This is a genomic window from uncultured Campylobacter sp. (assembly GCF_937981295.1).
Classification (GTDB): Bacteria; Campylobacterota; Campylobacteria; order Campylobacterales; family Campylobacteraceae; genus Campylobacter_B.
In genome coordinates, this window is sequence record NZ_CALJPC010000031.1 from 1 (window position 1) to 52,021 (window position 52,021).

Annotated in this window: 48 protein-coding genes and 3 tRNA genes; 35 read left to right on the top strand and 16 right to left on the bottom strand. The window is 47.3% G+C overall.

The window, feature by feature from the left end; all coding sequences use genetic code 11:
• The 14 genes from Q0135_RS02600 to glmU form a co-directional block, all read right to left on the bottom strand.
• Positions 1-465, bottom strand: a 465-nt coding sequence (locus Q0135_RS02600; RefSeq protein ID WP_297988009.1) for an LrgB family protein, incomplete at its 3' end; no start/stop codon positions are given.
• Positions 462-920 carry a CidA/LrgA family protein gene (locus Q0135_RS02605; RefSeq protein WP_291937916.1) on the bottom strand — a complete coding sequence of 153 codons (459 nt, stop codon included), beginning with the start codon at positions 918-920 and terminating at the stop codon, positions 462-464. The genes Q0135_RS02600 and Q0135_RS02605, both read right to left, overlap by 4 nt.
• A gap of 199 nt (positions 921-1,119) precedes the next feature.
• Positions 1,120-1,371 carry a hypothetical protein gene (locus tag Q0135_RS02610; RefSeq protein ID WP_297988011.1) on the bottom strand — a complete coding sequence of 84 codons (252 nt, stop codon included), beginning with the start codon at positions 1,369-1,371 and terminating at the stop codon, positions 1,120-1,122.
• A gap of 153 nt (positions 1,372-1,524) precedes the next feature.
• On the bottom strand, positions 1,525-2,421 hold the full coding sequence (locus Q0135_RS02615; RefSeq protein ID WP_297988013.1) for an alpha/beta hydrolase-fold protein: 897 nt from the start codon (positions 2,419-2,421) through the stop codon (positions 1,525-1,527).
• Entirely contained in the window at positions 2,415-4,538 is a 2,124-nt protein-coding gene (locus Q0135_RS02620) for a TonB-dependent receptor (RefSeq protein WP_297988015.1), read from the bottom strand. Before Q0135_RS02620 ends, Q0135_RS02615 begins: the two co-directional genes overlap by 7 nt.
• 671 nt (positions 4,539-5,209) lie before the next feature.
• Positions 5,210-7,291, bottom strand: a complete 2,082-nt coding sequence (locus tag Q0135_RS02625; protein WP_297988017.1) for a TRAP transporter permease — start codon at positions 7,289-7,291, stop codon at positions 5,210-5,212.
• Positions 7,292-7,299: 8 nt separating this feature from the next.
• Positions 7,300-8,241, bottom strand: coding sequence for a TAXI family TRAP transporter solute-binding subunit (locus tag Q0135_RS02630; protein WP_005873238.1), 942 nt, complete (start codon positions 8,239-8,241; stop codon positions 7,300-7,302).
• 233 nt (positions 8,242-8,474) lie between these two features.
• On the bottom strand, positions 8,475-9,224 hold the full coding sequence (gene truA / locus Q0135_RS02635) for a tRNA pseudouridine(38-40) synthase TruA (protein WP_297988070.1): 750 nt from the start codon (positions 9,222-9,224) through the stop codon (positions 8,475-8,477).
• Between the two features lie 499 nt (positions 9,225-9,723).
• On the bottom strand, positions 9,724-10,755 hold the full coding sequence (locus Q0135_RS02640; RefSeq protein WP_297988019.1) for an LptF/LptG family permease: 1,032 nt from the start codon (positions 10,753-10,755) through the stop codon (positions 9,724-9,726).
• A complete protein-coding gene (locus tag Q0135_RS02645) occupies positions 10,748-11,503 on the bottom strand; it encodes an A24 family peptidase (protein WP_297988020.1) in 756 nt (251 codons plus the stop codon). The genes Q0135_RS02640 and Q0135_RS02645 overlap by 8 nt, the downstream gene beginning before the upstream one ends.
• A gap of 65 nt (positions 11,504-11,568) precedes the next feature.
• Positions 11,569-11,994 (bottom strand): hypothetical protein, encoded by a 426-nt coding sequence (locus tag Q0135_RS02650; RefSeq protein ID WP_297988022.1) that lies wholly within the window; start codon positions 11,992-11,994, stop codon positions 11,569-11,571.
• Positions 11,995-12,310: 316 nt separating this feature from the next.
• Positions 12,311-12,988: a polyprenyl diphosphate synthase gene (gene uppS, locus Q0135_RS02655; protein ID WP_177387938.1), complete on the bottom strand. Its 678-nt coding sequence runs from the start codon at positions 12,986-12,988 to the stop codon at positions 12,311-12,313.
• Between the two features lie 3 nt (positions 12,989-12,991).
• Entirely contained in the window at positions 12,992-14,173 is a 1,182-nt protein-coding gene (gene coaBC / locus Q0135_RS02660) for a bifunctional phosphopantothenoylcysteine decarboxylase/phosphopantothenate--cysteine ligase CoaBC (protein ID WP_291937896.1), read from the bottom strand.
• On the bottom strand, positions 14,166-15,467 hold the full coding sequence (gene glmU, locus Q0135_RS02665; RefSeq protein WP_297988025.1) for a bifunctional UDP-N-acetylglucosamine diphosphorylase/glucosamine-1-phosphate N-acetyltransferase GlmU: 1,302 nt from the start codon (positions 15,465-15,467) through the stop codon (positions 14,166-14,168). The genes coaBC and glmU overlap by 8 nt, the downstream gene beginning before the upstream one ends.
• 150 nt (positions 15,468-15,617) lie before the next feature.
• Here glmU and Q0135_RS02670 point away from each other — a divergent pair, with 150 nt between their 5' ends.
• From Q0135_RS02670 to Q0135_RS02840, 35 genes are all read left to right on the top strand, one after another.
• Positions 15,618-16,487: an EamA family transporter gene (locus tag Q0135_RS02670; RefSeq protein WP_297926639.1), complete on the top strand. Its 870-nt coding sequence runs from the start codon at positions 15,618-15,620 to the stop codon at positions 16,485-16,487.
• Between the two features lie 64 nt (positions 16,488-16,551).
• Complete coding sequence (locus tag Q0135_RS02675) at positions 16,552-17,736, top strand: efflux RND transporter periplasmic adaptor subunit (protein WP_297926643.1); 1,185 nt, start codon at positions 16,552-16,554, stop codon at positions 17,734-17,736.
• 21 nt (positions 17,737-17,757) lie between these two features.
• A complete protein-coding gene (locus tag Q0135_RS02680) occupies positions 17,758-19,686 on the top strand; it encodes a MacB family efflux pump subunit (RefSeq protein WP_297988027.1) in 1,929 nt (642 codons plus the stop codon).
• Between the two features lie 13 nt (positions 19,687-19,699).
• A complete protein-coding gene (locus Q0135_RS02685; RefSeq protein ID WP_297941932.1) occupies positions 19,700-21,058 on the top strand; it encodes an efflux transporter outer membrane subunit in 1,359 nt (452 codons plus the stop codon).
• Complete coding sequence (locus tag Q0135_RS02690) at positions 21,055-21,408, top strand: hypothetical protein (RefSeq protein WP_297988029.1); 354 nt, start codon at positions 21,055-21,057, stop codon at positions 21,406-21,408. Before Q0135_RS02685 ends, Q0135_RS02690 begins: the two co-directional genes overlap by 4 nt.
• 75 nt (positions 21,409-21,483) lie before the next feature.
• On the top strand, positions 21,484-21,618 hold the full coding sequence (rpmH, locus tag Q0135_RS02695; RefSeq protein WP_005873223.1) for a 50S ribosomal protein L34: 135 nt from the start codon (positions 21,484-21,486) through the stop codon (positions 21,616-21,618).
• A 14-nt stretch (positions 21,619-21,632) separates the two neighbouring features.
• A complete protein-coding gene (gene rnpA / locus Q0135_RS02700; protein ID WP_297988071.1) occupies positions 21,633-21,941 on the top strand; it encodes a ribonuclease P protein component in 309 nt (102 codons plus the stop codon).
• Entirely contained in the window at positions 21,938-22,285 is a 348-nt protein-coding gene (gene yidD, locus Q0135_RS02705; protein ID WP_297988031.1) for a membrane protein insertion efficiency factor YidD, read from the top strand. The genes rnpA and yidD overlap by 4 nt, the downstream gene beginning before the upstream one ends.
• Positions 22,275-23,918: a membrane protein insertase YidC gene (gene yidC, locus Q0135_RS02710; protein WP_297988033.1), complete on the top strand. Its 1,644-nt coding sequence runs from the start codon at positions 22,275-22,277 to the stop codon at positions 23,916-23,918. The genes yidD and yidC overlap by 11 nt, the downstream gene beginning before the upstream one ends.
• Positions 23,915-24,670: a Jag N-terminal domain-containing protein gene (locus Q0135_RS02715; protein WP_297988035.1), complete on the top strand. Its 756-nt coding sequence runs from the start codon at positions 23,915-23,917 to the stop codon at positions 24,668-24,670. The genes yidC and Q0135_RS02715 overlap by 4 nt, the downstream gene beginning before the upstream one ends.
• Positions 24,671-24,672: 2 nt before the next feature.
• Positions 24,673-26,421 (top strand): tRNA uridine-5-carboxymethylaminomethyl(34) synthesis GTPase MnmE, encoded by a 1,749-nt coding sequence (mnmE, locus tag Q0135_RS02720; protein ID WP_297988037.1) that lies wholly within the window; start codon positions 24,673-24,675, stop codon positions 26,419-26,421.
• Positions 26,422-26,480: 59 nt separating this feature from the next.
• Positions 26,481-27,362, top strand: coding sequence for a lysophospholipid acyltransferase family protein (locus tag Q0135_RS02725; protein ID WP_297988039.1), 882 nt, complete (start codon positions 26,481-26,483; stop codon positions 27,360-27,362).
• Positions 27,332-28,786: an ELM1/GtrOC1 family putative glycosyltransferase gene (locus Q0135_RS02730; RefSeq protein ID WP_297988041.1), complete on the top strand. Its 1,455-nt coding sequence runs from the start codon at positions 27,332-27,334 to the stop codon at positions 28,784-28,786. Before Q0135_RS02725 ends, Q0135_RS02730 begins: the two co-directional genes overlap by 31 nt.
• Positions 28,783-29,859: a glycosyltransferase family 4 protein gene (locus Q0135_RS02735; protein ID WP_297988043.1), complete on the top strand. Its 1,077-nt coding sequence runs from the start codon at positions 28,783-28,785 to the stop codon at positions 29,857-29,859. Before Q0135_RS02730 ends, Q0135_RS02735 begins: the two co-directional genes overlap by 4 nt.
• On the top strand, positions 29,856-31,043 hold the full coding sequence (locus Q0135_RS02740; protein ID WP_297988044.1) for an O-antigen ligase family protein: 1,188 nt from the start codon (positions 29,856-29,858) through the stop codon (positions 31,041-31,043). Before Q0135_RS02735 ends, Q0135_RS02740 begins: the two co-directional genes overlap by 4 nt.
• Positions 31,040-31,858 (top strand): polysaccharide deacetylase family protein, encoded by an 819-nt coding sequence (locus Q0135_RS02745; protein WP_297988046.1) that lies wholly within the window; start codon positions 31,040-31,042, stop codon positions 31,856-31,858. The genes Q0135_RS02740 and Q0135_RS02745 overlap by 4 nt, the downstream gene beginning before the upstream one ends.
• The gene (locus tag Q0135_RS02750; RefSeq protein WP_297988047.1) at positions 31,855-33,048 is read left to right on the top strand and encodes a glycosyltransferase; all 1,194 of its coding nucleotides are present in this window, start codon (positions 31,855-31,857) and stop codon (positions 33,046-33,048) included. Before Q0135_RS02745 ends, Q0135_RS02750 begins: the two co-directional genes overlap by 4 nt.
• Positions 33,036-34,202 (top strand): glycosyltransferase, encoded by a 1,167-nt coding sequence (locus Q0135_RS02755; protein WP_297988048.1) that lies wholly within the window; start codon positions 33,036-33,038, stop codon positions 34,200-34,202. Before Q0135_RS02750 ends, Q0135_RS02755 begins: the two co-directional genes overlap by 13 nt.
• A complete protein-coding gene (locus Q0135_RS02760) occupies positions 34,199-34,990 on the top strand; it encodes a polysaccharide deacetylase family protein (RefSeq protein WP_297988050.1) in 792 nt (263 codons plus the stop codon). Before Q0135_RS02755 ends, Q0135_RS02760 begins: the two co-directional genes overlap by 4 nt.
• Positions 34,987-35,742, top strand: a complete 756-nt coding sequence (locus Q0135_RS02765; protein ID WP_297988052.1) for a glycosyltransferase family 2 protein — start codon at positions 34,987-34,989, stop codon at positions 35,740-35,742. The genes Q0135_RS02760 and Q0135_RS02765 overlap by 4 nt, the downstream gene beginning before the upstream one ends.
• Positions 35,743-35,806: 64 nt before the next feature.
• Positions 35,807-38,002: a phosphoribosylformylglycinamidine synthase subunit PurL gene (gene purL / locus Q0135_RS02770; RefSeq protein ID WP_297988054.1), complete on the top strand. Its 2,196-nt coding sequence runs from the start codon at positions 35,807-35,809 to the stop codon at positions 38,000-38,002.
• 3 nt (positions 38,003-38,005) lie between these two features.
• The gene (locus Q0135_RS02775) at positions 38,006-38,986 is read left to right on the top strand and encodes a DnaJ domain-containing protein (protein ID WP_297988056.1); all 981 of its coding nucleotides are present in this window, start codon (positions 38,006-38,008) and stop codon (positions 38,984-38,986) included.
• 115 nt (positions 38,987-39,101) lie between these two features.
• Positions 39,102-39,743, top strand: coding sequence for a hypothetical protein (locus Q0135_RS02780; protein ID WP_297988059.1), 642 nt, complete (start codon positions 39,102-39,104; stop codon positions 39,741-39,743).
• Between the two features lie 16 nt (positions 39,744-39,759).
• Complete coding sequence (locus Q0135_RS02785; protein WP_297988061.1) at positions 39,760-40,371, top strand: hypothetical protein; 612 nt, start codon at positions 39,760-39,762, stop codon at positions 40,369-40,371.
• A gap of 14 nt (positions 40,372-40,385) precedes the next feature.
• Positions 40,386-41,009: a hypothetical protein gene (locus Q0135_RS02790; protein WP_297988062.1), complete on the top strand. Its 624-nt coding sequence runs from the start codon at positions 40,386-40,388 to the stop codon at positions 41,007-41,009.
• 27 nt (positions 41,010-41,036) lie between these two features.
• Positions 41,037-42,068 (top strand): hypothetical protein, encoded by a 1,032-nt coding sequence (locus Q0135_RS02795; RefSeq protein ID WP_177387284.1) that lies wholly within the window; start codon positions 41,037-41,039, stop codon positions 42,066-42,068.
• A gap of 476 nt (positions 42,069-42,544) precedes the next feature.
• Positions 42,545-43,135 carry a hypothetical protein gene (locus tag Q0135_RS02800; RefSeq protein ID WP_297988063.1) on the top strand — a complete coding sequence of 197 codons (591 nt, stop codon included), beginning with the start codon at positions 42,545-42,547 and terminating at the stop codon, positions 43,133-43,135.
• 16 nt (positions 43,136-43,151) lie between these two features.
• On the top strand, positions 43,152-44,690 hold the full coding sequence (gene purH, locus Q0135_RS02805; RefSeq protein ID WP_297988065.1) for a bifunctional phosphoribosylaminoimidazolecarboxamide formyltransferase/IMP cyclohydrolase: 1,539 nt from the start codon (positions 43,152-43,154) through the stop codon (positions 44,688-44,690).
• Between the two features lie 866 nt (positions 44,691-45,556).
• Entirely contained in the window at positions 45,557-46,504 is a 948-nt protein-coding gene (gene msrB, locus Q0135_RS02810; RefSeq protein WP_297988072.1) for a peptide-methionine (R)-S-oxide reductase MsrB, read from the top strand.
• Positions 46,505-47,528: 1,024 nt separating this feature from the next.
• Positions 47,529-47,605, top strand: a tRNA-Arg gene (locus Q0135_RS02815).
• Between the two features lie 64 nt (positions 47,606-47,669).
• Positions 47,670-48,662, top strand: a complete 993-nt coding sequence (locus tag Q0135_RS02820) for an agmatine deiminase family protein (RefSeq protein ID WP_297988066.1) — start codon at positions 47,670-47,672, stop codon at positions 48,660-48,662.
• Between the two features lie 20 nt (positions 48,663-48,682).
• On the top strand, positions 48,683-49,873 hold the full coding sequence (locus tag Q0135_RS02825; RefSeq protein ID WP_297988067.1) for a carbon-nitrogen hydrolase: 1,191 nt from the start codon (positions 48,683-48,685) through the stop codon (positions 49,871-49,873).
• A gap of 275 nt (positions 49,874-50,148) precedes the next feature.
• Positions 50,149-50,562 carry a type II secretion system protein gene (locus Q0135_RS02830; protein WP_297988068.1) on the top strand — a complete coding sequence of 138 codons (414 nt, stop codon included), beginning with the start codon at positions 50,149-50,151 and terminating at the stop codon, positions 50,560-50,562.
• A 172-nt stretch (positions 50,563-50,734) separates the two neighbouring features.
• Positions 50,735-50,809 (top strand) — tRNA-Gln (locus Q0135_RS02835).
• 37 nt (positions 50,810-50,846) lie between these two features.
• A tRNA-Met gene (locus Q0135_RS02840) sits at positions 50,847-50,921 on the top strand.
• Positions 50,922-51,328: 407 nt separating this feature from the next.
• Here the strand turns inward: Q0135_RS02840 and Q0135_RS02845 are convergent.
• Together Q0135_RS02845 and Q0135_RS02850 are read right to left on the bottom strand one after the other, a co-directional pair.
• Positions 51,329-51,664: a DUF3969 family protein gene (locus Q0135_RS02845; RefSeq protein WP_297988069.1), complete on the bottom strand. Its 336-nt coding sequence runs from the start codon at positions 51,662-51,664 to the stop codon at positions 51,329-51,331.
• The coding region (locus Q0135_RS02850; RefSeq protein WP_367272139.1) for a hypothetical protein at positions 51,642-52,021 on the bottom strand (380 nt) is incomplete at its 5' end. The genes Q0135_RS02845 and Q0135_RS02850, both read right to left, overlap by 23 nt.

The window sequence follows — 52,021 nt, forward strand, 5'->3', positions numbered from 1 at the left end:
GATGCAGGCTACCGTCAGCGTCACGATGCCGCCTAAGCTTTCGCTGATACCCATACCGATCGGCGCTGTGACGGATTTCGGTAGTAGCGTGACATACATTGTGTGATTTAGCCCAAATATCACCGACATCGCGTAGATGCTGCCTAGCCCTGCGATCATACCCGAAATCAGTCCTGCAAAAATAGCTAAAAAATTACTTCGCAAAAGCGCCAGCTGCTCGTATAGCGGCACGGCCAGACAGACGGTGATCGGCGTTAAGAAAAAGCTAATGTGCGAGGCGCTCGCGTTAAATTTTTCGTATGGAATTTTAAAGAGTAAAAGCACGCAGACGGTAAGCACGATACCGATTAGAAGCGGGTTGAAAATAGTTAGCTTAAAGCGCTTTTTTAGATAAAGTCCCAGCTCAAACGAGCCTAGACACAAAAATACGCCGAAAAAAGCGGAGTTCATTAAAATTTCTCTCATTTTTTGTCGTCTCCGGATAAAATTTCGCGCTCCAGCTTCGCATCCACACCCTTTGTATTCACGCCGTCTTGTTCGTGCGCGGCTTCGTAAAGCCTGCGCTTAACGCGGGCGAGGGCAATTTTATAAAAAATTTGCGTTACCGCGCCACTTGCACCGATGACTACTACCGTAGAGACTGCCGTAATCGCGATGATTGCGAAAAGATGTTGGCGTAGCGCGTCGCCTGCGATGATGATCGCAGCGCCCGCCGGGATGAAGATCACCGGCATAATCTGCATAAAAAACGACACGGTTTCTCTGATCTGCGATACTTTGATGAGTTTGAAGATCAGGGCTAAAAGCATAATGACTAGCCCATAGATGCTAGCGGGGATTGGCACAGGCACGAGCGCCGCCAAAATCTCCGCAACAAAAGATATCCCTAAAATCACACTAAATTGGATTAAGTAGTTCAAAGCTTACCTCGGATTAAAATTTAGCGCTAAATTTAGCACTTTGCAGTTAAAATAGATATTAATCTTGCTAGGTTTGGGCGAAATTTTGCGGCAAAATTTACTTAAGCAAGCTCTGTAGCTAGGCTTTAGGTAGAATTTTGAGATTTATCGTAGCGCTAAATTTAGCTTTGCGGCACGGATAAAATCCGGCGATGACTATTCAATCAAGCGTCTCGCCTAGCTCGATTTTGACGTCTAGAACCTTGCAGACTAGATCAAAAATTTCAATATCGACGTTGGGCGCGTATTCGTCCAAAACCGTGTAAACTTCGGCGCGCATATCCTCGTCGTGGCCCGGGTGCGAGCGCGAATACAGCTCGTCCGTGCGGCGCACGAGCGCGAGATTATCGATATCTCGCTCGCGCATCGCCTGCTTGAGCCGCTTTGAAATTTGCCATTTGAAACTTTGCATTTTCCATCCTTTAAATTTGTGCGATACTAGCCAAAAGAGCTTTAAAATTTAATTTCTTAAATCCGGCGACGCGTTTCGGCGCAATCAACGAGCCTGCGCCGCTCGGTCCTACGCTTGCAGTTTAGATCAAGGCTTTACCGGCTAAATAGAAGATTATCTTTGCGTAAATAGCGCTAAATCTTGCAAAGCCAATGGGATTACTTCGCCGTGCGAAGCGCCTTCGTAGAGCCTAAACTCGCAAGAAAGCCCCTTTGTTTTTAAAATTTCAGCTAGATCGGCCGCTTTTAAAATTCCCGCTTTATCGGTTTTCCCTTTACGTATTTCACGCGAGCCAGCAACGAGCATTATGAATTTCGCTTTTAAATTTGATCTAAGCTTTCCTTCGTCTAGGGCATCTCTGATCAGTTGTGATTCATCCCACCATAACGAAGGCGAGGCGATAAAAAACTCGTCGAAAATCCCATTGTCGCGCAGCAAAGCATAAATCCCGAATAGCCCGCCAAAAGAATGTCCGAAGTAAATTTTATCGCTTTTTGCCGTAGAGTATTTTTTCTCCACGAGCGGAAATAGTTCATCTTTTACGAAATCGTAAAATTCTGCTGCGCCGCCGCCGTTTGCATATTCTTCGCCGCTCGCCGCGGGCGTTAAATCTCTCGTGCGACGCTTAATATCATACGCTAGCGGGCTGTCGTATCCGATGCCTACTATAAGGACGGTTTTACTTAATTTCGGCACCGCTTTTGCGTTTTGCTTTGCGCCATTCGCATAAATTTTCGCATAGGAGTTTAAAAGTATCGGAAACTGCGCGTTCGCATCAACCATAAAAACTACCCTATCGTAGCGAGCGACATTTTTTTGGCGAGCTATAAAAATTTTATATTTTTCGCCGTTCTTGCTTTTTAGAATAAAATCGCTCACATTAAACATTTCGTGCGCAGCTCCACTTGCCTGCTCAATCTTTTGCGGCGGTTTTGCCCCCAGATCGCAAGCGAATAAGCACGCTAAAAAGAGCGCGTCAAATACCACAAGAAAGCTCTTTAGGCTTACCATTTAGCGTTTACCTTAAACCAAAACCTCCTGCCTTCCTCAGGGTACCAATAGTAATTGCCGTCGTCTGCGAGACCCTCGTCGTATCGGACGTTATCAAAGATATTGTAGGCGGTTAAATTTAGGCTCAGATTATCGTTTAAATCGTATTGTGCGCCCAAATCCGTAGTAAAAAGCTTTTTGTCGTTTTTGCTGACTCTATTGCCCGGACCGAATTGCACGCTTGTAAGCTCGCTTTCGTAATTAAGGCCGATAAAGGTAGAAAGCGGAGCCATCGGCCTATAGCTAAGCGTCGCATGTGCGGCATGCTTCGGAGTAGCGGTCAGGGATTTGCCATCCAGCCTACTAAGATTGGTTTGGCTAAATTTAACGGCGCCGTTTGGCGTATAGATCGTAGGATCCCCGGTTTCGATCTCGGAGTGGCTATAGGTATAGTTTGCCTTGAAATTTAGCCTCTTAGTAATATCGTAATCGCCACTCAGCTCAACGCCGTAAACCTCGGCTCCTTCTATATTAAAATACGTTCCCCAACCCGGGCAATTAACGCTCGGTGCGCCGGCGCAGCCTCCGTAAGCGGGAATCCTATTGATATTGCTGCCATCGGTATCTAAAATTTTATCTTTGAAGTCGTTTTTAAATAGCGTAATATTGCCGCGTAGATCGTCTGCATTGTCGTAATAAAGCCCGATCTCGTAGGTCGTGCTTTTCTCGGGCTTTAAATCCTTGTTACCGAAATCTATAATCCTCCAGCCGCCCTGAATCGTGCCTACTTCAGGCGAAATTTGATTGACGTTGGGAGTTTTATAGCCGGTTGCGACGCCGCCTTTGATCGTCCAAGTATCGCCTATATTAAACGTCGCGTAGGCTCTAGGAGAAAAGTGGTTGCCGAAGTATTCGTTGTGCGTGAGCCTGCCGCCGAGCGTTAAAAATAGCGTATTTTCCAAAATTTCAATCTCGTCCTCTAAAAATCCCGCATGCTCGTTCATAGAAAATCGCTGCGGAGAGCGTAAATTTTGCCTATTCGCGTTTGAAACGATGAAAGTCGTTTGCACATCCTGTTTGCTAAAATCGTAACCGAAGGTAAGCGTATTTATACCGAGATAAGTCGTAAATTTGGAATTAAAATTTCTATTTTTTACGATTGCGGGAGAAAGGCTATCAAAAATGCTCGTACGGCGAGTCTTATCCCAAAAATAACTTATATCGGCACTTAAGCTTTCAAACTCGCCCAAATATCCGACGCCGTGATTTTCTCTTTTATATTTATAGTGATTTAATCCGCGCGCGTTGGGATAAACGGCGGTTTTACCAAGAGTCCTTGAATAATCGTGATTTTGCTTTCCGGTTTGAACGTAAAATTTATTATTTTCATCCGGCGTTAGCCAAAGCTTGGCGTTAGAATCCGATTTATCGCTCTTTTGATAGCCTCCCTTATAGCCGTCCTCGTCGCGCAGCTTTTTATATCCCCACAGCTGAAGCGCCGCATACTGCCCGAAGGGAATATTGACGTAGGCTTCGCCCATCTTACCGTTTCCGATACCCTCGTGATCTTGGATAGTCGTAGATATGGCGGCGCTTCCGCTAAATTTAGAAAAATTCTTTTTCGTAATGATATTTATCACGCCGCCTACCGCATCGCTTCCGTAAAGCGAGCTCATCGGCCCCCTAATTACCTCGATACGCTCTATCGCTCCTGCGGGCGGGATAAAATTTGAGTTCATATCGCCCGCTCCGCCTTTTGGGTTCGCCGCCGCGGAACTTACGCGTTTGCCGTCGATAAGCACAAGGGTTTGAGAGCTTTCCATTCCTCTGATGGATATCCCGCTTGCCGGGCCGTCGTCGCCTGCGATAACGCTGACGCCAGGCATTTTATTCGCGATATCGTGCAGCGAAGTGAAGCTGCCGCTTGATATCTCTTTATTATCCAAGGTGGAAATGGTGGCGGGCGCCTGCCTAATATCTTGGCGAAAGCCGCTCGCGCTTACTACGATCTCGCCAAGATTCGTGCTATTTGCGTCACTGCTTAGGCGTGAGCCTTCGACGCCGCATAAAATCGAAACGCTCGCGCATATAGATAATGCGATAAATTTCGCCTTTTTAAAATACATATCTTTTTGCATTTTTGTTCCTCTATTTTGAAATTTAATCGCGGATTATAACTCAAAGCGGATAAATTTAATATTAATTATTAAAGTATTTTTATAGAATTAAATTTGACTAATAATTCCCCATTCCATCGATATTTTTATAAAAATTATTTTAAATAAAGTACAGCATATAATCAAGAAATTGCTGTAAATAAGTAAAATTTTATAACGCCCGGCCTTCATTATCAAATCGTTTTGAAGAAATTTTGCACAGTTTTTGATTTTATCTGCTTTAAGAATCATTTTCGCTTTTGTGGATGTGTATATTTTAAACTATAGAAGGCATTGCAAGCGGCAACGCGAAAACGGCTTTGCTCTATTGATTTCGTGCATCCTGCGCTTGGAATAATTATAGACTTGGGATTAATATGCGATGTTTTTTAACACAATAGCTTCGTATGAATAAATTTATCTTACTAAGGGGCATAATCGCTTCGGCGCAATTTAAAATTTTGAGTAGTTTATATAGGCGGATTTAAATTTAAACTAGATTTATCAGCATGGCACAATCTGTCGAGGTTTTAAATTTAGAAGTAAAGAGTCAATCCAAATTTAAAATCCTGGCGCAAGAATGCAAAGTAAGAAGATAAATTTAATGAGACCCCGCAAATTTATCTTAAAATTTAGCGAGATCAAATTTGGATTTACGCCGCAGGCACGCTATTTTCGGCGTGAGTATCGTCCGAGCCCTTAGGCCTTAAAAGCCACTGCTTTGCAAAGATCAGCGCGTAGATCGCAGCGCCGATAGCGTAGCTTGCATATTCACTTGGGATAAACTCTATAAATTTCGCGCAGATATTAGGCACCAGCATTAACGGCGTTACGAGTAATAAGAGCAGGCGCTCTACCGGGTTGCATTTGGTTACGAACCAGCCCTGAAGCGAGGAGCTGAAGGCAAACATACCCACGATCGCCGTGGCAAAAATCAGCACGATTTGCAGTGGATCGCTGATCCAAACGATACCCTTTGAATCCATCGGATCGCCGATGCTTTGGATCAAAAGCAGCTTATTGTTGAAGAAAAACGCAAACGGAAGCACCGCCGTGCGCAGATCATACACAAAGCCCTGAAGTCCCACGGTAACCGGATTTGCCTTTGCGATGCCCGCGGCGGCATATGCGGCGATGCCCACGGGAGGCGTATCGTCGGCTAAAATTCCAAAATAAAAGACAAAAAGATGCACCGCGATCGCAGGGATTAAAAAGCCGTTTTTATCCGCTAGTATCAAAATCACCGGCGCGATTAGGCTCGAAACGACGATATAATTTGCCGTCGTAGGAAGTCCCATGCCCAAAATAAGGCTCATTATCGCAGTCATCAGAAGTATCAGCACTATGCTATTTCCCGCGACCGCCTCCACGAGCTCTGAAAGAACCTGCCCCAGCCCGGTAAGCGAGATCGAGCCGATGATGATGCCCGCTAGCGCGGTAGCTACGGCGACCGTGACCATGTTTTTAGCAGCACCCACCATAGCCCAAAAGATATCGACAAAGCCGACGATAAAATCGGACTTGCCAACTTTTTCGCCAAATATCGTTTTTTTAGCGGGCTCTTGTACGATCATTATTAAAAATAGTACGCAAATCGAGTTAAATGCTGCAGAGATCGCGCTTTCTTTTAGAATCAATAGAGTAAAAAGAAGCACCAAAATCGGTATTATGTAATGAATGCCGCTAAATATAATTTTTAGCTTTGAAACCTTGGCGTAATCGCGGCTACCGCGAAGCCCCAACTTGCAGCTTTCCAGATGCACGATAAAAAATAACCCCGCATAGCAGACGAAGGCAGGGATCACCGCCGCGATCATTACGTTGGTATAGCTCATACCTAAAAATTCCGCGATGATAAACGCCGCAGCGCCCATGATAGGCGGCATAAGCTGCCCGTTTACGCCGGCGGCAACCTCGATGGCGCCAGCCTTGGTGGCGGTAAGCCCCGCTTTTTTCATTAGAGGGATCGTAAAGGTACCCACCGTCACGACGTTTGCGGTTGAGCTGCCGCTTACCATACCGGTTAGTCCGCTGGCGATTACGCTAGCCTTGGCAGGTCCTCCGCGGAAGCGACCTAAAATCGCAAACGCTACGTTTATAAAATACTGCCCCGCTCCGGCTCGCTCCAAAAGCGCGCCGAATAGCACGAACAGATAAATGAAGCTGGTGCTGACCCCTACCGGCACGCCAAATACGCCCTCTGTAGTTAAAAACATATGCCCTGCAAGCAGTTCAAAGCTTGCGCCGCGGTGCGCGATGATATCGGGCATATAAGGACCGAAGTAGCAATACAGAAGAAAGGTAAAAGCGATAATACCAAGTGCAGGGCCCATCATGCGGCGCCCTGCTTCAAATAGTATGAAAATTCCGATAAAAGCCGCTACGATATCTCTGGTTAGATAATTTCCCGGGCGCTGCGCTAGCCCGTTAAATTCTATTGCAGGATACAGGATCGCGGCAACTCCGACGATTAATAAAATATAATCGTAAAACGGGATGTAAAAATGTGCTTTAGAGCGCGGACGAAACGGGAAAAGCGAAAAAATTATAAAAACGGCAAACGCTAAGTGGATCGAGCGCGCGATATTCGTATTTAGCGTAAAATACGCGATGTAAAGCTGAAAGACCGACCACGCGAAGCAGACCAGCGTCACGAGCCAGAAGAGCTTTTTAGAGGTAAATTCTCTACTCTTTACCTCTAAAACCTGCTCATCTTTTTGTGTAGATTTCTCCATCAACTAGCCTATTTCAACAACCCGGCTTCTTTATACACCGCCTCTGCCGCAGGATGAAGCGGCGCGCTAAGCCCCTCTAAAAGAGATTCTTTGCTCACTAAATTTAGCGCAGGGTGTAGCTTTTTATACTCGTCGAAATTATCAAGTATCGCCTTAACTACCGCCCTAACCGCCTCGTCGCTTTGGCTAGCGTCGGTTACGAGTACGGCCTTTACGCCGATAGTCTGCGTATCGTGATCTACGCCGTCGTACATTTTCGCAGGGATCACGCCTTTAGCGAAATATGGATATTTTTCTAGAATTTTTTTGATATGCTCATCGTCGATGCCGACTAAGTCGATAGGAAGCGAAGTCGCCGCATCGGTGATATTTGCGGTTGGATGTCCTACGACGTAGAAGTATCCGTCAATCTTCTTATCTTTTAGCGCCATCGGGCATTCTTGCGCGGTTAAGACGCCGTGTTGGGCGAGCTTTTTAAGATCAAAGTCGTAGTTTTCAAAAACTATCGTACTGGTTAGCTCGTTGCCGCTACCTGGGTTTCCGATATTGATCTTTTTGCCCGCAGCGTCGCCGTAGGCTTTGATACCGCTCTCCTTAGAGACGACGAAAGCCAAAAGCTCCGGATAGATCGAAATTACGGAGCGTAAATTTTTATCCGCCGCGCCTTGAAATTTGCCCGTACCGTTGTATTTATCATAGACGACGTCGCTTTGAACGAAGCCGAAATTTAGCTCTTTTTTAAGCACGTTATTGACGTTATATGTCGAGCCGCCCGTCGATTGCACAGAGCATTTCATATTTTTATCCATATTTACCAAGCGGCAAATCGCGCCGCCTACGGGATAATAGGTGCCGGTCATACCGCCGGTGCCAATATTGATGAACTCCTTAGCGCCCGAAACGCTTGCTAATAGGGCCAAACCGGCCAAAGCAACAGAAAATTTTTTCATCTTTGCTCCTTTTTGAGTTAAAAGTTTAAAAGTATTGCTAAATTTCTATAAAATTCTAATAAAAACAGATCGAATTTCGCGCAAATTTACGATTTTACACATCGCGGCACAGGTGATCTAATATGAGAGTAGCTCGGCGATCTGCTCTGATATGCGGAATTTTACCGCAATAAAATTCTAAGCTTGAAATCCAAACGTCTGGAGATAAAATTTAACGCTATAAATTTCAAGCCTTAATAACTCACGTTGCTGAGATACAGCCCGTTTGGCGGAAAGGGGATTCTGCTAAGCGCTCGCAAGAAGCTAATCTTGCGCCTGCTCTGCACGGATTTTAGGGCGTTTGCGACCATCAGCCGCACCTGCGCTCGCAAAAATCCGTTGGCTTTAAAATTTATCAAGGTCAAATTTCTAAAAGAGTAGGCGCGCGCGACGTAGAGCTCGCGCACAGGGCTTTTTATGTCGCTGCCGCTTTTCATAAACTCGCTAAAATCGTGCTCGCCGACGAAATTTGCAAGCGCAGCATTGAGCGCGGCAATATCCACGCGCGGATAAAACACGCAAAAATCGCTAAGAAAGGGGCTTGGACGTCCATGGTTTAAAACGTAGCGATAGGAGCGCGCCACGGCGTCGTAACGCGGATGAAAATCGCGCGGCACCGGGCTGATGTGTTGCACAAAAATATAGGGTGCGCAGTGGCGGTTTATGAGCTCTTTTAGGCGCGACAGCTCCCAGTGCACGGTGCATTCGACGCAGCTTACCTGGCGCAGCGCGTGCACCCCTTTATCTGTGCGCGAGCTACTGATTAGCGGCGCAAAGATCCCCACGCGCCCCAAAGCCGCGCGTAGCACGTCCTCGACGCCGCGCCCGTGAGGCTGAGACTGCGAGCCGCTAAATTTCGAGCCGTCATAGGAATAGATGAGCTTGAGCTTTACGCGCTCGGAGTTTGCGCTCGCTGCAAAGTCGCTTGCAGGCGCGCTTTCAATAATATTTTTGAGTTCGGACGCGCTTGCGAGGGTGTTTGCGGAAATGCCCGCTTTGTAGGCGGTATCTGCTTTGAGAGAGTCTGCGGCGCGGTCGTCTACGCGCACGGTCGTGTAAATTTCCTCTGCGCTTGCCGCGCAAATATCGGAAGCGGCGGTATCGGCGGAATTTTTGCGGGCGGAATTTAAATTTGCCGCGCGCGCGGTCTCTTTGGCGCGAACGGCGTCCGAATTCCGCCTGACGCTTTCGTGATTCAAACCGCAATCGGGCGCAGTATAGGCAGCTGTATCGCTTGCCGAACTTACAAGAGCGGAATTTTTAAAATTTAAAAGCTCATCTTTTGAAACAAAGCCTTGCTCGTCGTTTTGCGCTTCATACTTTAAATTTACGCCACGCAAAATTTCAGACGCGTTAGGCTTGCTTGCCAAAATTTTATCCGCTAAATTTTGAGCGGACGAGCTTTTATTTAAAATTTCGCCGCCGCAAAGCTCGGAGCCTTTTTCAGTACCTCGGGGCAATTTTGATCCTGTAGTAAAACAACGAGCCGATAAGTGTAACGCCGAATGTCACTGGAAGCGCGATGCTTGGGTATTTAGAGAGCAGCATGATCATCGCGAAGTAGCTAAAAAGCACGCCGAAGATCCCCGCGTAAACGAAACCCTTTTCGTAGCGATAGGTCACGATGCCGAGGCTTAGCGCAAACAGAAAGCTCGCCAGCGGAAAGAGCGAGACGAGGGTGTAGATGCTAAATTCTTTCCTGCGCTTTTCGCTGCCGCTCATATCGCTCCAGTATCCGATCACGCCGCCTCCGCCGCGGATATTGCGGTCGCTTTGCGTGCGCAGAGTTAGGCTTTCAAACTCGCTTACGTGCCACTGCTCGCCGCCCATCGTGTAAATTTTGCCGTCGTGCAGCATCGCGGAAAAGCTCGCGTTTTCGTTTTTAAACTCGCCGCTGCGCGCTACGATCATCCGCTCGTGATCCTGCGAGTTGCCCGGATTATACAGCACGAGATCCTTATACAGCGTGCTTGTGCCGTTGTTTTCCTGCGAATCGATAAAAACGAGCCAGTCGGAAAATTTCTGCCCGAATTCGTTGGATTTGATATTTAGCGTCGCGCTAATTTTTTTGTAATCGATGAAATTGTCCTTTAAATTTTCGGCTATCGGCATCATAAAAAGCGATACGAAAAGCAGCGCCAAAGAGCACAGCGCGGCGCTTATGCCGAAAAACAGCGCGATCTTGCGCGTGGCGTAGCCGATGGTAAATATTACTATGGTTTCGTTCTCTTTAGAGAGCCTAAAAAGCGAGATGCTAAGCGCTACGAAAAACGCGATCGGCACCGTAAATATGAGTATACGCGGCAGCATGAAAAGATATAGCTTGACTAGCTCCGAAAAATTTATCTCGATAAACGACGTAATGCGCGCGATCTGAAGGAAAAAGACGATCGACATTATGATAAAAAGCGTGCTGAAAAGCGATGCGAACGAGCCGACGAAGTTGCTAAATAAATAGCGCTGCACCCTATCCATAAATGACGTCCAAGAGCCTTAAAATTTGATCTTTGAAGATAAAAGTAAGAAGCAGCCCCATCGATAAAAACGGCACGAACGGCAGCTCGTAGCCCTTTTTGTGCGCGATGAGATACGCAGGCAGCGTCAAAATCGCGCCGATGTAGATCGAGATACCGCCCAGCTTCCACCCTAAAATCGCCCCCATAACGCTCGCGATAAAAATATCCGCGCTGCCCATCGCTTCGCGCTTTAGCACGAAGGTGACGATTAGGCGCAACACGAAAAATATCGCCGCGTATCCTGCCGCCGCGCCCATGCCGCTAAGATCAAAATCATACATCAGCGTATAAGCAAGCGAAAGCGCCGTAACTACGTAAAGAAGGCTCTCCGGTACGGCTTTATACTCAAAATCAATCGCCGAAAGCGCCATAAGTAAGATGAAGCAAAGCCCTAGTACCGCAGCTTTTGCAAGATCGGGCTCGCCGAAATACGCCGCAAGCGCAAGCGCGCCGCCTAAAAGCTCGACGATCGGGTAGCGGATCGAAATTTTGGTTTTGCAAAAGGCGCATTTACCGCCCAAAAAGAGCCACGAAAGCAGCGGAATGTTGTGGTAAAATTTTAAAGCGTGAGAGCATTTGGGGCAGTGCGATGCGGGGAAATTTACGCTCTGTCCGCGTGGCAGGCGGTAGATCAGGACGTTGCAAAACGAGCCTACGCAGGTGCCGAATACCGCAAAAATCACGCCGTAAACGATATTTAAATCCATCTTTTTCCTTTGAAGCTTTAACCTTTTAAAATTTAATCAAACGCTCTATGGTAGCGAGAAATTTCTTAGTTTTCATTGATTTTTTGCCTCTCGTAAGGGAAAAATTTTACGAAAATCGCCGCCGTGCCTACGCAAAATAAAATGGCTATGAGCCCGGCGATTAGCGGCTCGCCCCATGCCTCATATAATCCGCCGAAAATCAAAAATCCCGCCACCAATATCACGGCGTCCAAAAGATCGAAGTTCAAAGTATCTACGATCCATAAAAACATAATATATGCGCCTATCCCGCTGCCTGCGGATGCTAAAATTCCCATTTTATCGGGGATGAAGGCAAACGCTAGCATAAAAAACACAAGCAGGCAAATGTAGACCGCCAGTATAAATTTCTTTGGTTTTTTATACACGCTGCCGCATCTTGGGCATCTTAGAGTTTTCATCGGCTTTTTGGTAAGCTTTTTGCCGCAACCACATTGTATGTAGTAGCTCATAGCCCTCCTTTCGCTCTTTGCGTGAACGCGCGCGATTTTTAAAATTCTGCCGCGTTAAATTTACCGCGCCTCATAACACGGCTCGCACTAGAGCCTTAAATTTAAAAGGGCGAAATTTTAAATTTCTATGGCGTCACACGCCTACGTATTAAAATTTTAAATTTTATGGCGCCGTAAATTAAAATCCTGAAATTTTAAAATTCCAAGGTTTCGCGAGCGCCCGCGGATTAAATTTTAAAATTTACCGCGTCGCATGCGGCTCTGCGAATTAAAATTTTAAAATTTAAAGCGACCGTTAGAGCGACCGCGCCGCAGCTTAAAGACCGCCGAAGCGGCGCTGTTTGCGGCGGAAATCATCCACTATGCGCGCAAGCTCCTCGCGCGTGAAATCCGGCCACAGCGTCGGCGTAAACGCAAGCTCGGCGTAGCTCGCCTGCCAGAGCAAGAAATTAGACAGCCGCTGCTCGCCGCCCGTGCGCACCAGCAGATCCACGTCGCCGCTGTGCGCGGTATCTAGATGTGCGCCGATGCCCGCTTCGCTTAGTCGCTCGCCGCTTGCAAGCAGCCTCTCGCACGCTCGCACGATCTCGTCTCGCGAGCCGTAGTTGATCGCTAGGTTAAAATTTAGCGCTCGCCCGTTTTGAGTTAAATTTGAAAGATACTCGATCTCGCTTCGCAGATCGCCCTCAAAAGCCGATATATCGCCGATCGGATAGAATTTTATTCCGTTTTGGATAAATTTTTCGCGGCGCGAAATTAGAAATTTTTGAAGCAGCTTCATCAAAAATTCCACTTCGCTTTTCGGGCGCTTCCAATTTTCGGTGCTAAAGGCGTAGAGCGTGAGGTTTGCGATGCCTTCGTCAATGCAAAACTCGCAGATCTGCTCCACGACCTCCGCGCCCGCTTCGTGCCCGCCGGTGCGCAGCAAACCGCGCTTTTTCGCCCAGCGCCCGTTGCCGTCCATCACGAGGGCTAGATGATTTAGGCTATTCACGGATCAGATTTTTTTCAGCTCAGCCGCGATTTTTAGGGCGACTTCGTCCTTCGGCGCGGTGTCGATTACGACCTGATCGTTTTTCGTGATAAAGGTGACCTTAAGGACGTCGCCGCCGAGCTTGATGATGTCGTCCAGCACGTTTAGGCAGACGGCGTCGAGATGCTTTTCGTTGAGCATGCGTTTAGCCTCGCCGACGGCGTTTTCGCGATCGGTTTCGAGTTTAAAGCCCACTTTTTTGATATTTCCGCGCACGGAGCTTAAGATATCCTCGTTTTCGCCCAGGCGTAAATTCCAAATTTCGCCGATCTCCGCTTTTTTCACTTTGTCTTTATAGCGCACCTTCGGCGAGTAATCGCTTACCGCGGCCGCCATTATCAAATATGCGCCGTCGGGGAATTTTGTGCTGTCAAGCGCCGATTTTAGCCCGATAGTGCTTTCAAATTTAACGAGCTTGTACGGTAAATTTTCATATTCGTTGCTAGAGATCAGCGTCACGTCCGCACCCAGATAAAACAGCGCGTCGGCAATCGCTTTGGAGGTTTTGCCGCTGGAAAAATTCGTAATGCCGCGCACGCTATCGATCTTTTCGATCGTCGCGCCTCCGGTGATGATGACGGTTTTATCCTCCCAAAATTTATCATTGTAAAGCGCACGCTTTAGCGTCTGCATAATCGCCTCGGTGCTCGCTAATCCGCCCTTGCCGGTATCGCCGCAAGCTAGAGTTTTTTCTATCGGATCCACAAAATACGCATTGACGCTTGCTTTTAGCATATCGATGCAGTTTTTCGTGATGTTGTTTTCAAGTAGCGCGGGATTTGCGGCCGGCGCGATGACTACTTTGGCGTGGGCAAAAGCCGCGTTTAGCACCTCTAAAAATACATTATCGCAGACGCCCCAAGCGAGCTTGTTTATCGTATTTGCCGTCGCAGGTGCTATCAAAACTAAATCCACCTTGGAATAAGCGATGTGGTTGATGCCCGCCTGCCAGTTTTCGTTGGCTTTGCAAAGCACCGGGTGATCGCATAGCGCCTCGAATGCCTTGTAGCTGACAAACTCCTGCACGCCGTCGCTAAGCGCGACATAGACGTCGAAATTCGACTTTTTCAGAGCGGATAAAATTTCAAACGCTTTGTAAAAACTTATACTCCCGCAAACCGCGAGTAAAACCTTTTTCTTACTCATCTTCGCTCCTAAAAAATTTATGGAAAAACCCATCTTTGTTGATTTGTTTGCTTCGGCTGATCGCCAGCGCGCCGCTCGGAACGTCGCTCGTAACCGTCGTGCCCGCAGCGATTATGACGTCGTCGGCTATCCGCACGGGCGCTACTAGCTGCGTGTCCGAGCCGATAAAGACGTTTTTGCCGATTATCGTTTTGTATTTTTTCTTGCCGTCGTAATTGCACGTAATCGTGCCGCAGCCGATATTACTGCCCTCATCGATCTCGCAATCTCCGAGATAACTTAAATGCCCCGCCTTGATCTTATTTACTTTCGCGTTTTTAAGCTCGACGAAATTTCCGATATGAGTGCCTATAACTTCGCATTTTGGGCGAAGATGCGCCATCGGACCGATGTCGGAGTTTTTTACGACGCTATCTTCGATGACGCAGCCGCTTTTTATGAGCGAGCTTTCGATCACGCAAGGACCTATGATGCTTACGTTTTCTTGCAGCTCGCACTCGCCGATAAATTTTGCTCTGCTATCGATGTAGATGCTTTGAGGCAGGCGCATCAAAACGCCTTGCTTCATCAAATTTTCTTTAATCTCGTTTTGCATTAAATTTTCGGCGATGCTAAGGGCGAACTTATCGTTTATGCCCATGAAGCTTTGCTCGTCCACCCACACGGCGGCGCATTTTAAGCCCATATCTTTGGCGATTTTGATCGCATCGGTGAGGTAGTACTCTTTTTGAGCGTTATCGGGTTTGATCTGCGGCAGAACCTGTTTCAATGCCTCGCTTTTGAAGCAGTAGCAGCCGGCGTTTGCGTCTTTTACCGCCTTTTCTTCTTCGCTTGCGTCCTTTTGCTCGACGATCTTTAAAATTTCGCCGCCGCGGGTGATTACGCGGCCGTACCCGAATGGATCGCGCGCGCTAAAAACGCTTAGATTTACCTCCGCGTCCCCCTCGCAGAGTTTGCGAAGCTCGGCGCTTTTTACCAAAGGCATATCGCCGCAGATTATGAGCGTTTTGGCTCCGCGGATTTCGACCTCTTTTAGTCCGCCCGCAGTGCCGGGGAAATGCTCGTGATCTTGTTTGTAAATTTTAGCGTTTGGGAACTGCGCTAGAACCGCGCTTTTAACCTCGTCGAATTGGTAGTGTAAAATCACGCTCACGTCGTTTGAAATTTCGTAAGCTTTCTTTAAGATGTGGATTATCATCGGCTCGCCGCAAAGCTCGAAAAGAACCTTAGCTTTTTGCGACTTCATCCGAGTGCCGAGTCCTGCGGCAAGAACTATAACCGAAACGTCGTTCATTTTTACCCTTAAATTTCAAAAATCGGATAATTTTAACACATTTAAAATAAATAAAAACCTAAATTTATGCCGCGCGGGCGAAATTTAAATCCCAAATTCAACTAAAATTTTATAAAATTCCGCCTAAATTTTAAAGCTTAGGCGGACGTTTTGAAAAAACTGATTTTGGTTACTTGTATTTGGGCTTTTAGTTTCTCTTTGATAGGCGAGTTTTTGCGCGGCATAGACAGCGCGTATTTGGCATTTTCGCGCGTATCGTTGGCGCTAATTTGTTTTTTGCCGTTTATGAAATTTCGCGGCGTAAATCCCGCTCTGGCGCTTAAAATTTGCGCCGTGGGCGCCGTGCAGATCGGCGTGATGTATATCTTCTACTACCGCAGCTTTGCGTATTTGAAGGTCTATGAAGTGGCGCTTTTTACGATATTTACTCCGTTTTACGTGACGCTGCTTTACGACGCGCTTAAGCTTAGATTTCGCGCGTTATATCTTTTTAGCGTCGCAGTCGCGGTGCTAGGTGCTTTGGTGATCAAATTCGGCGCGATAAATTCCGAGTTTTTGACGGGCTTTTTGCTCGTGCAAGGCGCAAATTTATGCTTCGGGCTCGGACAGAGCGCGTATAAATTTATGCTGGAGCGCCACGGCTTTAGCGAGCAGAAGGAGCTTTTCGGCTACTTTTTCGTGGGGGCTACCGCGGTTACGGCGATTGCCGCGATCGTGCTCGGGGATTTTTCTAAATTTAATCCCAGTTTCTCGCAAGGCGCGGTGATCGTGTATCTGGGCACGGTAGCCAGCGCTCTGGGGTATTTTTTGTGGAACAAAGGCGCGTGCGAAGTCGATAGCGGCGTGCTTGCGATTATGAATAACGCGCTCATCCCCGCAGCAATCGTCGTAAATTTAGTATTTTGGCAAAAAGATGCCGATCTGGCGCGCTTACTTGCAGGCTCGGCGTTGATTTATGTTTCGCTAATTTTGCATAAAAAGATCATGAAATTTTACGCCGTGCGCGAGCAAAGAATTTAGTATTTAACTAAAATTTTATATTTTTACATTAGAATTAGCCCTTATTTTATTTGAAGTTGGCAAAATGAAAAAAACCTTGAAATTTATCGGCTCTATCGTACTTATTTTTATTGCGATATATTTTTTATACGGTAAATTTTTTAAGCAAGAAGAGGCACCGAAAGCCCTCACCACAAGGCTTGAAAAGGGCGATATCAGAGGCACGGTGACGGCTGCGGGAGAGGTTTACGCCAGGGATTTGGTCGATGTGGGCGCGCAGGTAAGCGGTCAGATCAAAAAGCTCTACGTCAAAGTGGGCGATATCGTAAAAAAAGGCGATATGATCGCACAGATCGATTCCGTCACGCAAGAAAACGAGATCGCGCAGCAAAAGGCGCAGCTTCTGATCCACGAAGCCAATTTGGCTTCTGCAAAGATCGCCGCGGCAAATGCTAAAACGCAGTATAACCGCGAGCTTGAGTTGTATAAAAGAAACGCCGCTTCCAAAGAGGCGGTGGAAAATGCTAAAAATAGCGCCGCTTTAAAGGAAGCCGAGCAGAAGCAGATCGAGGCGCAGATCGAGCAGACCAAACTTCAGCTAAGCACTGCGGAGACAAATTTTGGCTACACCAAGATCACGGCTCCGATAAGCGGCACGATCGTTTCCATGCCGGTAGAGGAGGGCAAAACGGTAAATTCCAACCAAACCACGCCTACGATCGTAAAGATCGCCGATCTAAGCAAGATGGAGATCAAGATGCAAATCGCAGAGGGCGATATATCCAAAGTAAAGGTCGGAATGGACGTAGAATACTCCATACTATCGGATCTGGATAATATCAAAAAGGCTAAAATTTACAAGATCGATCCGGGTCTTACCACGCTTAGCGACGGGACGTACGATAAAACCTCTAGCGGTTCGTCCTATTCTTCGAGCAGCAGCGACAGCGCGATCTATTTTTATGCAAAGATGCTCGTGGATAACGAAAACGATTTTTTAAAGATCGGAATGACGACCGAAAACAACATAATCGTAAGCGAAGCGAACAATACGAGCTACCTACCTACCTCCGTTATCAAGCGAGACGGGGGAGGCGATTACGTCACGGTGCTTAACGGCAAAGAGCCTGAGCAACGATACGTAAAAACGGGCGTCAGCGACGATTTGAATACTGAAATTTTAAGCGGTTTGGATGAAAAAGATGAGGTGCTTATCGCTGACGGAAAAGCCGCGCCGTTAAATATGGACGGGCCTCCGATGGTGTTTTAGTTAAAATTTTATGGTGTAAAGATGCTAGAGCTTAAAGATATAAACAAAAAATTCATTCTCGGCGATAACGAAATCCACGTGCTAAAGGACGTAAGTTTAAATATCGAAGCGGGCGAGTTTATATCGATAATCGGGCAATCCGGAAGCGGAAAATCGACGCTGATGAATATAATCGGCTGCATCGATACGCCAAGTAGCGGAAGCTATAAGATCGAAGGTCGCGAGACCGCGAATTTAAGCGGCGACGAGCTTGCGGCGCTTAGAAGTAAAAAATTCGGCTTTGTCTTTCAAAAATACAATCTTATAGCTACGATGGACGCGACCGCAAACGTCTCGCTGCCTGCGGTGTATGCGGGCGTGGGAGCGAGCGAACGGACGAAACGGGCGGTGGAGCTTTTGGATAAGCTGGAGCTTGGCGATCGCACCAAAAATTTACCGAGTAAACTTAGCGGCGGGCAGCAGCAGCGCGTAAGTATCGCCCGCGCTCTGATAAACGGCGGCGAAGTGATTTTGGCCGACGAGCCCACCGGCGCGCTTGATAGCAAAAGCGGCGAGACGGTGATGCAAATTTTAACGGCGCTGCACAAAGAGGGCCACACCATCATCATAGTCACGCACGATGCGCATATTGCGGAATTTGCGGATCGTATCATCGAGATCAAAGACGGTAAAATTTTAAGCGATAAAAGAAAGGCGGAGCGGGTTTTCGAGCGCAAAAAAGAGCAGATCAAAACTAAAAATTCCTTTATATTTTGCAAAGACCAACTCATAGAGAGCTTTAAAATGTCGATTAGCGCGATATTTTCGCATAAACTAAGATCGATTTTGACGATGCTTGGTATTATCATCGGCATCGCGTCTGTTATCTGCGTAGTAGCTCTCGGTAAGGGTTCGGAGGAGAAAATTTTATCCGAGATCCGTAAAATTGGCACCAATACGATCGATATCTTTCCCGGTAAAAATTTCGGCGACGTGCGTGCGGGCTTTGTAAGCACCCTTACGATAAGCGATTCTAAGGTTTTGGCGCGCCAGCCCTACGTCGATTATGCCACACCAAATGCTTCTGCAAGCGGTACGGCAACATATGCTAATTTAAGCTCCAAGGCTCAACTGCGCGGCGGCGGCGTGAATTCTTTGGCGGTTAATGGCATAGATATAGAAGATGGTAGAAATTTTAGCGACGATGATATTAAAAATTCTGCCTCTGTCGCGATTATCGATCCAAACACTAAAAAAACATTTTTTAAAAATTCAGATCCGATCGGCAAGACGATTTTATTTTCGGGTAAGCCACTTAAGATCATAGGAGTTTCGGGCAAGGATAAAAACGCCTTCGGAAGCAACGAAAATTTAAGAATTTACGCGCCATACTCAACCGTGATGAATAAAATCACGGGCAATCGAAAAATCAGCTCTATCACCATCAAAATAAAAGACGATGTCAATACTCAAGTGGCCGAAGAAAGCCTAACTCAGCTACTTATCCAAAGACACGGCTCACGGGATTTTCATACGATGAACGCAGATACTATCAAACAAACAATACAAAGCACTACCGGCACGATGACGATTCTGATCTCATCGATCGCGGTGATCTCACTCGTCGTCGGCGGCATCGGAGTGATGAATATCATGCTCGTAAGCGTTACCGAGCGCACGCGCGAAATCGGCATTAGGATGGCGATCGGCGCGAAGCAATCCAACATCTTGCAGCAATTTTTGATAGAGGCGATCTTGCTTTGCTCGCTGGGCGGAGCTTTAGGAATTTTAATCGCTTTGGCGCTTGGATTTGCATTTAATACCATAAGCCCAGATTTTGCGATGAAATTTACTACCGCGCCTTTCGTGATCGCCTTTGCAGCGTCGTCCGCGATCGGCATAGTTTTCGGATATCTGCCGGCAAGAAACGCCAGCAGATTAAATCCGATAGATGCTTTAGCACAAGAATAAACAAGGAGAGAAAATGATAAATTCCAAAGTAATTTTAAGCGGCATTTTAGCTGTTTTTATCGGCGGTTGCGCCTCAAATCAAAGTGAGGTCGAATTTAAGCCTGTAGAGCATTTCAAGGACGAAAATGCAAGCTATGAAATCGATACGCTGTGGTATAAAAAATATGGCGAATCATACCTAAATAAGCTTGTAGATCAAGCCCTTGCGAATAACTACGATCTAAAAACAGCGGCTTTAAACGTTGAGAGTGCTTATGCAAATTTAGGGCTAAGCAGGGCTGATCTTTTTCCTACGCTAAGCAGCTCGTGGAGTGCGGGCGCTAATCGCGATATAAGCACCGGCTCAAATTGGAACAAAACCTATAGTTCGGGCTTTAACGTAAGCTATGAGCTTGATCTTTTCGGCAAGATCCGCTCGGCGGTAAATGCCGAGGGCTGGAACGCTAAAGCCAGCGAGTTTGACCTTGAAAATACTCGCCTGACTCTTATAAATTCTGTCGTAAGCGGCTACTTCGAGATGCTTTATCTAAACGATTCGCTAAAATGGACAAAACAGAATTTAAGCGATTACCGAGAGATCGAAAAAATAATCAAGGCAAAATATGATTACGGCAAGTCCGAGCAGCTTGATTACAGGCAGATTCAAAATTCTATTCTAGGGCTTGAAAACAAGGTCTTAAGCATTCAAAAAAATATCGAGGATAATCATAAATATATGAGAAATCTCATCTCCTCCAGCTTGCAATTTGATGATAACACCGATTCGATAAATTCCATAGAATTCCAAGGCGTTGATCTAAATGTGCCTTACACGGCGCTTGCTAACCGCCCAGATATTAGAGCTGCGATCGCTAGGCTAAATTCCAGTTTTTATGATGAACAGACCGCTAAGTTAAATTTTTTTCCTAGCGTAAATTTAGGTGCAGGGCTTACTAATGGGCAAGGCGTGAGCGCTAACGATAGCTTCAAGCTAAATTTTTTAAGTGGCAACGTAAGCATAAGTCTGCCGTTTTTGGATTATGCGAGGGTTGAAAACCGCCTTAAAATTTCGGAGATCGCTTTTCGCAAAAACGTCGTAAATTACGAACAGACGCTCTCTAACGCTACGAATGAGGTGCTAAATTTATATAGAATTTATCAGATCAATCTGGCTAGCCTTAAAAATTTAAGTGCCGCTTATGACGAAAAGGCGCGTATTGCCGATCTTTACGCTGCGAAATACGAAGCAGGTTCAAGTGAGCTGAAGGATATGCTAGAAGCCCGTACCGACGCCGTAAACGCCAAGATAAACGAGCTAAATCAAAGATATTTGACGCTTCAAAACGAGGCGGCGATCTATCGCGCGATGGCAGGTAAATTTAAACGCAAATGAAAAAGGCTTTGATATTTTGGCTGCTTTGTGGCGCGATATTTGCTGATTCTATGGTACTAAGTGCGCAAAATGGTGCAGTAAGCCTTGGCGCCAGCGCTTACGTTGCGAACGATAAACAATCAGAATTTGAGAAAAACCATAATGAAATTCTGCTAAATCGTCAAAAAAATGAATTAGATCGGCAAAGCCTGCAAAATAATTTGCAACGTGAATCAAAAGGCCTAGGCGACCACGATGATTTTTCGATGAAAAAACAGCCGATGCAAGATATCAAGGAGCGAAACAATAAAAATGAGAAGGACTTAAAACTGCGCCGTAAAAAGCTGCAAGGCGACGCTTATCGGCGCTAGGGCTGCTTTTGTTTATCGGTTTTTAAGTAAAGTTTCTATAAAATCTCCGCTTTACATTTTCTTAAAGGAACAGTTATGAAAAGAACGTACCAACCCCACAATACCCCTAAAAAGCGCACTCACGGTTTTCGCGTCCGTATGAAAACAAAAAACGGTCGCAGAGTTTTAAGTGCAAGACGTGCTAAAGGCAGAAGAAGATTGGCTGCGTAGGCGAATTTGCTGCGATAAGCGATAGCAGGGTTTTTTCGGAGGTTTATAAAAGTGCGGCAAAGTGGCATTGTGAATGCGCTGTTGTGTATTTTTTGGCTAGCGAGCAGCGTAAATTTAGCGCAGTCGCCAGTAAAAAAATAGGCAATTCAGTTACGCGAAATTACGCTAAAAGACGTTTGCGCGCCGCATTTTATAATCAAAAAGACGCCATTGTTAGCGGAATTTTTATATTAATCGCAAAAAAGCGGATTATAGATATGAGCTTTGAAGACATTGAGCGAAATTTAAAATGGGCGTTTAAAAAGATCGGCGCAGTAAAATGAAGAAATTTTTTATAGTCGCGATCGGGTTTTATCGAAAATTTATTTCGCCTTTGCTACCGCGCTGTTGCCGTTATTATCCGAGCTGTTCGGAATACGCGCTTTATGAGTTTAAGTTTAACGGCGTCTTTGGCGCGCTCTGTGCTGTAACGGCTAGAATTTTAAGATGCAATCCGCTCTTTAGCGGCGGCATAGATTATCCGATAATCGCGCGAAATTTCAAATTTTGCGTATTTTCTAAAATCCGCAGCAGCAATGCCTCTGTGGATAAATTTAAGCTTTGGTTTATACCATATAAAAAAAATAGATATTACGTCATACGACTAGGAGAAAATAGTGCTAGATAAACTTCCTCAATCAAAGCGCCTTGCTATCGCGATAGCAACTGCGCTCATATTTTTCGTAGCTTACGATCATTTTTATTTATCAAAAATTCGAGCCGCTATGGAGGCAAACGCAACCGCGGCGCAAATCGCACAAAAAAATGCCGCCAAGTCCGCTCCGCAAACTACCGCCACTGGTTTGAGTGCGCAGGGAGCAAATTTAAGTACCGCGAATTCCATCTCTGCACCGTTAGTGCGCGTGGTTGGCAAAGAAGCAAATTTCACGATCGACGGACTTGGTCGCATAAGCTCATATGTGTTAAACGATGCGAAATTCCGTGACGAAAACGGCGATGCGATAAATTTGATTGATCCTAAATCGCATTCTAAACCGCTTGAGATGCGCTTCGAGGACGCGGCGTTGAATGCGATGGCTTTCGATACTCCTTACAGCGCTTCATCTGGCGAGCTGGACGTACGAAACGGAGAGGCTAGCGTTACGTTAAGTCAAAGTTTAGGCGCCGTTAGCATAAATAAAATTCTTACCTTTTATCCAAATGGTAGTTATAAATTGGATCTGAAGTTAAGCGGAAATGCGCGTTATTTTATCAGCCCCGGCTCGCGCCCGAACGTAGAAGTAGATAGCTATACGGTTCACGGCGTCATCGTTGGAAAACCGGGCGAAGCGGGAATTTCAGATAAAATCGCTTCATTTTTTACTGGCTCGCAGGTTATAAACGAAAGCGTAGAAATTTTTAAAGATGGTGATGTGGATAAAAACGAGCGAATAAGTGGCGTAAATATCGCTGCAAGCTCCGATCGCTATTATACGACGCTATTTTACGGAGAGAGCTTGAATGCGACCGTGACTGATGCAGATAAAATTTCGCAGGTTTTCATAGGCTCGGACGGCGATCTTAGTCTTACGGGCTATATCGGCGCGAAAGATCATGCGACGCTAAATTCGATAGATCCGGTTCTTACCAATATCATCGAATACGGCTGGTTTACCTTTATCGCCCGTCCGATGTTTAAATTTCTAAACTGGCTGCATGGCTATATCGGCAACTGGGGCTGGTCGATCGTCGTGCTTACGCTCATTATCCGCCTAATCCTATTCCCGCTAAGCTACAAGGGAATGCTATCGATGAACAAGCTAAAGGATCTGGCGCCTAAGTTGAAGGAGCTTCAAGAAAAATACAAGGACGATAAACAGAAGCTGCAGATGCATATGATGGATCTGTATAAGAAAAACGGCGCCAATCCTATGGGCGGCTGCTTGCCGATCCTGCTTCAGATCCCGGTATTTCTTGCGATCTACCGCGTGCTACTTAACGCGATCGAGCTAAAGGGCGCGGAGTGGGCGCTGTGGATTCACGATCTATCGCTTAAAGATCCTTACTATATCCTGCCGATTACGATGGGAATTTTGATGTTTTTGCAGCAAAAGATCACGCCGACTACGTTTACCGATCCGATGCAAGAGAAGATGATGAAATTCTTGCCGCTTATTTTTACGGTATTTTTCGTGATGTTCCCGGCGGGTCTGACGCTGTATTGGACGGTCAATAATTTCTGCTCCATTATCCAGCAATACGTCATTAATAAAGCCTTTGCTAGGCATAAACAAGCTCAAATAGCGGAGAAAAAATCATGATAATTGAAGCAGAAAATTTAAAAGACGCATATAATAAAGCAGCAGCCGAGCTAGGATGCTCGGTTACGCAGCTTAACGTGCGCGTGCTGCAGCATCCAAGCGGCGGATTTTTGGGCTTTTTTAAAAAAAATGCTATTATAGAAGCGGTTTTGGAAGGAGAGAGATTTAGCGAAAATTCGGAATTTAACGCCTCTCAAAGCAAAACCGACAAAGCAGAGAAAAAGCAGAGCGATAAATCAGAGCCACAAAATTCGCGCACCACGCATTCTAAACATCGCAAAGAAAAACAAAAGGGCGTTGTGACGGATGAAATTTTATCCGATATCAAAGAGAAGCTATCTGCACTTTTTAGATCAAGCGAGTTTAATATCGAAGTTAGCGATGTTAGCAAAATCGACGAAAATACCGTCTATATCAAGCTGCAAGGCGAGGATAGCGCGCTTTTGATAGGCAAAGAAGGACACCGCTACAAGGCGCTTTCGTATATGATTTACAACTGGATCAGCATCAGATATGATCTTGCTGTGGTTTTTGAAATCGCGGAATTTTTACAAAATCAAGAACGATTTATCGATTCTTATGTAAATGCGCTCGTGGAACGCTCCGGAAATGAGCGTATCGTCACGAAGGCTTTTGATGGCGCATTTATCAAAATCGTAGCCGACAAGCTAAAACAAGCATATCCAGATCGTTTCGTGGGAATCAAATCCACACGTAGCGGCAAAATCGTCATCGTAGACGAAAAAAGCTAATCGTGAGCGAGACTATCGCCGCTATCGCTACGGCTCACGGCATCGGCGGAATTTGCATAGTTAGAATTTCAGGCGAGGAAGCGCTATCTATCGCTCTAGGCCTTTCACATCGCAGTTTTTTGCGACCTCGCTATGCTACGCTTGTGAATCTTTTTGACGCGAGCGGCGAAGCGTTCGGCGAGGCGATTTTGATATATTTTAAAGCTCCGCATAGCTTTACCGGCGAGGATGTCGTAGAAGTGCAGACCCACGGCGGCTTTACGGCTTCATCCTTGGCGTTAGATGCCGTGCTGGCTCTGGGTGCGCGCATAGCAAATCCGGGCGAGTTTAGTAAGCGAGCGTTTTTAAACGGTAAAATGGATCTTAGCAAAGCGGAAGCCATAAGCGATCTGATTAATTCGCGCTCGCAAAGTGCGGCTAAAATTTTAGCTAGAAACCTGCGCGGCGAGCTAGCAGACTTCGTCGCAAATCTGCGCGCGGCTCTGGTTAAGACGCTAGCTTTTGTCGAGGTTTGCATCGACTACGCAGAGGACGATCTGCCTTCTGATGTGCTGCAAAACTCGCAAGAAATGCTTAGCCAAAATATCGCTTCTCTAGAAAAAATCACTCGCATCAGCCGCAGCCGCAAGGGACTGATCGAGGGCTTTAAAGTAGCGATTGTGGGTAAGCCCAATGTCGGTAAATCAAGCATTTTAAATTCTATGCTGAGCTTTAGTCGCGCTATCGTGAGCGACGAAGCGGGCACTACGCGCGATCTCATCGAAGAAAGCCTGCAGATAGGCACTCATCTAATCCGTATAGTCGATACTGCAGGTATCAGACACAGCGGCTCAAAGCTCGAAAGTATCGGCATTTCATATTCGCTTCGCGCTGCAAGCGAGGCGGACGTGATTTTGGCAGTGTTTGACGCAAGCCGCGAATGGGACGCCGAGGACGCGCAGATCCTAAAAATATTGCGTGAACAAAAAGACAAAAAAATCATCTACGTTTTAAATAAATGCGACTTGCCGCGTAAATTTCATCCTAGCGCTGAGGATCTTGGCGATGATTTAGAGGCTTTTTCTGAAAAAAATTTCGCAGCCGAAAATCCCATACCAGAGAATTCCGCAGCCGAAAATTTAAAGCAAAGTCGGACCTGCGACGCTTCTTTAAATTCCTGCGCGCAGAATTTAAAAGCTAAAAATTTAAAGCGTGACTTAAGCGCGCAAAATTCTACTTCCACAGATTCCGTGCTTACAAGCCAAATAGCTCTTGCGAATTCAATAAATCTGGTGGGGCAGAATTCCGCCGCAAAAGCGGGACTAGTGTCGCCAAATACCGAGCGCGTTACTGCAAGCTGTGCTGCGGAGAATTTCACGCAGGATGATTCCAAACAAAATTCTGCAAATTCCATCGCGTCTAGTAGCTCTGCAAAAAATTCCGCTAGGCAAACTACCCAAGCAAATTCCATTTTTACGCTACTTGAAATTTCTGCAAACGAGGGTGTGGATAAAATTTTAACCGCGCTTGAGAGCTACTTAAATTCTCAAAATTTCGATGGCCTTATGCTAAGCAACGAGCGGCAAATTCTATCTTGCGAGAGCGCGCTTGCAGCTCTTAAAAACGCGAGCGAGCGCCTAGCTTGCGGCGAGCTTGAGCTTTTTGCATTTGAGATAAATCGCGCGATTGAGGCGATTGCACGTATTTCGCGTCCATTTGAGCGAGATGAAATTTTAGACGAAATGTTTAGCAATTTTTGCCTCGGCAAATAGCGTTTTAGCTACTAATTAGCCAAAATTCAATATAATCTCGCATTTAAAACGAGGTCTTTATGAAGGAAAAAATCCAATATTTTTTGGCGCTGTGTCTGATAAAATTTGCAAAATTCGCGCCGAAAAGCTTCATATTCGCATTTTTCGACAAGCTCGCACTTTTTACATCGTGGAAGCTTAGCAGGCGCGTTAAAGTCGCGCAGGATAACCTTCGCGCTGCTTATCCGCAAAAAAGCGAAAGTGAGCTTCACGCTCTTGCGATCGAGAATTTTCGCAGTATCGCTAGGATGCTTACCGATACGCTTTTATTTTACAATGGCAGACTAAAATTTGATGATCTGATTTCAAACGGCGAGCAGGCGCTAGAGCGCGTCCGAGAGCTAAAAGGTGATAATCCGCACGGGATTTTATTTTTTACGGCGCATTTTGGAAATTGGGAAATTCTAGCTAATTTTTTCGGCGCCAATGGCTTTCCTGTCTCGGTAGTCGGGCGTCGCAGCGATAATGAGTTGATCGAAGAGCAGCTCGTGGCGCCGTTTCGCGAGCGCTACGGCAACGACCTCATTTATAAAGACGATGCGATGCGCAGGCTCGTGCAGGCGCTAAAGCAGGGGCGCAACGTAGGCATTCTGCCCGATCAAAAGCCAGGCCCTAAAAACAGCCTGATTACGACCTTTTTTGGACGACAGTGCTACACCACGAAGACTATCGCGTCGCTTTATTTGAAATTTCGCCCCGTGCTGATACCTATTTTTGCGCGCCGCGGAGAGGATGATCGCTACGAGATCGTGATCAAGGATTTCCCGCCGCTACCTGAGGGGCTAAATAAGGACGAGGCCGAACTGTTTATCACGCAAAAGTGCAACGACATTTTCGAAGAGGTCGTGCGAACCGCGCCGCAGCAGTGGTTTTGGATACACAAACGATGGAAAATGGACTGATGGCGTGGCAAATTTCAAGAGGCGAGAGCAGACGGGGCATCGCGAGAAATTTATCCGCGCCGCAGGGCTCGCGTCTCTTTGCAAAAGAGCAAAGCGTCGAAAATTTAAGTAGAGCCGCGCGAGCGGGTAAAATTTTAAATCGCGAAAGCTCTATGGCGATCGCCGCTGCGCGAGATTATAAAAATTCGAAATTTAAAAATTTCATATCGATTTGCGGCAGCCCCTCTTACATTTTACGCCGCGAAAATTTTAGATATAAAAATTTAAGATCGGGTGCCTCAGATTACGCGTGGCACGCAGGCGGCGGGTCATTAAATTTAAACAGCGAAAACTCCGCTGCAAATCAGTCCGCCCCAAAAAATCCGCATCGAAAAGCGCTCATCTTAAGCGACGGCCGCAAGGGGCACGAGAACCAAAGTATCGCATTTTGCGAGCTAAAAGGGCTTGATTTTTGCATTTGCAAGATCGCTTACGCAAACAAGCTTCTTAAACTCTGCTCCTACGCGCTTGATTTTTTTGGGCTTTATTTTAAAATTTTTAAGTGCGATCTTGGCGGGAGTGGCACGGCGGCGGACCGTAAAAACGGATCAAATTTAAATAGTCCCGCTTTAAATAGCTCCGCCTCGCAAAATAGCGTAAATTTAGACGCCGCGCCGAATGGCGCCAATTCGGACGCCGTATCATATAGCGCAAATTTAGATGCTCCGGCAGATCGCAATTTAAATTTTACAGATTTCGATCTGTTCGTGGGCGCGGGCTCTACGAGCTATTACGCGCTGAAATTTTACGCGCGCAGATACGCAAAGCCGAGCGTAGCACTAATGTATCCGAAGGGCTACCGCAAGGATTTTAGCGTCATCATCGCAGGCGCGCATGATCGCCCGAAGCCGCGCGCGAACCTTAAAATTTCGCCCGTCTCGCTTAGTTTTTCGCGCCCGCAGGGGCTGTATCAGCCGCAGTGCAAATCCATCGGATTTATCATCGGCGGGCCTAATTTCTGCTTTGAGATGGGGGATGAAATTTTAAAGCAGATCGAGGGCGTGAGGGCGCAGTTTGCGGACTGCGAGTTTGCGCTAACGACCTCTCCACGCACGCCGCAGGCTACCGAGAGCGCGCTAGAAAAACTCGGCTGGGATTACAGCGTGATTTATAGTCGCGAGCCCGTAAATCCGATCGGCGATTTTTTGGCGCAGTGCGAGTGGGTCTTTATCAGCGAGGACAGCGTCTCGATGATAAGCGAGGCCGTATCTAACGGGCGTGCGAGCGTAGCCATTTTGAGTTTAAAACGCAAAGATGCTCATAATAAATTTGACGATTTTATAAGCGCTCTCGTTTCTACGGGACATGCTAGGCGCTATGACGAAGCGTTAAAAAAGACTGCGAAGTACGATCTTGGGGCGTTTGTGAGGGAGATAAAAATATGAGGGTTGTGCAAATCCTGCCAGAGCTGAACGAAGGTGGCGTCGAGCGCGGCGTAGTCGAGCTAAATAGAGAGTTTGCGCGGCGCGGCATCGAAAATTTCGTTATCAGTAACGGCGGCAAATTGGCACCCGAAATAGAAAAAGACGGCGGCGTGCACGTACAGCTCGACGTTTGCTCCAAAAATATCCTAAGCGCTCCGGCGCGCGTTTTAAAGCTGCGTAAAATTTTAAACGAAATTTCTCCAGACATCGTGCATGTCCGCTCCCGCGTGCCGGCGTGGCTGGTTAAATTTGCTCGCCCCAAAGCAAAGATCGTAAGCACCGTGCATGGGATAAATTCTGTAAATTTCTACAGTAAAATCATGACGGATGCGGACGCGATCATCTGCCCTAGCGGCTATGCGCGCGATCACGTGGTGCGAAGCTACGGCGTGGATGCGGCCAAGATCACTATTATTCCGCGCGGTATCGATCTAGTAAAATTTAATCCAAAAAATTTAAACGAGCGCTTTATCGCGGAATTTAGACAGAATTTTAACCTTGCGCAGGATGATTTCATCGTCTCGGGCGTTGGGCGTATCACGCAGATTAAGGATTACAAAACCCTGATCCGCGCCGCGGCTTTGGCAAGCGAACAAAATCTTAAAATTTTGATCGTAGGCGGCGTGAGAGCGAATCGCGACGAGTATTTTTCCGAGCTAAAATCGCTCGTAGAGGGGCTTGGCCTCTGCGAGCGCGTAATTTTTACGGGCTCGCAGAGCAAGGTAGCCGAGATTTACTCGCTCTCGTCGGTCACGGTAAGCGCTTCGAGTAAGCCCGAGAGCTTCGGGCGCTCGATGGCCGAGGCGATCGCACTGAACTGCCCGGTGATAGCGACTCGCCACGGCGGCGCGCTGGATATCGTAAGAGAGGGCGAAAACGGCTATTTTTTTGACGCGGGCGACGCGCAGGCGTTAGCGGGGCTGTTTGCCCCCGCGCGCGAGCTGAAATTTGACGGCTACGGCTACGTTTTGCAAAACTTCAGCCTAGAGCAGATGGTAGAAAAAACGATAAAGGTTTATGAGAGTTTAATATGAAAAAATTTTTTTATGAAAACGGCGCGCTTAGCGGCTGGAGGATCACATTTTTAACGCTGCTGCTTCTTTGGTGCGCGTCGCTGTTTTTCAAAAACGCGGTCTATCAGATCTCCTTTGCGGCGCTAAATTTACTCTTTTTGGCGCATCTATTGTATTTTAGGAATTATGCAACTCTAAGCGAAATTTTGAAAAAAACGCGATTTATTGCGATCTGCTTTGTCTGTTTAGTGGCGACGCTAGCGATTTCAAACCTCCTAAACGAGGCCGTGATCTCAAAAAAAGCATGGCAGAGCACGCTATTTTTCGTGCTTCGATACGGCACAATATTTTTGGCGCTTTGCTATTTTTACAAGCTTAAATTTTTTGATCAAAACGCCGTTTTTGCTTTTTTGTTCGTGGGGCTTGGAATTTTATCGGCGAGCGCGATCTATCAGTTTGTAAGTAGTCCTGATGCGATCGTCTTTTCAAACAATTCCGCTCGCGGCGGACTTAGCGGAGTGCTTTCGAACCGCAATATTTTAGGGCTTTTTATGGGCTTTGGGCTCTGCCTTAGCGCGGTGGCGATACGGCGGTCTTTGGCGCTTAAATTTGCGGCTTTATTTTTATTCGCGTTTTTTATGATCTTTTCATTTTCCAGAGCGGCATGGGTTGGCGCGTTTTGCGCGCTTGTGTTTTATGGCGCGCTAAATTTAAAGAGTCTAAACAAAAAATACCTGCTTTTCACGATAGGTTTCATCGCGATTTTTGCCGTTTTGCTTGTGCTTTCGCCGTCGTTTGAGCAAAGACTAGCAGCGCTATTTAGCGGCGAATCCTCGGGTAGAACCGTAATTTGGAGCTATATTTTAGAGATGGCGCAGCAAAAGCCTATCTTGGGCTACGGGCTGGGCTCATATATAAATTTGCCGGGCTCCCCGGTCCTAGAGCATCCTGAATATAACGCACCGCATAATTTATTTTTAGAAATTTTACTTTATAGCGGCGTGCTCGGTCTCATCTTTTACGGCGCGATCCTATTTAGCGTTTTTAAGGAGTGCATTCAAAGCAGGCAGTTTGGGGTTCTTGCGCTTCTAATCTATCTTTTGATAGATTGTCAGTTCGATCACGGAGCGTATCTGTCGAAAGAAGCGCTAAGTCTGGCTACGATACTAAGTTTTTTGGCATATCGCGTAAGGATCGAGCGATGATCTACGCGGCGGTTTTGGCTTTTGCGGCGGCGGCGCTTTTTGCATGGTTTTGCCTGCGCTTTGCGTGGTGGGCAAAGGACCAACCCTACGAGTATCCGCGCGTGCTGATGTATCATATGATCCGCGAGCATCTGCCAAAGCATGCCTCTAAATTTAACCGCTTGCGCGTGACCCCTGCCGCGTTTGAAAAACAGCTTGCGTGGCTGAAGCGAAACGGCTTTACGAGCTACACTCTAAGCGAGCTTGCGAGCTTGGATAAAAAGCCTGCAAAGGCGGTTTGCATTACCTTCGACGATGGGTATCGCGATAATCTCACGGGCGCTCTACCGATACTTCAAAAATACGGCTTTAAGGCGACGATTTTCATCGTGAACCGGCGCTTTGGCGGGAATTGGGCGACCGATAAGGATCTGAAAAAATCAAGCGACGAGCTAAATCGCGAGCAGATGCTAAGCGACGAGGAGGTCCACGAGCTTTTGCAAAGCGGGCTTATCGAGATCGGTTCGCATACGCTCGATCACGCAAACTTGCCTAGCTTGGACGCGGCAGAGCAGCTGCGTCAGATGAGCGAATCAAAGCGCGAAATAGAGGCGAAATTTGATATTTCTTGCAGCGCTTTTGCCTATCCGTTCGGCTTTTACGACGAGATTAGCGTGCGCTGCGCGCGCGAGGCGGGCTTTAGCTGCGCCGTTACGACGCAAAACGACGTGTTGCGCCCCCACTACTCAAATTTTGAAATTCCGCGCATCATGGTTAGCGGCAGACAGGGACTTTTTAGCTTCACTTTGAAGATGAAAAAGGGCAGAAATAGATGAAAATCGCCTATCTTTGCTGCTCCAGATTTTACGGTGGCGTTGAAAAGATCGTGATCGACTCGCTGAATGAGCTTTGCAAAAGCGAGCAGGTAGCGCTTATCGTGCCTGCTAGATGCGAGTTTTTGCAGCGTCTGGATGCTCGCGTGCAAATTTATGAGTACAAAAGCCGCGACAAGCGCTACAATCCGTTTTTGTTCGCTGAAATTTATCGGTTTTTACGCTCGGGCGGATTTGAAATTTTACATTCGCACGGCGCCAAAGCCGCGCAGATCGGCTTTGTGGTCGAAAAATTTTTAAATCTTAAACTTATCGCGACCAAACACAACGACCGCAAGGCGCCCGTTTTTGATCGCGTGCGAAACGTCATCGCAGCCTCGCGAAAGGTCGCAATCACGATAAATCACGCCGTGAAGGTGATATATTTCGGCATAGAGCCGCGGCTGGAGTTTGCAAATCGTGAAATTTGCGCGCGCTGCAAGGACGCGGAGGGCGTCGTAAACGAAGTGCCCAAAGAAGCAAAAGATGCGCGCAGTGACTCGGCTGGTACTACGGACACGTCGCAAAATACGGCTGGCTCTGCATTTGCGTCGCAAGATATGCCTGGTGGGGCGGACACGTCGCAAGATAGGGCTTTTGATTCGCAACAGGGCGCAAACGCGGCGGCGGAAAATTTTAAATTTAGCATCGTAGCGGTCGGCAGGCTTGATAAGATCAAGGGTTTTGATCTTTTGATCCGCGCCGTAAGCGAGCTGAAATTTGATTTCGAGCTTAAAATTTACGGGCAGGGCGGCGAGAGGCAAAATTTGCAAAATTTAATCGATTCGCTAAAATTGCAGGACCGCGTGCGGCTATGCGGCTTTTGCGACGACGTTGCGGCAGCTCTGAGCGCATCGCACCTGCACGTCATCAGCTCGCGTAAGGAGGGCTTTCCGGTGATTTTGATCGAAGGTATTTTTTATTCGCCCGTGCTGATCTCTACCCGCGTGGGTGGAATTTCGGAAATTTTAAGCGAGGAGTTTTTATGCGAGGCGGCGGATCTGGGCGCTAAAATCGATGAAATTTACCGCACTTACGGCAAATACGCCCGGGCTTTTGCGCAAAAACACGCTGATCTTAAGCAAACTTTGACGCTGCAAAATTATATTAGCTCGCTTAAAAATTACTACGAGGAGCTGTTATGCGAAGTCTAAAGATTGTGCATTGCGGCATTTTCAACGAATACGACGACGGTAGTTTTTTCTACGGCATGGAGCGCAAGATCAGCCACGGACTCGTTCGCGGCGGGCACTTCGTCTATGATTTTAGCTACCGCGATTGGGAGCGGAGCTTGCGCTTTTGCGGGCTGAAAAACAGCGGGTTAGAGAAGATGAACGCCAAGCTCGTGCGTACCTGCGAAAATATCGGCGCCGATCTGCTTTTAATCGGCAAAGGCGAAAAGATCAGTCTTGGCACGCTGCGGGCGATAAAATCGGCACTTCCTAAGATCAAAATCGCGATCTGGTACGTCGATCATCTACAAGAAAAACGGGAATTTTTCGAAAAGCTAAGCTTCATCGACGTGTTTTTTTGGGCGAATGCGCTGAAGCTGCGCGATCTTTCTGCAAGATACGGCGCAAAATTCGCCTTTTTCCCAAACATCTCCGACGCGGCGTTTGATAGACGCCTAGACGCTGCTAAAACGACCGACGTGATCTACATAGCGCGCGATTATCAAGAGGACGTGAGGTATAAATTTGCGCTTTTGCTGCGCGATTTTTGCGAAAAAGAGGGGCTTAGGCTTAAAATTTTTGCAAGCCTCGGCGCACCTGCCGTATTCGGCGATAAATTTCATCGCGAGATCGCGGCTGCGAAGATCGCGATAAATTTTAATCGCGACGACGAGCTTGAGTGCGCGCGTGCTCATAAATTGCTCGGCGCGAGCGACCGCATGGCACAGTTTTTGGGCTGTGGCGTCTGCACTTTTAGCCCCAAGATCGCGGGGTTTGAACGGCTTTACGAGGATGGCTCGGAGATAGTTTATTTTGATGATCCTGCGGATTGCTTTTCAAAGATAAAATGCCTTCTTACTAGCGGCGAATACGCGCACATTGCGCAGTGCGGCAGAGCCAAGACGCTAAGGATCGCAAATGCCGCCCGAGTGGCAAAATTTATGCTTGAGACGATCTTTGAAGAGAGCTTCGGCGCAGATACTTGCGGTGAAATTTCTGATGAAAAATGCAGCGAGAGCGTCGGCGAACGTCGCGGCGTACTAAGCGGAAAAGATAAAAACGAGCGGAGCGATTTTTACAGCGAGCCTTACGAATGGCGCGAGTTCGTCTATAAAAACGGAGAGAAATTCAGATGATTTATTTTGTAGCCTTTCTGATCTTTGCCGCCGCGGTAGGTGTTTCGATGCGGTATAACTGGTGGCGGATCCCGCAGGGCTGGCATAAGGCGCGGGTGTTGATGTATCATAGCGTAGAGGAGCACAAGGGCGATAAATTCGATAAATGGCGGCTAAAGCCTGCGGATTTTGAAAGACAGATCGCGTGGCTTGCGAAAAACGGCTTTAAAAGCTTTAAATTTGGCGAGCTTATCGCGCTAGAGCGGCTGCCTAAAAAGGCTGTTTGCATCACATTCGATGACGGGTTTGAAAATAATTTTACTAGCGCCTTTGAAATTTTGAAAAAATACAATTTCAAAGCGAGCATATTTTTGGTGCCGGACGCCGTGCAAAACGACTGGGAGCGCGCCAACACCGCTCATCTTGCACGGATGCTAAACGAGGAACAAATTTTAAAAATGCAGGCAAGCGGGCTAGTTGAGTTCGGCGCGCATACGATGCACCACGTAAATTTAGACCTTACCTACGCGAGCGATCCGCAGCTCGCCGCAGACGAGATCATCGCGTCTAAGGCTCGCGTAGCGCGTATTTGCGGACAGCCTTGCGAGGTGTTTGCCTACCCCTACGGTAAATTTAACGACGAAATTTTAAATATCGCCAGATCAAATTTCAAAGGCGCGGTGGTCGTCAAGCGCGGACTTTACGAGGCGGGCGACGACAAATACGCCGTAAAGCGTATCGGCATTTTGGGCACGGAGGGGTTTTTTGATTTTTGGCTGAAATTTACGAGGATAAGGAACAAACTATGATTAAAGCGTCCGTTTATGCGATAGTGATGAATGAGGAGCGCCACATCGAGCGTATGCTGCGTAGCGTGGCGGATTTCGCCGAGATCATAATCGTCGATAGCGGCAGCACCGATGCCACGCTGCAGATCGCGCGTAAATTTACCGATAAAATTTACCATCACGACTGGCGGGGCGAGGGGGTGCAGAAAAACTACGCGTTTTCGCTATGTAGCAACGAATGGGTGCTAAATCTCGACGGCGATGAGGAGGTAAGCCCTGAGCTAAAAGGCGAGATAGAGGAGTTTATGAGCCAGAGCGATTATTCGGCGCTGGATATTAAATTTCATGAATACTCGCTCGGGCGCAAGTGCTCGGATCTCGTGCGCAAAAATACTCACATCCGCTTCTTTCGCAAGGAGTGCGGCGAATATAAAAATATGGGGGTGCACGCGCAAATTTCGATCATAAAAGGCGCGGTGAAAAAGAGCAAATTTTGCATCAACCATTTTAGCGAAAAGCCGATCGCCGAGCTCGTTATGAAAAATAACAACTACTCCACGCTGCGCGCGCAGGGGGATTTTGAGAAGGGCAAAAAGCCGAGCTTTGCGAAGCTTTTGCTGATCTATCCGTTTGCGTTTTTTAAATCATACATTTTGCGCAGATCGCTTTTTGACGGGCGCAAGGGATTTATCACGGCAAATATTAACGCATTTTACGCGTTTTTAAAAGAGGCGAAACTTTACGAGAAGTATCTTAAAAAGGGCGAAGATTAATCGAAATGATAGAAAATTTTAGCTATCATTGGAACCTAAATTTAACGGCGAAAAGGGCGAAAAAATGGACAAAAAAGTAATAGCGGCACATAAAATTTCAGACGAAGAATATGAAAAAATTTTAAAAATTTTAGGTCGCGAGCCGAATCTGCTCGAGCTTGGGATTTTTAGCGCGATGTGGAGCGAGCACTGTAGCTACAAATCGAGCAAAAAATATTTAAGCGGCTTCCCGACCAAGGCGCCTTGGGTCATCCAGGGCCCCGGCGAAAATGCAGGCGTCATCGACATCGGCGGCGGTATGGCTGCGGTTTTTAAGATGGAAAGCCACAACCACCCTAGCTTCATCGAGCCTTTTCAGGGCGCTGCGACCGGCGTGGGCGGGATACTGCGCGATATCTTTACGATGGGCGCGCGCGTCGAGGCCAATATGAACTCGCTTCGCTTCGGCGAGGTGCGAGGAAGAAGCGAAAATGCGCGCAAGCAGCGATATCTGCTAAAAGGCGCGGTTGCAGGCATCGCGCACTACGGCAACTGCATGGGCATCCCTACTATCGGCGGCGAGACGAGCTTTGATAAGAGCTTTGACGGCAATATTTTGGTTAATGCCTTTGCTCTGGGTATCGTTAAAAAGGATGAAATTTTCTACGGCAGGGCCGAAGGCGTGGGCAACAGCGTGATCTACGTGGGCTCTAAGACCGGTCGTGATGGGCTCGGCGGAGCCGTGATGGCGAGCGATAGCTTCAACGACGCGAACAAATCTCTGCGCCCGACCGTGCAGGTGGGCGATCCGTTCGCCGAAAAGCTGCTGATGGAGGCGTGCTTGGAGCTTTTTAAAACCGATTACGTCGTGGGTATCCAGGATATGGGTGCGGCGGGGCTTACTTCAAGCAGCTTTGAGATGGCGGGGCGCAGCGGCAGCGGCATGCGGTTAAATTTGGATCGCGTACCGATGCGCGAGGCAGGGATGAGCCCGTATGAGCTGATGCTAAGTGAGAGCCAAGAGCGTATGCTGATCTGCGCCAAAAAGGGCTGCGAGGAGAAAATCAAAGAAATTTTTGCCAAATGGGATCTTGACGCCGCCGTAATCGGCGAGGTAACGGATAGCGGCAAGATGGAGCTTTTTTGGCACGGCGAGCTAGCGGGCGTTATCCCGATCGAGCCGCTTAGCGAAGCCGCACCCGTGCTGGATCGCCCGATAAAAGAGCCTGCATATATGGCGCAGATCGCGCAACAAAATTTATGCAGCTGCGGTGCGAGCGAGCGCGAGCTGGACGCGGCGTTTGATAAAATTTTTGGGGACCCCGAAGTACTAAATAAATCCTACATCTACGATCAATACGATGCCAACGTAGGGCTAAACTCCGCCAAGCGTCCCGGCATGCTGGGCGCTGCTGTGATGCGAGTTAAGCAAAACGGCGTCAAGCTTGCGATGGCTGCGGACTGCAACACGCGGATGAATTACATCCATCCTCGCATAGGCGCGGCGCTTGCGGTAGCGTCGGCGGGGCGAAAGGTCGCGATGAGCGGCGCGACGCCTCTAGCTATCACCGACTGCCTAAACTACGGCAATCCGCAAAATCCCGAGGTTATGTGGCAGTTCGCGCAGGGCTGCGAGGGGATCAAGCAGGCTTGCGCCGCGCTAAATACCCCCGTCGTAAGCGGCAATGTAAGCCTTTATAACGAAACGGGCGGCGTTAGCATCCAGCCCACTCCCGCGATCGTGTGCGTGGGCACGAACGAGGGCGAGATCATCCCTAGCGATTTTTGCGCTAGCGGCGTGAGCGTCTATCTGGTAGGCGATACGAAGGGAGTTTTTGCGGGTTCGCTTTATATGAAAGCGGTGGAAAACCGCGTCGCAGGCAGCCTGCCCGAGTTAAATTTAAAAGCCGAGCGCGCTTTGTGGGACTTCGCGATCGAGGCGGGCAGGAGCGGAGTTTTGGAATTTGCAAACTCTGTAGGAATCGGCGGCGTGGCGATTACACTTGCGAAGATGGCGTGCGTAGGCGGCGTAGGCGGCGAGTTTGAGATGAGCTGCGACGATAGCAGAGATATTTTCGACGAGAGCTTTTCGCGCGCGATTTTCGGCGTCCGCGACGAGGCGAAATTTAAAGAGCTGGCCGCAAAATACGGGCTAAGCTTGATGCGCCTAGGCATCAGCGGCGGCGAAGTGTTTCGCATAAATTCCGTCCATAAAAATCTCGCTGCATTAAAAGAAATTTACTTCGGCGAGTTCGCCAAGATCATAAAGAGCGAAGACTAGCGCGTGCTTAGCATCATATTTCTTTTAATCGCGCTGTATATTTTCGCGCAGATCGGCGTGGCTTTCGGCAACTCCGGCTATCGCGGCAAGGCGCAAATGCAGCTAGGAGAGGCTAAAATTTTAGTAGCGCTTCTAGCCAAGGTCGCCAAAAGCGACGGGCACGTAAGCGAGTCCGAAGCCGCGATGATAAGCGAAATTTTAGACGATTTGGTGCGCCAAATGGGCGCCGGCGAACGCGAACGCGAGGCACTGAAGCTCGTTTATAAGCTCGAGAAAGAAAACCTCGCAAACGTGCGCGAGCTTGCCGAAAAATATAACCAAACCTACCGCCCGAGTCCGAGTCGCAAAACGGGGCTAATCTATTTCTTTTTAAATTTAGCCTACGTCGATCGCGGTTTTAGCGCGGCAGAGCGGCGCACAATCTCGCAGATTTGTGACGGATTGGGCATTGCGGAGCATATCCAAAGCCAGATATTCGCGACCTTTGAGCGCAGCTTTTACGGCACATATTACGAAAACGGCGGCTCGCAAAGTAGCTCCGCTTACGACGAATACGACGGCTATAGCACAAGAAGCGGCGGGTATTGGGACAAATACGGCGGCAGAAGCACGGGCGGCTACGGAAGTAGCAGTTACGGCGGCGGTACGGGCTACGGCTATGGCGGCACGGCGGGTTCGGGCTATGGAGGCTCGCAAAGTTCGAGCGGCTCATACGGCGGGTATTCGAGTGGATATGGCGGCTATTCGGGCGGCTCGCAAGGCTCCGCCAAAAGCAAAAGAGATCCGTATGAAATTTTGGGGCTCTCCAAGGACGCTACGTTTAACGAGATCAAGAAAAAATATCGCGAACTTGTTAAAAAATACCATCCCGACATTCTGATGGGCAAGGGCGCGGACGAGGAGATTATCCAAGAGGGCACGAAGAAGCTTCAGGAGATCAACGAGGCGTATAAAATTTTAAAGGAGCGCTTCGGCGAGAAGTAGGGCGAGCAAATTTTAAAATTTGAGGGCGCAGAGCGTCTTGAAATTTTAAAATAGGATAGCGAGACGGCGGTAAAGTGCAAGGTGCGGCGAAAGATTAGAATTTAAGGAGTAATAAATGAAAAATTTTATAATTTTTGCCGTTTTGGCGGCACTACTTGGAGGATGCGCGAGCAAAAAAGATCAAAGCAAGATTGCCCGATCGGAAGATAGCGTATTGCTAAGTTATGACAAAAATATTTCCACCAGATACCGAGCCCATAACGGAAAACTTTATAAAAATGGCAAAGTGTTAGGCAAATATCTTACGGCACCGGGACTTGGTACGCACATTTATACTGATGAAATGGGAAATGGTTATATAGATCCCAGCGCGACAAAGGAACATAATTCTAAAAAAATTACGGAGATAATATTCGTTCCGAACGAATTTATTAAAGTGATCTCTTATAGCCATAATGACGGCGTTTGCAAGGCATTGTCCGCAGGAAAATATGTTCATATAAAGGAGTATATTACTATTTATTCACGAGGCGAGCCGATCGTGGCATATAGTTATGATGTTTTGATGTCAAGAAAAGGAATGGGGAAAATTTCATCCAGGTATGATTTCGTTAATGAAAAGTTATCTTATGTGGATAAAAAAATTTTAGAAAAACTAAATTCGACAGTAGCAGATCATGTGCAAGCATCCGTCGTACTTAGCGGTGCCACGCTTCTTGGTCTGCTTTGCAGAGAAAAGTCTAAAAGATTGGATTAAATTTAAGGAGCGATGAATGAAAAATTTTATAATTTTTGCCGTTTTGGCGGCACTACTTGGAGGATGCGGGATATTGCGCCCGGCTAAAAGCGATAAGGAGTTTAAATTTTACGACGGCAACAAAACCGTAATCTATAAATTTGCGGGCGAGGATCTGTATGAAAACGGCAAAAATTTAGGCGCGTATTCTATGGATAGAGGTGAGCTTAGGACGCTTGTGCTCGATGAAGCGGGCAAGTCTTACGGCAATAACTACAAGTCTGCGCTGAATGCCAAGCGGATGAAATTTTATCTTTTTAACGACGAAAGGGCAATGGTATTTAGCATTTGGCACAAAGATGGGATTTGCAGCGTCTATAATGCAGGCAGATACGTAAATTTCGACTATACTTCAAATATGTTTAAAGACGGCGATTGGCTTTATGCGGACGGTATAATTTCAAAAAGCGAGAGCTCGGTGCAAAATATGAGCTCGAAAGGACTAAGCGCATATAAAAATATGAATTTTGAAAAAGCGGTCGATCGCAAAGATACGAAATATATTGCGGAGGAGTTGGCTGTGGCTGGATTTTTCAAAAAGACGATCGAGGGTCTTAAAACCATGATCTTAGACGATTTTTGCAGATAAACTTCGGGGGAGTTATGGATAAAATTAAAATTTTAGCGCTGCTTGCGGCGGTCGCGCTGCTCGCAGGCTGTATGAAGATAAAGTATTCGCAAGCCGAGCTACATCCGGAAAATTCCGTGATGATGAGTTACGACGGGCAGACCGTCACCGAGTATAAAATTTCAGGCGGCGTGCTTTTAAAAGATGACGCGATCTTAGGAAGATATGAAGAGGAGGGCTCCAATCTCTATCTATTTACGGACGAAAGAGGAGTCGGCGTGGCTAAGGATCAAATTTCGCAACGAGGTCTAAATAAATTTACGATCTACGTTTTTACGCCCAATAAAGAGCTGCGAATCGCCGAGTATTCCGCAAGCGGCGGCGTTTGCAAGGCCTTTGCGGAGGGCAAATTCGTAAGCCTAAAAGAGCACTTTAGCGGCTACGCTTCCTCCGCGCCGCTTTATTCATACTCGTTTTTGGCTTCGGTGTCGCAAAACGCGAGCGCAAACGTGATCTCACGCTATGAATACGTGAGCTCAAGACTAAAAAATAGTAGGGCATTCTTGCAAAGCCCGCATACGGCTCTAGGCAATACGGTTAAAGAGAGCATCGAGTGGCACCAAGACAAATTGCGCGATATTTGTAAAATAAAATTTTAAAAACCAAACCAACACGAAAGGAAAAACATGGGATTTTTATCCAAAGACGAAGAGCCGCAGAAGCAGGGCGCCAAAAAGGCAGCGAAGCAACCGCCGATCTTGATGAAGCAAACGCAAGAGGTGATCACGAATATCGAGAAATATCTGGGCGCGCCGCTGCTTACCTACTTCAATTCGGGCGCGGGCAGCGTCTGCGGCAACGACGCGATCAGTATCAACGACCACCTCAAGGGCAAGCATTTCGAAAAACTCTACCTTTACATCAAATCTGACGGCGGCAGCGGTATCGCATCGCTTAAGATCGTCTCTATCCTGCGCAACCACTGCGACGAGCTGATCGCGCTGGTGCCGGCAAACTGCGCTTCGGCGGCTACGATGATGGCGCTTGGGGCGAATAAAATTTTAATGGGACCACTAGGCTATCTCACGTCGGTCGATACCTCGCTGCGCCACGAGCTTTCGCCGGTTACGAACACCAACGATCAAGCCAACGTTTCGATGGACGAGCTAAGCCGCGTGGTGAAGCTTTGGAAAAATAACGAGCGCCCGAACGACGAGAATCCGTATAAGGAGCTTTATAAATATATCCATCCGCTCGTTTTCGGCGCTGTCGATCGCGCAAGCAGCCTGTCGCTTAAAATTTGCCGCGAAATTCTGCGCTACCACTTCGAAGATGAGCAAAAGATCGCCTTTATCAGCGACAAGCTAAACAGCGGCTATCCGTCGCACGACTATCCGATCTTATTCAGAGAGGCTAACGAGCTTGGGCTTCAGGTCGAGAAGATGGATACGCGCCTAAGCGAGATGCTTCAAATTTTAAACGAGCTCTACGCCGAGATGGGGCAGCGCACCTTCACCGACTTCGATGAGAACAACTACCACGACAACAACATCGCCAATATCATCGAAATTTCGGGATGTCAGATCTACTATCAGATCGACAAGGATTGGTTTTACCGCGAGGAGGAGAAGCGCTGGATCGTGCTAAACGACGAGAGTTCGTGGCGCAAAAACGAGATCGACGGCAAAAATATCAAAAACAGCATTTATTATATTTAGTGCGGTTTTGAATCTCGTGCCGCTTTAAATTTGCGGCTTGTAAAATTTAAATCGGCGCGTAAAATTTAAACGAGCAGCAGCGGCAAGGTGCGATTGATGATGACATAGCCGCGCTTATGGATGAGCTAGAAAACAAGATGTGCAAATAAATTTAAAATTTTAAAAACGGCAAAAGCAAGCGCCAATCTAACTTGGCGATAAAAGCTGCGCCGTTAAATTTTAAATTTAGCCGGTTCGCGCCGATCTTTTCGGCTAAGCTTACGCTGCGATTTAAATTTACGTTTTGCGCGCGGCTTTTAATTTAGCCTTTGCAAGCGGCGCAGAATTTTAAATTTACGTTCGCGCGAGCAAAACGGCGGCATTTGAGAAGCAAAATTAAAATTTGCGCGCGGTAAATGCGGTAAATTAGCAAATTTCGCTTTGCCGATTCCGCGTCATAAATTAGGCAAAATTTTAAAATTTAAAGGATTTTTGCGATGAAATTTTTTATCTCGTCTCTGTTTTTGGCTCTGTCGCTGCTTGGCTGCGCGGGCAAAAACTCGCCCGAAACCGATAAAACCTACGTTCTTTCAAGCGAGCTTGGGGATACGAAATACGCTTTTTACGGCGGCAATCTCTACGAAAACGGCGCGATTTTAGGCCCTTACGAAACGCGAGGCGATGCGAAGCTTGCGATTTTAGGCGGTAACGGCGCAAATTTAGACAAAAACGCAAAGCTCATAAAACTATATTTTTTCGAGCGCAGATACGGCGCGATCTACGCCGTAAGCCACAAAAACGGGGTCTGCGCCGAGTACAATAAGGGAAATTTCGTAGATTTTCAAATTTTATTTAATATTTTTCAAAGCAAAGAGTGGTTTAATTATAGCGGTGGCATCTCTCGCGATAATGAGAGGCTAAAAGAGCTGGCTTCGGCGCGCATGTCGAAATTTAAAGACGCAAAGCTCGGCGCGGCGGATGAAAAGACGAGGCGCGAGTATCAAAAGGCTCGCCGCGAGGCAATTTTGTATTTTCAGCTTAACGCAAACGATATGCGTGAGCTGATTTTTAAAAGACTATGCGAATAAATCAAAAGGAGAAAAGATGAGAGCGTTAATCAGCGTCAGCGATAAAGAGGGCGTCGTAGAGTTTGCGCGCGGGCTACAGAAGCTCGGATTTGAAATTTTAAGCACGGGCGGCACGCATAAATTGCTTTTGCAAAATGGCGTGAAAGCAACGGAAGTGAGCGAGTACTCGGGCTCGCCCGAGATGTTTGAGGGGCGGGTTAAGACCCTGCATCCAAAGATCCACGGCGGAATTTTGTATAAGCGAAACGACGCAAATCACGTAAGCCAAGCCGCGCAGCACGGCATCGGCGGCATCGATCTCGTGTGCGTAAATTTATATCCTTTTAAAGCGACCGTAGCCCGCACCGACGATTTTTCCCAGATCATCGAAAACATCGACATCGGCGGCCCAGCGATGGTTCGAAGCGCGGCTAAAAATTTTGCTAGCGTCTATGTAGTCACGAGTCCGCTTGATTACGACGCAGTTTTGCAAAATTTAAGCGGCGCGGACGAGAGCGAGAAGCTGAAATTTAGGCAAAATTTAATGATAAAAGCTTATGAGCACACCGCAGCCTACGACGCGATGATCGCAAACTATATGAACGAGCGCTTTAACGGCGGCTTCGGCGCGAAAAAATTTATCACGGGCAGCAAGGTTTTTGATACTCGCTACGGCGAAAATCCGCACCAAAAGGGCGCGCTGTACGAGTTCGAGGAGTTTTTTAGCAAGCACTTTAAGAGCCTAAAGGGCGAGGCGAGCTTTAACAATATGACCGATATGCACGGCGCGCTGATGCTCGCTAGCAGCTTCGGGGAGGCGCCTGCGGTAGCGATCTGCAAGCACGCCAATCCATGCGGCTTTGCCGTAAAGGGGAGCCTGCTTGAAAGCTACGTAGAGGCGCTAAAATGTGACCCAGTCTCGGCATACGGCGGCGTTGTGGCGATAAACGGCATTTTGGACGAGGGGCTGGCGCATAAAATCAATGAAATCTTTGTCGAAGTTATCCTCGCCGCTCGCGTCACGCCCGCGGCGCTTGCGGTATTTGAAAAGAAAAAGCGTATTAAAATTTTCGAGCAGGGCGGGGAGTTTTTGATTCGCGAAAACGACAAGTATGATTTTAAATTTATTGACGGCGGCTTCGTATATCAGCAGCGCGACTACGTGGGCGCTGGCGAGGTCGCAAATGCCCGCTGCGTCACTAAGCGCGCGGCGAGCGAGAGCGAGCTTAACGATCTAAAAATCGCGTGGCAGATCGCCGCGCTTACGAAGAGCAACTGCGTGGTTTACGTCAAAAATCGCGCGATGGTCGCGATCGGCATGGGTATGACGAGCCGCGTGGACGCCGCGCGTGCGGCAGTGGCAAAGGCGCGCGACGTGGGCGTCGATCTGAGCGGTTGCGCGCTTGCCAGCGAGGCGTTTTTCCCGTTTAAAGACAGCATCGAGATCGCCCATGCTGCGGGCGTCGCGGCGGTCGTGCAGCCCGGCGGCAGCATCCGCGACGATGAGGTGATCGCAAGCGCCGACGAGTTTGGCATGGCGATGTATTTTACGGGAGTGCGCCACTTTTTGCATTAAATTTTACCCGCCCGCGGTGAGGCGGATTTATTGCGCTCGCTTCGTAGCTTTTTATGCCGTTGCGAATCTTGAAAACCGCGCCGGAGCGGATCTCGTTGCTTACTACGTAGCGGGCGCAGCGCGGACCCAGGTTGCGCCCCGATACGCGGCGAGCGTGATGCGAATCGGACTACTTGCGTTTTGCCATACGGCTATGCGGCGCCGATTTAGCTGCGCAGCATACCGCTTCGTAGCGGTGCGGCGCAGTTTAAATTTAATCACTTACCGCTCCTGAATGGTCACTAAAATTTTATCTCGCGGCGGCGGCGCGTAAATTTTAAATTTAATCGGCAGAATGCTAGGTTTGCCGCTATGTCCGCGCAGTTGGCATAAATTTATCGGCTTGAATTTACAAGAGCCGCTCGGTTGCGTTTTGCTAGGAATTTTAAATTTTATGCAAGCTCCCAGCTTCGTTGCGCCCTAAATTTTAGAATTTACGTAGAATAGCGCGGCGTGCGCGACCTGGGCGCATGTTTATTACGACGCGTGATTTTGCCGTAGCCTTAGCGCGGTTTTATTACAGCGCGCAACTTAACGTAAATTTTTGCGGTAGCCTCAAATTTTGAGGCAAATTTTACCGCGCCGCGCTCGCGCGTCTTTAAATTTCGCCGTTTGTGGCAAATATCAAGCTCGGCAAAATTTCACTCTCATTTCATTTATGGATTGTAAAATTGCGCAAAATTTAAAACGAAAGGATCAAAATGAAAATTTTCAAAGCCTTAATCTGCCTCTTTGTTTTGGCGGCGGGTTATTTAGTCGCGCTCAATGCCGCAGGTAGCAGTAGCGCCGGTGCGGCGGACGCAAATTTTAAAGTTAAAGGGGGCGGCATGAACGCAAACGTGAAAGAAATTTATCTAGCAGGCGGCTGCTTTTGGGGCATGGAGGCGTATTTTAAGCAGCTCGACGGCGTAGTCGCGACGCAGGTGGGCTACGCCAACGGCAAGAGCGATAAGGCAAGCTACGAGGGCTTACATAGCAGCGATCATGCCGAGACGCTACACTTAAAATACGACGCTAACGTCATCAGCGAGCCTGAAATTTTGGCGCATTATTTCCGCATCATTGATCCGTTCTCGATTGATAAACAGGGTAACGATCGCGGTCGCCAATACCGCACGGGGATCTACTACACCGACGAGGCGAGCGGCGAGACGGCGCGTAAATTCGTAGCCTTTAAACAGAGCAAATATGATGAAAAGATAGCGGTCGAGGTTATGCCGCTTAAAAACTACGTCAAGGCGGAGGATTATCACCAAGACTATCTAGACAAAAACCCGGGCGGCTACTGCCATATCGATCTGCGCCTCGCTAAAAAGCCGCTTTACGATGACAAAGCCTTCAAAGCGCAGAGCAAAGAGGAGCTCAAAAGAACTCTGAGCGACCTGCAATACAGCGTCACGCAGGAAAAAGATACCGAGCGACCGTTTTCGAGCGAATACGACAAGCACTATAAAAAGGGCATCTACATCGACATCGTGTCGAAAAAGCCGCTCTTTTCCTCTACCGACAAATACAACTCCGGCACCGGCTGGCCGAGCTTTTCAAAGCCGATAACGACCGATGCGATCGCCTACGCGCGAGACGACAGCCACGGTATGCAGCGCGTCGAGGTCTCAAGCCGCGTAGGAGGCAGCCATTTGGGGCACGTCTTTGAGGACGGGCCGAGAGAGAAGGGCGGTATGAGATACTGCATCAACGGCGCTAGCTTGGAATTTATACCGCTTGAGGAGATGGACGCGCGCGGCTACGGGGATTATAAAATTTATGTAGAATAGCCGCGACTTCGGGACTAGCTCGCGGCTAGGAGCTTTGGGCTAGTTTGCGGTTAGGCGGTTTTGGGGCAGATTTACGGCTGAGCGTTTTAGCGGCTAGGCTACTCAGTTTATTAGTCGGCTTAGCAATTGAGCGGCTCGGCTACTGGCTCGTTAATCGATCCGTCGGTCGCGTCGCCTAGCTTGTTGATTGGTTTGACGGTTTGACGGCTCGGTCGCCTGGCTGATTAATCGGTCTGCTAATTTGGCGAGCGAGTCTATTCTGAAACTACACCAGTAGTCTATCGTTCCGACCGCTGCAGTACAACTCTTAGTTTAAAACGGGTTTGCCGATGAGCGGTCTTGTCGGTTTGAAATTCCGTCTGCTTCGGCGGGCGGCATCGGCTCGGCGAGCAGTCGATCAATCGGTCTGCTTCCGACCCGCTGCGGATAAAATTTTAAATTTTGATTTGGCGGGACAAATTTGAAGCGCTTTAAATTGCCCCTTTTAAATTTACGCAGGATCGTGCGGGCTTAGCAGAAGCGCTTGCGATAAGCTTAGGATAAAATTTTAATGGATAGCCCCGCGCAAAACAGGAAAATCCCCGCATAGATCGCTAAAAACGGCGTGATTATCGCATAGTGGATGATGGACTCGAAGACTTGCTTCATTTTCTCTCCTTGTTCATTTTATTATTCGCTTATGATACCTAAAAAGCGATAAATTTTATTTATTTTACGCAGGATTTGGGCTGCAAGGTCGTAAATTTTTAAGACATTTTAAATTTGCCTCGCGGAATTTTAAGTAGGATAAATTTTAAATTCCAAGATGCGAGCAGAATCCTTAGTTAAATTTCGGTGCGATACAAGGTAAATTTTGGTAGGTTAAAATTCTTGCGCGTTGGAATTTAAACGAAAAACTGGGCGTCGCGATAAGGCAAACGCAAAAATGCGAAAAATGCGAATCTAAAATTTATCGCATGTCGAAATTTAAATCGCCTTTTTGGCTAAATTTAAGCTAAAAACGCTATAATCCCGTTTATTTCGTGCGCTCGTAGCTCAGCTGGATAGAGCATTTGATTGCGGTTCAAAAGGTCGGGGATTCGAATTCCTCCGGGCGCACCATCCACAAATATCTTTTTAAACCGAGCTTCGCTATAATCCGTGAAATTTTAATCTTGGAGCAAAAATGAGAGCATTCGCCGAATGGGAAGAGCAAGAGGCGCTTTTGGTGTCTTTGCCGCACGCAGGCACAGACTGGGCGCCGTATTTAGGCGAGATACGGGTGGCTTATCGCGACTTTATCGCCGCCGCAGCGAGGTTTGAGCCGGTCGTTGCGATCGCGCCGCGCCGTGAGGATTTTGAGCAAATTTGCGGCGGCTTAGCAAACGTGAGCTTCGCGCAAATCGATACCGACGATACGTGGATCCGCGATTACGGCGCGATCGACATAGAGGAGGGTGGTAAAATCACGGGGCTAAATTTTCGTTTCAACGCCTGGGGAGGCAAGTTTGCAAGCGCCAAGGACGACGCGTTAAATTCCAAGCTTTACGCCGCGAGTGCCCGTCCGCTGCGAGACGTGGATCTGATCTTAGAAGGCGGCAGCGTCGATTTTGACGGCGCGGGCACGATGCTAACTACGAGCGCGTGTTTGCTGAACGAAAATCGCAACTCCCTAAGCAAGGCTGAGCTGGACGCGCGGCTGCGTGAAATTTTCGGGCTAAAAAAGATAATCTGGCTGGGACGCGGCTTCATCAAAGGCGACGACACCGACAGCCACGTCGATACTCTTGCGCGCTTTCTAAGTCCGCACGTCGTGGCTATTTCGTCGTGCGATGATCCGAGCGATCTGCACTACGCGGAGCTTGGCGCGATGAAGGATGAAATTTCATCGCTCGGATACGACGTGATCGAACTGCCGATCCCGCGCGCGATCTTTTATCGGGGGCGCAGGCTGCCCGCGACTTACGCAAATTTCGTCTTTTTAAACGGCGCGCTCATCGCGCCTACCTACGCAGATCCCGCAGATCCGTACGATCCAAACCGCGCGGCGGACGAGCTGGCACTGTCGCGTCTGCGAGCGACGTGCGCGGATTGCGAAGTAGTGGGAGTGAACGCGCGCGTTTTCATCCGTCAAAACGGCTCGCTGCATTGCTCGTGCATGAATAAATTCAGGCTTTAAATTTAGATCGAAGGAAAAATATGAAAATTTTAAAAGTTGGGCTGATTTCGCATAAATTTGAAGGTACCAAGGCGCGCACGATAGCGCGTAGCATCGAGCTCATCGCGCGCGCAGCGGCGAAGGGCGCGCAATTAATCATTTTGCAAGAGCTTCATCAGACGCATTATTTTTGCCAGCGCGAAAATACTGAAAATTTCGATTACGCGCAGGATTTCGAGCGCGATTCGCGGTTGTGGAGCGAGGTGGCGAAGAGATTTGGCGTGGTGCTGGTAAGCTCACTTTTCGAGCGCCGCGCCGCGGGGCTGTATCACAACACCGCCGTAGTTTTCGAGCGCGACGGTAGGATCGCCGGCAAGTACCGCAAGATGCATATCCCCGACGATCCGCAGTTTTACGAAAAATTTTATTTCACGCCGGGCGATCTGGGATTTGAGCCCATAGATACGAGCGTGGGACGGCTCGGCGTGCTGGTGTGCTGGGATCAGTGGTATCCCGAGGCGGCGCGCGCGATGGCGCTACGCGGTGCCGAGCTACTCATATATCCGACCGCGATCGGGTGGTTTGACGGCGACGGCGAGGACGAAAAAGCACGCCAACTAGAGGCCTGGGTCGCGGTACAGCGTGGGCATGCGGTGGCAAACTCCCTGCCCGTAGTCGCTGTAAATCGCGTGGGCTTTGAAAGCGCCGCGCTTAGCGAGGTCTCGCCGGATGAAATTCTATCCGGGGGAAATAAAATTTCAGCAGCAAGCGACGGCGGAGCAGCCAGCGATAAAATTTTGCACTCCGCGGATACGGGCGGCGAGAGTAAAATTTTAAGCGAGGGCGGAATTTTATCCTTTAATAACGGGGCGCTAACGGATGGCGGCAAAATGGCGATCGGCGGCGAAATTTTGCCCGCGAAAAATGAGGCGGCGCGAGAGAATTTAAAAATTTCGATAGAGATTAAATTTAACGGCGAAACTTTAGAGGTGCTGCCGAATAAACAGCGCGTAGACCAGCTTGCCAGCGAAGAGGGGATTAGGTTTTGGGGCAATAGCTTTGTTTTTGGCGCGCAGGGCGAACAGCTGTTTCGTGCAAATAGCACCGATGAGCTATGCGAAGTCGTAACTATCGATATGCAAAGATGCGAAAACGTGCGCCGCTGGTGGCCGTTTTTGCGCGATAGACGCGTAGAAAACTATGAAATTTTGACTAAGCGATACGGGCTGTAGCTCCTGTATCTCGAATAGCCATATAGTTTATCGGGTGCGCATGAGAATGAAAGCGAATAATTTTATGATATCAATGTGTAGAAGCGCCGATAAAATACATTATATAAGCCGAATGGATTTAAAATTTTGATTTTACAATGCCCGTAAAATCGGATTTTGTAAATAAATTGTAAAAAATTTGCTAAAAACTATTGACAATTTTTAAATTTTTCTCTATAATTCCGCCAAGTTTCGCATATAGGTATGCGGGATGAATTTTATTTAAGGAGTAAACCATGAAAAAAGGTTTTACTATGATCGAGTTGATCTTCGTTATCGTTATTTTAGGTATTTTGGCAGCTGTTGCTATTCCAAGACTTGCAGCTACACGTGATGATGCTGAGGTTTCTAAGGCAGCTAGCAATATTCAAACTATGGTAACAGATTTGGGTGCATATTATACGTCTCAAGGAAATTTCTCTTCTACTATTAGTAGTATGACAAATGTTGCTAACCCAGTAAAAGTTAAATCATTAAATTGCTTTGAGGCCAAAGCTGCTACTACTGGAAATGATACAATATCCGTAGCTACTAACATAACTGGGTTATGCGGTCAAGTATGGAGTATGCCAGGTCTATCGCAAATCAAAACTAGAATTGATGCAGATCATGGTCTAAAATTTGGCGGTAAAAATGTTAACTACAACTAATATTTAGTGTAGATATAGTTTTAAGGCTCTAGCTTTTGCTAGAGCCTTTTTTTGTTTATATAAATATAATTTATTCGTTGAGTCCTACTGATTTTCATTAATCCGCTAATAAAGCTTAAGATTAATCTTGACTTTTGGTTAAAGTTTTTGTATAATTAAAGTCCTTTTTTGCTGGGGTATAGCCAAGCGGCAAGGCAATTGGTTTTGGTCCAATCATTCGGAGGTTCGAATCCTCCTACCCCATCCATTTGGCGAATTTAAAAATTTATTCGCACTTCTTGTATCGCAGAGTAGAGCAGTGGTAGCTCGTCGGGCTCATAACCCGAAGGTCGGTGGTTCAAATCCACCCTCTGCAACCAAATCATCATTAAATTTATATCGCAGCATCGTGACTTTAAATTTTACTCTTGCCTTTATTTAAAAATACAAAAATATACATTTGTATTTCAAATTTGAGAATTTTATTTATAAAGCTGCTCTTAACTAATAGTCTAAAATTAATAAAATCATCGAGTATAAGGCAGATACATCAAATTCCTTAAATCATAAAATTTGCCGTCTCATCTAAAATCTATGATTTATATTGTGACACCGATCTTGTTAATAGCATTATCGAGTATTGAAAGGACTTAAATTTGCACATAGTTTCTATCGTGACATTAAAATTTTTAAAGGTTCAAGATAAGCCAAAAATTCCTTTAAAAGTTTTCAACTTATCTTGAGTCAAATTTTATTTATCTACTCACCAAAAACGGAGCTATGTAGGCTATTTTTCATCTATAATTACCCATCTTTTTCTGGGCTCTTCATCGTATTGCTTTAAAATTTCTATTATTCTATTCTGCAATATTTGCAAAGTTTCCATATATTTTGTAGGAATTAGTTCAAAAATATCCTCTAATTCGCAGCACTCGATTATTATGTCTATAATGTATTCATTAACCTTATTTTTTTCCAAATGCGTTGAGATATAGGGTGAAAACAAAATTCTTTGGCTTTCATCTATGGTAATCGCTTTGTGTTCCAATGCCCGTAATGAGCCCAGCGCCATTAGCAAGATGGCCCTTTCGCCCACAATATCAATATTTTTTTCTAATATCATTCGTCTCGCTTCGCCCGTATTTAATTTCATCTAAAATCATACAAATCTTCTCTTCGTCTATCTCCCCATAAAGGCAAGGGTTTGCCAGTTCAAATATGATCTCTTGCAAAATTTCATCCTCATATCCTATGTCCTCGCGGCACTCGATTAAATTTGCCCATTCCTCAAGGAGATCATATGAAATTTCTTTATCGATGACCCTATTTAAGATGTTTGCAATGGTATTCTTAGTTATCGTTACAAGCTCCGATTCGCTATCAAAGCCTATCTTTGCCAAGTCGCTTTTTATCGCGCTTATATCTTTAGTAAAATTTATCAAATTTAATAAAATATCTATTTTAGCCATCAATGCCGCAT

What these genes read in the sequence shown, in the direction of transcription:
- Q0135_RS02610 (WP_297988011.1), bottom strand. Translation starts at nt 1,371, where the DNA reads ATGCAAAGTTTCAAATGGCAAATTTCAAAGCGGCTCAAGCAGGCGATG.
- Q0135_RS02615 (WP_297988013.1), bottom strand. Translation starts at nt 2,421, where the DNA reads ATGGTAAGCCTAAAGAGCTTTCTTGTGGTATTTGACGCGCTCTTTTTA.
- Q0135_RS02620 (WP_297988015.1), bottom strand. Translation starts at nt 4,538, where the DNA reads ATGCAAAAAGATATGTATTTTAAAAAGGCGAAATTTATCGCATTATCT.
- Q0135_RS02625 (WP_297988017.1), bottom strand. Translation starts at nt 7,291, where the DNA reads ATGGAGAAATCTACACAAAAAGATGAGCAGGTTTTAGAGGTAAAGAGT.
- Q0135_RS02630 (WP_005873238.1), bottom strand. Translation starts at nt 8,241, where the DNA reads ATGAAAAAATTTTCTGTTGCTTTGGCCGGTTTGGCCCTATTAGCAAGC.
- Q0135_RS02640 (WP_297988019.1), bottom strand. Translation starts at nt 10,755, where the DNA reads ATGGATAGGGTGCAGCGCTATTTATTTAGCAACTTCGTCGGCTCGTTC.
- Q0135_RS02645 (WP_297988020.1), bottom strand. Translation starts at nt 11,503, where the DNA reads ATGGATTTAAATATCGTTTACGGCGTGATTTTTGCGGTATTCGGCACC.
- Q0135_RS02650 (WP_297988022.1), bottom strand. Translation starts at nt 11,994, where the DNA reads ATGAGCTACTACATACAATGTGGTTGCGGCAAAAAGCTTACCAAAAAG.
- coaBC (WP_291937896.1), bottom strand. Translation starts at nt 14,173, where the DNA reads ATGAGTAAGAAAAAGGTTTTACTCGCGGTTTGCGGGAGTATAAGTTTT.
- glmU (WP_297988025.1), bottom strand. Translation starts at nt 15,467, where the DNA reads ATGAACGACGTTTCGGTTATAGTTCTTGCCGCAGGACTCGGCACTCGG.
- Q0135_RS02675 (WP_297926643.1), top strand. Translation starts at nt 16,552, where the DNA reads ATGAAAAAAACCTTGAAATTTATCGGCTCTATCGTACTTATTTTTATT.
- Q0135_RS02680 (WP_297988027.1), top strand. Translation starts at nt 17,758, where the DNA reads ATGCTAGAGCTTAAAGATATAAACAAAAAATTCATTCTCGGCGATAAC.
- Q0135_RS02685 (WP_297941932.1), top strand. Translation starts at nt 19,700, where the DNA reads ATGATAAATTCCAAAGTAATTTTAAGCGGCATTTTAGCTGTTTTTATC.
- Q0135_RS02690 (WP_297988029.1), top strand. Translation starts at nt 21,055, where the DNA reads ATGAAAAAGGCTTTGATATTTTGGCTGCTTTGTGGCGCGATATTTGCT.
- rpmH (WP_005873223.1), top strand. Translation starts at nt 21,484, where the DNA reads ATGAAAAGAACGTACCAACCCCACAATACCCCTAAAAAGCGCACTCAC.
- yidD (WP_297988031.1), top strand. Translation starts at nt 21,938, where the DNA reads ATGAAGAAATTTTTTATAGTCGCGATCGGGTTTTATCGAAAATTTATT.
- Q0135_RS02715 (WP_297988035.1), top strand. Translation starts at nt 23,915, where the DNA reads ATGATAATTGAAGCAGAAAATTTAAAAGACGCATATAATAAAGCAGCA.
- Q0135_RS02725 (WP_297988039.1), top strand. Translation starts at nt 26,481, where the DNA reads ATGAAGGAAAAAATCCAATATTTTTTGGCGCTGTGTCTGATAAAATTT.
- Q0135_RS02735 (WP_297988043.1), top strand. Translation starts at nt 28,783, where the DNA reads ATGAGGGTTGTGCAAATCCTGCCAGAGCTGAACGAAGGTGGCGTCGAG.
- Q0135_RS02740 (WP_297988044.1), top strand. Translation starts at nt 29,856, where the DNA reads ATGAAAAAATTTTTTTATGAAAACGGCGCGCTTAGCGGCTGGAGGATC.
- Q0135_RS02745 (WP_297988046.1), top strand. Translation starts at nt 31,040, where the DNA reads ATGATCTACGCGGCGGTTTTGGCTTTTGCGGCGGCGGCGCTTTTTGCA.
- Q0135_RS02750 (WP_297988047.1), top strand. Translation starts at nt 31,855, where the DNA reads ATGAAAATCGCCTATCTTTGCTGCTCCAGATTTTACGGTGGCGTTGAA.
- Q0135_RS02755 (WP_297988048.1), top strand. Translation starts at nt 33,036, where the DNA reads ATGCGAAGTCTAAAGATTGTGCATTGCGGCATTTTCAACGAATACGAC.
- Q0135_RS02760 (WP_297988050.1), top strand. Translation starts at nt 34,199, where the DNA reads ATGATTTATTTTGTAGCCTTTCTGATCTTTGCCGCCGCGGTAGGTGTT.
- Q0135_RS02765 (WP_297988052.1), top strand. Translation starts at nt 34,987, where the DNA reads ATGATTAAAGCGTCCGTTTATGCGATAGTGATGAATGAGGAGCGCCAC.
- purL (WP_297988054.1), top strand. Translation starts at nt 35,807, where the DNA reads ATGGACAAAAAAGTAATAGCGGCACATAAAATTTCAGACGAAGAATAT.
- Q0135_RS02780 (WP_297988059.1), top strand. Translation starts at nt 39,102, where the DNA reads ATGAAAAATTTTATAATTTTTGCCGTTTTGGCGGCACTACTTGGAGGA.
- Q0135_RS02785 (WP_297988061.1), top strand. Translation starts at nt 39,760, where the DNA reads ATGAAAAATTTTATAATTTTTGCCGTTTTGGCGGCACTACTTGGAGGA.
- Q0135_RS02790 (WP_297988062.1), top strand. Translation starts at nt 40,386, where the DNA reads ATGGATAAAATTAAAATTTTAGCGCTGCTTGCGGCGGTCGCGCTGCTC.
- Q0135_RS02795 (WP_177387284.1), top strand. Translation starts at nt 41,037, where the DNA reads ATGGGATTTTTATCCAAAGACGAAGAGCCGCAGAAGCAGGGCGCCAAA.
- Q0135_RS02800 (WP_297988063.1), top strand. Translation starts at nt 42,545, where the DNA reads ATGAAATTTTTTATCTCGTCTCTGTTTTTGGCTCTGTCGCTGCTTGGC.
- purH (WP_297988065.1), top strand. Translation starts at nt 43,152, where the DNA reads ATGAGAGCGTTAATCAGCGTCAGCGATAAAGAGGGCGTCGTAGAGTTT.
- msrB (WP_297988072.1), top strand. Translation starts at nt 45,557, where the DNA reads ATGAACGCAAACGTGAAAGAAATTTATCTAGCAGGCGGCTGCTTTTGG.
- Q0135_RS02820 (WP_297988066.1), top strand. Translation starts at nt 47,670, where the DNA reads ATGAGAGCATTCGCCGAATGGGAAGAGCAAGAGGCGCTTTTGGTGTCT.
- Q0135_RS02825 (WP_297988067.1), top strand. Translation starts at nt 48,683, where the DNA reads ATGAAAATTTTAAAAGTTGGGCTGATTTCGCATAAATTTGAAGGTACC.
- Q0135_RS02830 (WP_297988068.1), top strand. Translation starts at nt 50,149, where the DNA reads ATGAAAAAAGGTTTTACTATGATCGAGTTGATCTTCGTTATCGTTATT.
- Q0135_RS02845 (WP_297988069.1), bottom strand. Translation starts at nt 51,664, where the DNA reads ATGATATTAGAAAAAAATATTGATATTGTGGGCGAAAGGGCCATCTTG.